The 54,470-nt window shown below is 73.1% G+C and carries 55 protein-coding genes and 3 pseudogenes (1 of these 58 cut by a window edge); 23 read left to right on the top strand and 35 right to left on the bottom strand.

The genetic code is table 11. From position 1 onward, the window contains the following. Positions 1–43: 43 nt before the first annotated feature. From CUT44_RS03995 to CUT44_RS03970, 6 genes are all read right to left on the bottom strand, one after another. Positions 44–2,191 carry a hypothetical protein gene (locus tag CUT44_RS03995; protein ID WP_100200709.1) on the bottom strand — a complete coding sequence of 716 codons (2,148 nt, stop codon included), beginning with the start codon at positions 2,189–2,191 and terminating at the stop codon, positions 44–46. Continuing rightward, complete coding sequence (locus tag CUT44_RS33775; RefSeq protein WP_233221204.1) at positions 2,191–3,837, bottom strand: hypothetical protein; 1,647 nt, start codon at positions 3,835–3,837, stop codon at positions 2,191–2,193. The genes CUT44_RS03995 and CUT44_RS33775 overlap by 1 nt, the downstream gene beginning before the upstream one ends. A 95-nt stretch (positions 3,838–3,932) precedes the next feature. Then, positions 3,933–4,268, bottom strand: a complete 336-nt coding sequence (locus CUT44_RS03985; RefSeq protein WP_100200708.1) for an RRQRL motif-containing zinc-binding protein — start codon at positions 4,266–4,268, stop codon at positions 3,933–3,935. Next, positions 4,265–5,428 carry a hypothetical protein gene (locus CUT44_RS03980; RefSeq protein WP_100200707.1) on the bottom strand — a complete coding sequence of 388 codons (1,164 nt, stop codon included), beginning with the start codon at positions 5,426–5,428 and terminating at the stop codon, positions 4,265–4,267. Before CUT44_RS03980 ends, CUT44_RS03985 begins: the two co-directional genes overlap by 4 nt. Next, positions 5,425–5,742: a hypothetical protein gene (locus CUT44_RS03975; protein WP_100200706.1), complete on the bottom strand. Its 318-nt coding sequence runs from the start codon at positions 5,740–5,742 to the stop codon at positions 5,425–5,427. Before CUT44_RS03975 ends, CUT44_RS03980 begins: the two co-directional genes overlap by 4 nt. Continuing rightward, positions 5,739–6,005 (bottom strand): DUF6284 family protein, encoded by a 267-nt coding sequence (locus tag CUT44_RS03970; RefSeq protein WP_100200705.1) that lies wholly within the window; start codon positions 6,003–6,005, stop codon positions 5,739–5,741. The genes CUT44_RS03975 and CUT44_RS03970 overlap by 4 nt, the downstream gene beginning before the upstream one ends. 502 nt (positions 6,006–6,507) lie before the next feature. On the opposite strand from CUT44_RS03970, the gene CUT44_RS03965 reads away from it, so the two are divergent. The 3 genes from CUT44_RS03965 (at position 6,508) to CUT44_RS03955 (ending at position 9,494) form a co-directional block, all read left to right on the top strand. Then, positions 6,508–7,293 (top strand): GntR family transcriptional regulator, encoded by a 786-nt coding sequence (locus CUT44_RS03965; protein ID WP_158239568.1) that lies wholly within the window; start codon positions 6,508–6,510, stop codon positions 7,291–7,293. After that, complete coding sequence (locus tag CUT44_RS03960) at positions 7,293–7,952, top strand: 2'-5' RNA ligase family protein (RefSeq protein WP_100200703.1); 660 nt, start codon at positions 7,293–7,295, stop codon at positions 7,950–7,952. Before CUT44_RS03965 ends, CUT44_RS03960 begins: the two co-directional genes overlap by 1 nt. Positions 7,953–8,108: 156 nt before the next feature. Further along, positions 8,109–9,494 (top strand): pentapeptide repeat-containing protein, encoded by a 1,386-nt coding sequence (locus tag CUT44_RS03955; RefSeq protein ID WP_233221203.1) that lies wholly within the window; start codon positions 8,109–8,111, stop codon positions 9,492–9,494. Positions 9,495–9,916: 422 nt separating this feature from the next. Here the strand turns inward: CUT44_RS03955 and CUT44_RS03950 are convergent, their stop codons facing one another. Then, positions 9,917–10,333, bottom strand: a complete 417-nt coding sequence (locus CUT44_RS03950; protein WP_408646705.1) for a tyrosine-type recombinase/integrase — start codon at positions 10,331–10,333, stop codon at positions 9,917–9,919. Between the two features lie 494 nt (positions 10,334–10,827). Here CUT44_RS03950 and CUT44_RS03945 point away from each other — a divergent pair. Both CUT44_RS03945 and CUT44_RS03940 read left to right on the top strand, forming a co-directional pair. Continuing rightward, positions 10,828–11,317: pseudogene (locus CUT44_RS03945) on the top strand (hypothetical protein); the annotation flags it as partial. A 168-nt stretch (positions 11,318–11,485) separates the two neighbouring features. After that, positions 11,486–12,109 carry a GyrI-like domain-containing protein gene (locus CUT44_RS03940; RefSeq protein ID WP_100200701.1) on the top strand — a complete coding sequence of 208 codons (624 nt, stop codon included), beginning with the start codon at positions 11,486–11,488 and terminating at the stop codon, positions 12,107–12,109. 190 nt (positions 12,110–12,299) lie between these two features. Here the strand turns inward: CUT44_RS03940 and CUT44_RS03935 are convergent, their stop codons facing one another. The 3 genes from CUT44_RS03935 to CUT44_RS03925 form a co-directional block, all read right to left on the bottom strand. Further along, positions 12,300–13,151, bottom strand: a complete 852-nt coding sequence (locus CUT44_RS03935) for a phosphotransferase enzyme family protein (protein WP_100200700.1) — start codon at positions 13,149–13,151, stop codon at positions 12,300–12,302. A gap of 289 nt (positions 13,152–13,440) precedes the next feature. Further along, positions 13,441–14,454, bottom strand: a complete 1,014-nt coding sequence (locus CUT44_RS03930; RefSeq protein ID WP_100200699.1) for a hemolysin family protein — start codon at positions 14,452–14,454, stop codon at positions 13,441–13,443. Next, positions 14,451–15,812 (bottom strand): hemolysin family protein, encoded by a 1,362-nt coding sequence (locus CUT44_RS03925; protein ID WP_100200698.1) that lies wholly within the window; start codon positions 15,810–15,812, stop codon positions 14,451–14,453. Before CUT44_RS03925 ends, CUT44_RS03930 begins: the two co-directional genes overlap by 4 nt. 436 nt (positions 15,813–16,248) lie before the next feature. Between CUT44_RS03925 and CUT44_RS03920 the strand changes: the two genes are divergently transcribed. The 4 genes from CUT44_RS03920 to CUT44_RS03905 all read left to right on the top strand — a co-directional run bounded on the left by CUT44_RS03920 (position 16,249) and on the right by CUT44_RS03905 (position 18,500). Beyond that, entirely contained in the window at positions 16,249–16,470 is a 222-nt protein-coding gene (locus CUT44_RS03920; protein WP_100200697.1) for a hypothetical protein, read from the top strand. 106 nt (positions 16,471–16,576) lie between these two features. Next, positions 16,577–17,578, top strand: coding sequence for a sporulation protein (locus CUT44_RS03915; protein ID WP_100200696.1), 1,002 nt, complete (start codon positions 16,577–16,579; stop codon positions 17,576–17,578). Positions 17,579–17,678: 100 nt separating this feature from the next. Then, a complete protein-coding gene (locus tag CUT44_RS03910; RefSeq protein WP_100200695.1) occupies positions 17,679–18,134 on the top strand; it encodes a tellurite resistance TerB family protein in 456 nt (151 codons plus the stop codon). Positions 18,135–18,239: 105 nt separating this feature from the next. After that, positions 18,240–18,500: a GlsB/YeaQ/YmgE family stress response membrane protein gene (locus tag CUT44_RS03905; protein WP_100200694.1), complete on the top strand. Its 261-nt coding sequence runs from the start codon at positions 18,240–18,242 to the stop codon at positions 18,498–18,500. 33 nt (positions 18,501–18,533) lie between these two features. Here CUT44_RS03905 and CUT44_RS03900 read toward each other — a convergent pair whose 3' ends face one another. The 10 genes from CUT44_RS03900 to CUT44_RS03850 all read right to left on the bottom strand — a co-directional run bounded on the left by CUT44_RS03900 (position 18,534) and on the right by CUT44_RS03850 (position 26,528). Next, positions 18,534–19,466: a M56 family metallopeptidase gene (locus CUT44_RS03900; RefSeq protein WP_100200693.1), complete on the bottom strand. Its 933-nt coding sequence runs from the start codon at positions 19,464–19,466 to the stop codon at positions 18,534–18,536. Positions 19,467–19,473: 7 nt separating this feature from the next. Then, entirely contained in the window at positions 19,474–19,881 is a 408-nt protein-coding gene (locus CUT44_RS03895) for a BlaI/MecI/CopY family transcriptional regulator (protein WP_100200692.1), read from the bottom strand. A 265-nt stretch (positions 19,882–20,146) separates the two neighbouring features. Continuing rightward, positions 20,147–20,737 (bottom strand): hypothetical protein, encoded by a 591-nt coding sequence (locus tag CUT44_RS03890; protein ID WP_100200691.1) that lies wholly within the window; start codon positions 20,735–20,737, stop codon positions 20,147–20,149. Continuing rightward, complete coding sequence (locus tag CUT44_RS03885) at positions 20,734–22,128, bottom strand: hypothetical protein (protein WP_100200690.1); 1,395 nt, start codon at positions 22,126–22,128, stop codon at positions 20,734–20,736. The genes CUT44_RS03890 and CUT44_RS03885 overlap by 4 nt, the downstream gene beginning before the upstream one ends. Beyond that, positions 22,125–22,934, bottom strand: a complete 810-nt coding sequence (locus CUT44_RS03880) for an ABC transporter ATP-binding protein (RefSeq protein ID WP_100200689.1) — start codon at positions 22,932–22,934, stop codon at positions 22,125–22,127. Before CUT44_RS03880 ends, CUT44_RS03885 begins: the two co-directional genes overlap by 4 nt. Positions 22,935–22,954: 20 nt before the next feature. Then, positions 22,955–23,773 (bottom strand): zf-HC2 domain-containing protein, encoded by an 819-nt coding sequence (locus CUT44_RS03875; protein WP_100200688.1) that lies wholly within the window; start codon positions 23,771–23,773, stop codon positions 22,955–22,957. Beyond that, on the bottom strand, positions 23,770–24,330 hold the full coding sequence (locus CUT44_RS03870) for an RNA polymerase sigma factor (RefSeq protein WP_199185593.1): 561 nt from the start codon (positions 24,328–24,330) through the stop codon (positions 23,770–23,772). Before CUT44_RS03870 ends, CUT44_RS03875 begins: the two co-directional genes overlap by 4 nt. Before the next feature lie 99 nt (positions 24,331–24,429). Further along, on the bottom strand, positions 24,430–25,194 hold the full coding sequence (locus CUT44_RS03865) for an alpha/beta fold hydrolase (RefSeq protein ID WP_100200686.1): 765 nt from the start codon (positions 25,192–25,194) through the stop codon (positions 24,430–24,432). 375 nt (positions 25,195–25,569) lie between these two features. Continuing rightward, positions 25,570–25,989, bottom strand: a complete 420-nt coding sequence (locus CUT44_RS03855) for a CBS domain-containing protein (RefSeq protein WP_100200684.1) — start codon at positions 25,987–25,989, stop codon at positions 25,570–25,572. Between the two features lie 149 nt (positions 25,990–26,138). Beyond that, positions 26,139–26,528 carry an ArsR/SmtB family transcription factor gene (locus CUT44_RS03850; protein ID WP_100200683.1) on the bottom strand — a complete coding sequence of 130 codons (390 nt, stop codon included), beginning with the start codon at positions 26,526–26,528 and terminating at the stop codon, positions 26,139–26,141. 100 nt (positions 26,529–26,628) lie between these two features. Here CUT44_RS03850 and CUT44_RS03845 point away from each other — a divergent pair, with 100 nt between their 5' ends. Next, positions 26,629–28,620, top strand: coding sequence for a heavy metal translocating P-type ATPase (locus CUT44_RS03845; RefSeq protein WP_100200682.1), 1,992 nt, complete (start codon positions 26,629–26,631; stop codon positions 28,618–28,620). Beyond that, complete coding sequence (locus CUT44_RS03840; protein WP_100200681.1) at positions 28,617–29,048, top strand: (2Fe-2S) ferredoxin domain-containing protein; 432 nt, start codon at positions 28,617–28,619, stop codon at positions 29,046–29,048. The genes CUT44_RS03845 and CUT44_RS03840 overlap by 4 nt, the downstream gene beginning before the upstream one ends. A gap of 87 nt (positions 29,049–29,135) precedes the next feature. Here the strand turns inward: CUT44_RS03840 and CUT44_RS03835 are convergent, their stop codons facing one another. After that, positions 29,136–30,170 (bottom strand): PucR family transcriptional regulator, encoded by a 1,035-nt coding sequence (locus CUT44_RS03835; RefSeq protein WP_100200680.1) that lies wholly within the window; start codon positions 30,168–30,170, stop codon positions 29,136–29,138. Positions 30,171–30,276: 106 nt separating this feature from the next. Between CUT44_RS03835 and CUT44_RS03830 the strand changes: the two are divergent. Both CUT44_RS03830 and CUT44_RS34675 read left to right on the top strand, forming a co-directional pair. Further along, a pseudogene (locus tag CUT44_RS03830) lies at positions 30,277–31,178 on the top strand (alpha/beta hydrolase). Between the two features lie 87 nt (positions 31,179–31,265). Beyond that, positions 31,266–31,445 (top strand): hypothetical protein, encoded by a 180-nt coding sequence (locus tag CUT44_RS34675; protein ID WP_332888248.1) that lies wholly within the window; start codon positions 31,266–31,268, stop codon positions 31,443–31,445. Between the two features lie 577 nt (positions 31,446–32,022). On the opposite strand, the gene rpsN is transcribed toward CUT44_RS34675, so the two are convergent. Together rpsN and rpmB are read right to left on the bottom strand one after the other, a co-directional pair. Then, on the bottom strand, positions 32,023–32,328 hold the full coding sequence (gene rpsN, locus CUT44_RS03820; RefSeq protein WP_100200679.1) for a 30S ribosomal protein S14: 306 nt from the start codon (positions 32,326–32,328) through the stop codon (positions 32,023–32,025). Next, positions 32,328–32,564: a 50S ribosomal protein L28 gene (gene rpmB, locus CUT44_RS03815; RefSeq protein WP_100200678.1), complete on the bottom strand. Its 237-nt coding sequence runs from the start codon at positions 32,562–32,564 to the stop codon at positions 32,328–32,330. The genes rpsN and rpmB overlap by 1 nt, the downstream gene beginning before the upstream one ends. A 69-nt stretch (positions 32,565–32,633) precedes the next feature. Here rpmB and rpmG point away from each other — a divergent pair, with 69 nt between their 5' ends. The 3 genes and pseudogenes from rpmG to CUT44_RS33770 all read left to right on the top strand — a co-directional run. Beyond that, positions 32,634–32,798, top strand: a complete 165-nt coding sequence (rpmG, locus tag CUT44_RS03810; protein ID WP_100200677.1) for a 50S ribosomal protein L33 — start codon at positions 32,634–32,636, stop codon at positions 32,796–32,798. 44 nt (positions 32,799–32,842) lie between these two features. Continuing rightward, positions 32,843–33,097, top strand: coding sequence for a type B 50S ribosomal protein L31 (locus tag CUT44_RS03805; RefSeq protein WP_100200676.1), 255 nt, complete (start codon positions 32,843–32,845; stop codon positions 33,095–33,097). Beyond that, positions 33,094–33,594 (top strand): annotated as a pseudogene (locus tag CUT44_RS33770) (cobalamin biosynthesis protein CobW); the annotation flags it as partial. The gene CUT44_RS03805 and the pseudogene CUT44_RS33770, both read left to right, overlap by 4 nt. Positions 33,595–33,675: 81 nt before the next feature. Here the strand turns inward: CUT44_RS33770 and CUT44_RS03795 are convergent. The 5 genes from CUT44_RS03795 to CUT44_RS03775 form a co-directional block, all read right to left on the bottom strand. After that, the gene (locus CUT44_RS03795; RefSeq protein ID WP_100200675.1) at positions 33,676–35,289 is read right to left on the bottom strand and encodes a peptide chain release factor 3; all 1,614 of its coding nucleotides are present in this window, start codon (positions 35,287–35,289) and stop codon (positions 33,676–33,678) included. Positions 35,290–35,906: 617 nt separating this feature from the next. Further along, entirely contained in the window at positions 35,907–36,686 is a 780-nt protein-coding gene (locus CUT44_RS03790; protein ID WP_100200674.1) for a spermidine synthase family protein, read from the bottom strand. 51 nt (positions 36,687–36,737) lie between these two features. Further along, complete coding sequence (locus CUT44_RS03785; protein WP_100200673.1) at positions 36,738–38,423, bottom strand: ribonuclease J; 1,686 nt, start codon at positions 38,421–38,423, stop codon at positions 36,738–36,740. Positions 38,424–38,656: 233 nt separating this feature from the next. Next, positions 38,657–39,745, bottom strand: coding sequence for a Ppx/GppA phosphatase family protein (locus tag CUT44_RS03780; protein ID WP_100200672.1), 1,089 nt, complete (start codon positions 39,743–39,745; stop codon positions 38,657–38,659). 166 nt (positions 39,746–39,911) lie between these two features. Beyond that, on the bottom strand, positions 39,912–41,066 hold the full coding sequence (locus tag CUT44_RS03775; protein ID WP_100200671.1) for a GH12 family glycosyl hydrolase domain-containing protein: 1,155 nt from the start codon (positions 41,064–41,066) through the stop codon (positions 39,912–39,914). A gap of 333 nt (positions 41,067–41,399) precedes the next feature. Between CUT44_RS03775 and CUT44_RS03770 the strand changes: the two genes are divergently transcribed. Both CUT44_RS03770 and CUT44_RS03765 read left to right on the top strand, forming a co-directional pair. Then, positions 41,400–41,795, top strand: coding sequence for an STAS domain-containing protein (locus CUT44_RS03770; RefSeq protein ID WP_100200670.1), 396 nt, complete (start codon positions 41,400–41,402; stop codon positions 41,793–41,795). A gap of 41 nt (positions 41,796–41,836) precedes the next feature. Beyond that, positions 41,837–42,310, top strand: coding sequence for an SLATT domain-containing protein (locus CUT44_RS03765; RefSeq protein ID WP_233221202.1), 474 nt, complete (start codon positions 41,837–41,839; stop codon positions 42,308–42,310). Positions 42,311–42,342: 32 nt separating this feature from the next. Here the strand turns inward: CUT44_RS03765 and CUT44_RS03760 are convergent, their stop codons facing one another. Then, a complete protein-coding gene (locus CUT44_RS03760) occupies positions 42,343–42,876 on the bottom strand; it encodes a sugar O-acetyltransferase (RefSeq protein WP_100200829.1) in 534 nt (177 codons plus the stop codon). Positions 42,877–43,274: 398 nt separating this feature from the next. Between CUT44_RS03760 and CUT44_RS03755 the strand changes: the two genes are divergently transcribed. The 3 genes from CUT44_RS03755 to CUT44_RS03745 all read left to right on the top strand — a co-directional run bounded on the left by CUT44_RS03755 (position 43,275) and on the right by CUT44_RS03745 (position 44,569). Next, positions 43,275–43,586 (top strand): STAS domain-containing protein, encoded by a 312-nt coding sequence (locus CUT44_RS03755; protein WP_100200669.1) that lies wholly within the window; start codon positions 43,275–43,277, stop codon positions 43,584–43,586. Positions 43,587–43,749: 163 nt separating this feature from the next. Then, positions 43,750–44,166 carry an ATP-binding protein gene (locus CUT44_RS03750; protein WP_100200668.1) on the top strand — a complete coding sequence of 139 codons (417 nt, stop codon included), beginning with the start codon at positions 43,750–43,752 and terminating at the stop codon, positions 44,164–44,166. A 109-nt stretch (positions 44,167–44,275) separates the two neighbouring features. Beyond that, positions 44,276–44,569 (top strand): hypothetical protein, encoded by a 294-nt coding sequence (locus CUT44_RS03745; RefSeq protein WP_100200667.1) that lies wholly within the window; start codon positions 44,276–44,278, stop codon positions 44,567–44,569. A 72-nt stretch (positions 44,570–44,641) separates the two neighbouring features. Here CUT44_RS03745 and CUT44_RS03740 read toward each other — a convergent pair whose 3' ends face one another. Beyond that, entirely contained in the window at positions 44,642–45,199 is a 558-nt protein-coding gene (locus CUT44_RS03740) for an NAD(P)H-dependent oxidoreductase (protein ID WP_100200666.1), read from the bottom strand. 113 nt (positions 45,200–45,312) lie between these two features. Here CUT44_RS03740 and CUT44_RS03735 point away from each other — a divergent pair, with 113 nt between their 5' ends. Continuing rightward, positions 45,313–45,960 carry a TetR/AcrR family transcriptional regulator gene (locus tag CUT44_RS03735; protein WP_100200665.1) on the top strand — a complete coding sequence of 216 codons (648 nt, stop codon included), beginning with the start codon at positions 45,313–45,315 and terminating at the stop codon, positions 45,958–45,960. Between the two features lie 198 nt (positions 45,961–46,158). Here CUT44_RS03735 and CUT44_RS03730 read toward each other — a convergent pair whose 3' ends face one another. Together CUT44_RS03730 and CUT44_RS03725 are read right to left on the bottom strand one after the other, a co-directional pair. Then, complete coding sequence (locus tag CUT44_RS03730) at positions 46,159–46,788, bottom strand: MBL fold metallo-hydrolase (RefSeq protein WP_100200664.1); 630 nt, start codon at positions 46,786–46,788, stop codon at positions 46,159–46,161. Further along, the gene (locus CUT44_RS03725) at positions 46,785–47,870 is read right to left on the bottom strand and encodes an S-(hydroxymethyl)mycothiol dehydrogenase (protein ID WP_100200663.1); all 1,086 of its coding nucleotides are present in this window, start codon (positions 47,868–47,870) and stop codon (positions 46,785–46,787) included. The genes CUT44_RS03730 and CUT44_RS03725 overlap by 4 nt, the downstream gene beginning before the upstream one ends. 599 nt (positions 47,871–48,469) lie before the next feature. On the opposite strand from CUT44_RS03725, the gene CUT44_RS03715 reads away from it, so the two are divergent. Further along, positions 48,470–49,315, top strand: coding sequence for a putative protein N(5)-glutamine methyltransferase (locus tag CUT44_RS03715; RefSeq protein WP_233221201.1), 846 nt, complete (start codon positions 48,470–48,472; stop codon positions 49,313–49,315). A 118-nt stretch (positions 49,316–49,433) separates the two neighbouring features. Here the strand turns inward: CUT44_RS03715 and CUT44_RS03710 are convergent, their stop codons facing one another. The 3 genes from CUT44_RS03710 to CUT44_RS03700 form a co-directional block, all read right to left on the bottom strand. Further along, on the bottom strand, positions 49,434–52,043 hold the full coding sequence (locus CUT44_RS03710; protein ID WP_233221219.1) for a glycoside hydrolase family 9 protein: 2,610 nt from the start codon (positions 52,041–52,043) through the stop codon (positions 49,434–49,436). A gap of 329 nt (positions 52,044–52,372) precedes the next feature. Further along, the gene (locus CUT44_RS03705) at positions 52,373–53,641 is read right to left on the bottom strand and encodes an NAD(P)-binding domain-containing protein (RefSeq protein WP_100200659.1); all 1,269 of its coding nucleotides are present in this window, start codon (positions 53,639–53,641) and stop codon (positions 52,373–52,375) included. 73 nt (positions 53,642–53,714) lie between these two features. Continuing rightward, positions 53,715–54,470, bottom strand: the 3' portion of a protein-coding gene (locus CUT44_RS03700) for a carboxylate--amine ligase (protein ID WP_100200828.1). Its footprint extends 573 nt past the window's final position; only the last 756 of its 1,329 coding nucleotides appear in the window; its start codon lies beyond the right edge, outside the window; the stop codon is at positions 53,715–53,717.

Below are 54,470 nucleotides of genomic sequence, written 5' to 3'. Positions count from 1 at the left end.
TGTGCCCCACTACCCACTACGCAGTAGCTGTGTGTAACTGGTGTCAGGCGTGGTCGGGGTGGAGGTAGACCGAGTGCGGCCCGTTGTCCCGGTAGACCAGCTCCCCGCGCTCGGCCGCGGCCCGCAGGGCGGCGCGGACGGTCTTGCGGTCCTTGCCGACCAGTTCCGCGATCGCGGACGGCTTCATCCCTGCGGCGCCGGCGGAGGCGATCGCGTCGATCGCGTCGGCCAGCCATGCCGGACCGGCCTCCGGCGCCTGCTCTCCCTGTCCGCGTAGGGCGGAGAGGTTCAGCCCCGGCCGGGGTGCCGTGGGCGGCTTGTCGTCCCGCTGCTCGGGCCGGTCCGGGGTGCCGGGTTCGGCGGTGGTGCCGAACGTCTTGTCGATCTCGGCCATGAACCGGGCGGCCAGTGCATCGGCGTCCGGCTCCGGGCCCTGCTCCGGCTGCTCGTTGCGTAGGGCGGAGAGGTTCAGTCCGTCCCGCCCGCTGCCGGTGGTCTGCGCCGCGGTGGTGCCGGTGCCGGTGCTCGTGTCCGACCCGCTGGTGGTGTCGCGCATCCATGCGGTGCGGTCGGGGTCCCAGCGGCGGGTGTAGGCGTCTCCGGCCGCCTCCTTGGACGGGGCGTCCAAGACCGGGTGGCGGTCGGTGGTGGCGGTGGTGATGTCGCGGATCTGGTTGGGCAGGATCCGCCACGCCTTGAACAGTCCGGCCGTCTCCTCGGGGGTGCCCAGGAACCCCGAGCCCTTGTACGGGGCCTGGTCGGTGCGCAGGCCGCGGGTGCCGGGGAACATCTTGGACAGGTCCATGCCCTCGGTCTCCCCGCCCGTCAGCGCCACCCGGACTTTGGCTTCCCGGCGGATCATCAGGTTCCCCAGCACTGAGCCGGTGGCCCCCAGCGCGGTCAGGACGGTGCGCACGCCCATGGCGCGGGCGATGCGGATGACCTCCAGGATCTTGGCCGCGAGCTGGCGCATGGCGCGGTCGGTGCTGGTCAGGATCTCCGCACCCTCGTCGACCACCAGCATGATCTGCGGAATCCGCGCGCTGATCGGGAGCAGGTCGGTGTTCGCGCGGGCCATCAGGTCCTGATAGACGGTCTTGCGGTGCCGGGCGATGCGCAGCACCGCATCCAGCATGATGGTGGCCTCTTCGTGGGTGGCGGCCAGCCAGTCGATCCCGGGCCGCACCGGCGCCCCGTCCGGGCCCCGCAGGTCTCCGGACAGGGCGGGGAGCACCCACGGGAGGCCGGCGGATCCGGCGTTGAGGTCGATGACGAAGGTGAGCACGTCGTCTGCGCGGGCGAACCCGGCCAGGATGACGTGCACCATGTTGGTCTTGCCCGACCCGGTCGGGCCCACGACCAGGGCGCACTGTTCGCGCAGGTAGGTGCGGATCTCCTCGGCGTTGGTCCGGTACCCCCACGGAATCCCCGTGAGCACCGACAGCGGGCCGTAGTCGTCGGGGTAGGTGCGCTCCTCGGCCAGCACATTGACGGTGGTCACATCGAGGATGACCCGGCCCTGGTCGATGCCGGGGGAGGCGGTGGCGGTGCAGCCGTGCGGCAGCCTGGCGTCCGCCGACAGCCGCGGCGCCTCCTTGGCGACTTTGTCGTAGGTGGCGCCGCCCGGGGGGAGTTCGGCGTCGAGGGAGAAGCCGGTACCGGTGGGCCACATCTCCACCGCCAGCACCCGCACCGTGATGCCGCACACCCGCTGGATGCGGTCGGCCCACTCGGCGGCGATCGCGCGCCGCTCGGCGGACAGCTCGGCGGCCACCTGCCGCTCGGCCGCTGCGATCGCCTCCTCCTCGCGGGCTTCTTCGTAGAGGTCGGCGGACCGGTTGGCGGTCCCGATGCCCACCCCGAGCGCGGCCAGCGAGCCCAGCGCCGTCCAGGTGAGCGGTCCAGTGGCCATGGCCCAGGTGGTCCACCCGGCCCCGAGCAGCCAGCAGGCGGCCCGGGTGGCGACCGTGCGCCCGGCGTTGCGCACTCGGAGTCCGGCGATGGTGTGGCCCAGGGCCCCGGCGGCGCCGACCGCCAGGGCCCAGCCGGGCGGCATACCGGTGGCGGCGCCGGTGGTGGCGGCGGCGAAGGCGCCGGTGGTGGCGGACAGGGCGCCGGTCACGGGTCCGTGACCGGCCGCCCAATCCAGCACCGGCCCACCACTTGCGGTGTTGGCGGTGTTGGTGGTCATCAGACGTTCCAGCCCTTCTCAGCTTCGGTGCCGTTGCGGGGGTCCTCGTGGCGGGCGATGTCGGCTTCGTGGACCCGGCGGAAGAGCGGGCCCATCTCCTCGGCCTTGTCGATGGCGGCCACCAGCGCGGCGTAGATGTCCTCGAACCCGGCGGCGACCTCCTTCTCCAGCGGGAATTCGTCGTCGGAGCGCTCGGCCAGGATGCGGAAGGTGTTGGCCACCGAGGTCATCGCGGCGGGCAGGTTCTCGATCATGGCCAGGATTTCCATGGCGCCGTCGGGGGTGTAGGTGCGGGCCGCCTCTTCCATCTCGGCGGCGGCCTCTTCGAAGCGGAAACCAGACACGTTCACAACCTCCACAGAGCGGGTGGCATCGGGGTGGGTGGGGAGCAGGTGGGTGGGCCGCCGCACGCGGTCCCCCACCTCGTGCGCGTTCTCCTCGGCCGTGGTGTCGGCGGCGGCTTCCTCGGCGGCGAGCCGGTCACGGATCGCGGTGTCGCGCTGCTCGCGCTCGGTGCGGGCCCGGCCGACCAGGCGCCAGAACAGGCGGCGGCCGGGATACATCAGCCACGCCCACCCGAGCCGGCGGCCCAGGGGCGTGGTGGCCATGCCGAGCAGCCCGAGCGGGGCGGCCAGCAGCCCGGCGAGCAGGCAGCGGCCGTAGGAGCGGGCCGCGGAGCGCCACAGCGCCCGCCGCGCCGCCCGCCGGGCCGGTGCCTTGCGCAGCGCCGAACGGCGAGCTGCCACCGCACCGGCGGTGCGGGCGTCGCGGGCCGCCCGGCCCCGGCGGGCGGCCTGGTCCCGGGCGGTGCGGGCCCGGTTCAGGGCGGCGGCCAGCCCCCGCCCACCGGCCTTCTGCTGCTTCTGCTGCTTGTGGTTCTTGGCGGCGAGCCGGGCGGCGGTACGGGCGGCCGGGCCGTGCGCGCGGCGGGCATCGGCCACCGCCCGCCGCGCCGCAGCCGTCTGCGCCCGCCGCTGTGCCCGCGTGGGCGCGGCGGCCCGCTGCCCAGACCGCGCCGCAGCGGCCCGGTTCAGCAGCCCACCGCCGCGCCCGGCCCCAGAACGGCCGGCCGCACCACCACCCGGCTTGCTGCCGGGCCGGTGGTGCTTGCCGAAGTGCTTCCCGGCCCCAGCCACCGCGGCGGGAGTGCTGCGGTGCCGGGACGCTGCACTGCCAGACGCGCCGTTGCCGCGGCGCGTCCGGCCGCCCGCGCGACCGGGCTTGGCCGCACCACCGGACCGGCCCGCAGCCACAGGGAGGCTCCGGTGGCCGGTGCGCCGGGCCGCCGCAGCAGCCGCGTTCCGTCCGGCCGTCCGGGCGGCTGCCCGCCGGGCTTCCCGCTTCGGAGTGGTGCGGCGGGCGCGGGTGGCGGCGGCCGTGCCCAGCACCACCGCCCCGGTCGCGGCCACCACCGCAGCCAGCGGCCCAGCAGCCAGCGCGGCAGCCGAAACCGCACCGACGGTGGTGTTCGCCCCCGACAGCGCCAGCGGCACCACCGGCCACCCACCCGGGGCGTGCCCCGTGTTGTCGGCGGCGGCGTCGGAGGGCGGTGCCTGCTCGACCACCGGGGCCGGAGCAGGAGCCGCAGGGGCAGGTGTGGGGTCGGTCTCGGGTGGGGGTGTCGGGGGGATCGTGGTTTCCGTCATGCTGGAGTCCTCCATCTAGGTGGGGACCGGCGCGGCCGTGCTGGCAGGCAAGGGGCCGCGCCGGGACAACGCCCGGTCAGGTCGAGCAGGGGTTTTCAGGCGGCCAGTGCCGCAGGGGCGTCGGCGCAGGGCACGCACATCCCGAGCGAGACGGGGATGACGTATCCGGCGTCCCGCCCACACACTGGGCAGGTGCGGCGCGCGGCGTTCGCCTTGGCGAGCGCCGCCCACCTGGCCGCCGTCATGAGACGGACCGGCTTCGCGCGGTCGACGTGGTAGAGGTAGGCGACCAGCGGGCCGCGGCGACGGCGCGGGCGCCGCAGTACCGCGGCCACGTCCTGCCCACCGGGCCGCAGTCCCATGGCGCGCAGTTGGCGGCGGGTGGCCAGCCCGCCCGGGGCCAAGCGCCAGGAGTAGACCGGCAGCGTCATGGGGTGTTCTCCTCCTGGGACATCACCGCGCCCCAGGCGGTGCGCACCCGCTGCTCACCGCCGACGTATCCGGCCTCCCGGAAGGCGGCCACGGCCTGCCGGTAGGACAGCGGCGGGTCCACCGAGTAGCGCAGGTGCCGCAGCACCACGATCAGTTGCTCATCGCTCAGCGGCTCGCCCGGCTGCGGGGTCGGCACGCCGGCGACGGCGGCCACCTCGTCCAGCGTCACGGCCTGCTCCACCGGCCACCACAGCACCTCATCGGAAGATGGCGCACCGGGAGGCGTCACGGGCGTCACGGCCGGTGTGACGGGGAGCGTCACGGGCTCCGGCTCGGGCGGCCCGTCCTGCTCGGGGGTGTCGCTGACCTGCGTGTCTTCGGCGTCACACCCACCCGTGACGCCCGTGTCCCCGGCGGGCTCGCCGTCCCGCTGCGGGAGCGGCGTCACACCCGCCATCACGGCCGGTGTGACGGGAGGCGTCACGGGCTCCACGGCCAGCGCGACGGGGCCCGGGGCGGGGGTGGAGAACATTTCCGCCAGGGCGGCGTCGGCGCCGGTGGTGAGGCGGTCGCGCTGGATGTCCAGCAGCCGCCCGCCCAGTGCGGCGTCTTTGGCGCCGACGGTGCGGGCCAGCTTCCACGCGGTGCGCTCGGCCTTGGCCCGCGCCTTCTCGTCCGGGTGGTTGGCGGCGACCGCGCGGTGATAGGCCAGCTCCCGCACCACAGCGGCGGCCCGCGCCTCGGCCTCGGCGTCGCGGCCGTCGGCGTGGACCACGATACGGCGGGCCAAGAACGCCATGCCTTCGGCGGCCACGCACATGCCCATCGGGGTGATGGCGTAGATGACCGTCAGGGCCGGTCCGTCGGCGGCCATGGCCGCCATCACCGAGGCGGCGGCGGGCAGCGCCCACAGTCCGGCCCGGACCGGCCAGGGGGAGGACTGGCCCAGCATCGTCAACCCGAGCAGGACCAGGGCCAGCACCGCGGTGGCGCCTTCCCCGGCCGCGACCGCTCCGAGGGCGGTGCCGGAGCCGTAGGCGCGGCTGATGTTGCTGTACGTGCCGATCCCCCCGGCCACGCCCGTAGCCAGCATGGGCAGGAACGCGGCGGTCAGTACGACCTTCTGTGCCGTGGTCAGCGTCCTGGGTGCGGGCATCATGCCGCCTCCCCTACGGTGGCCACCGTGCCGTAGCCGACCAGCCGGACGCGGGCGCCGGCGTAGTCGACCGAGGCGGTCAGCACCCGAGTGCGGCCGTCGCGCTGCTCGCCGTAGCCGACGGCGCCGGGGGCGATGCCCAGGACTTCCCGCCACTCCTCGAACGCGGCCAGGTCGTCGTGGAGCGCCAGCTCCAGCCGGTCGGGGTAGACGGTGGAGATGGTCACGCACGGGGCGGGAAGGTGCGGGTACTCCACCGCCAGCAGGCGCAGCGCCCGCAGAGCGGCATCCAGGTCCCCGAAGGTCAAGGGAGTCATGCGCCCACCCCCGACACCCCGGCGCCGCGCCGGTTGGTCAGGGCCCGCCGGGCGGCCAGCACCCGGCGCCGCGCCCGCCGGATCCGGCGCGCGTCCAACTCGGACACCGGCCGGTCCAGCACCGTGATCTGCGCGTCCAGCAACTCGACTTCCGCCACGATGAGCGGGAGCTCCCGCTCGATCGCGTCCAGCTCGGCGGCCGACGGCTCCCCGCCGGCCGGATCGGCGGCACCAACCGCCCGAAGTGGAACACTGTGCTTCATGGGTCGTGGATCCCTTCAACGAGGAACGGCCCAGCAAGGCGGCCCCGGTGTTGCACCACCGGGGCTGCGGCCGTAGAGCAGGAACATCCGGCTCCCCTCGGCGCTGCTCGTACGAGACGAGCAGCGGAGGCAACCGGCCGCAGCACATCCGAGGCGCTGCGGAAGAGGTTGAAGTCGTACAGGTGCGCGATCCTGTGCCGCGCCGACCGCCTTATCGGAGGAGGCGGCGACCTCATCGCTCTATGGAGTTCTCAAAGACCGAGCGCTTCCTTCGAGCCCGTGTCACGGGCCCTCCAGGCGCTTTGGAGCGGTCTTGCGGCGTGTCTGCTGACGTGCTCAAACAGGCCTAAGGGAGACCTGAGCTCAGGTCCTCTTTAGGACTTGAGAAGACCATAGCCCCTTGCTCGCGACTCATCAAGAGGAGTTGAGGACCTGAGTTGTAGTCCTGTGTTGGACCATGACGGCTCCCGGGGGCATGCTGGGAGCGAGAAGGAGGACGAACGTGACTGATGCGGTGGCTGGGGTGGCGAAGTATCACCGGGTGGCGAACGCGTTGCGTGCTGAGATCCGGGAAGGGGCGTTCGATGAGCGGGAGGGCCGCCTACCTGCTGAAACCGAACTGGCGAAGCGGTTCGGCGTGAGCCTGCCTACCTTGCGGCAGGGGCTTGGGGTGCTACGGGCCGAAGGGCTGATCGAGTCGCGGCACGGGCGTGGGACGTTCGTGAAGCGCGACCGCCCCCGTCAGCGGCGGTCGCGCCACCGGTACGGGCGTGCCCGCAAGGACGAGCGGCTTCTGACCAGCGACCTACAGCACGAGATCGGGTTCGCCGGTCGGGCGCCGGTCCCCGCCCACATTGCGGAAGCCATGGGCGTGCCCCCGGGAACGGAAGTCGTGGTCAGGCGACGGCGCCTTCTCGACAAGAAGAGCGGGCGCCCCGAGGAGGTAGGAGCCAGCTACATCCCGGTAGCCATCGCGGGCGGTACCTTCCTAGAAGAGCCGACCGTGGTACCCAAAGCCCTCTTCCTCTGTGTCGAAGACCTATCAGGTCAGCGCTATGCGACGGTGAGAGACCTATGGCGAAGCCGGATGCCGACTCCGGAAGAGGTTGCTCTTCTGGAGCTCCCGCACGGCGCGCCGGTCCTGAACGTGGTGCACACGGCACGTGCGACCGACGGCACGGTGTTGGAGATCTCGGAGTCCACCTGGCCGGCCGATCGCATCGTCGTCGTGGATGAGTACGACGTAGACCAGGAACCGACTGAGACCGACTCCCCTTCGGAGGTCTGATGGGCTTCGCGGACTTGCCGCCGGGCCAGCACGCGAAAGAGATGCGGGACCACTGGTGGTGGCGCCCCGGTTGGCAAGTGGGTCAGCGTGCGCTCACCTGGCACCTGACCTTCGAGGGGCAAACGGCCTTTCATCGGTTGGTCGAGGGGTACCAACGAGTGCTAGCCCGATTCCCCGGGCTGGAGCCCGTTCCCGTCTCGTGGCTGCACCTGACCATGCAGGGAATCGGCTTCACGTCCGGTGTAGCTCCCGCAGATGTTGCACGTATCGAAACAGCGGTGCGTGAGCGGTTGGCCGTTCTCTCTGTTCCAACTCCCACCTTCGGGCAAGTCGTCGTCGCTGATGAGGCCGTTGTCCTTCCGCCGGACGAGGAGGGAGAGAAGGCGATCCGCGCCGTTCGGGCGGCGATCCGTTCGGGGATCGGTTCAGTCTGGGGCGTTGACGGGGTCCCCGAGAACAGCAGCCACTACAGGCCACACGTGAGCATCGCGTACAGCAATCGCACCCAGGATGCGGCTCCCGTCGTGGAAGCGATCACTGTGGCTGGCGAGCAGTCGGTACGGCTAGACGTGCCCACCGCCTCCCTGATCGAGCTTCACCGGGACCGCAGGGTCTACGAGTGGGAAGTCGTGGCCGAAGTGCCGATCGGACACGCTTGATTCTCTGACACCGAGGCTGTCTGCAACCGACCGGGCGTCTACGTGGTCTTGTGATGGGTGAGACCAAACTTGCCCCGACGTCAGGATGAATCACGCGGCTTGCGCCTGTGGCCCGTAGGGACCGCGCTTGCCTTGACCTTTAGTACGGCGATCACCGTGGCCGCTGCGGTGTTCCTCACCGGATGGGGTCTACTGGATGTGCAGAATCTCAAGCCTGAGCGGCAGCTCACCTCCAAAACTCTGTTCGACCTGGTGAAGTTGTCCTTCGGAGTGGTCGCTGGAGCCGGTGCCCTAGTAGCTCTAGTGGTGGCCTACCGGCGCCAACGTATCGACGAGGATGGCGCCCTACGGGACGCCACCCGCCTACACACCGAGCGGTTCACCACCGCCGTCTCCCAACTCGGCGAAGAATCAGCCGCAGTACGCTTGGGCGGCGTTCACGCCCTGGCTGGCCTAGCTGACGATGCCCCCACCCGTGACTTGCGCCAGACCTGCATCGACGTTCTGTGCGCCTACCTCCGCCTCCCCTACACTTCCCAGACTGACTTTCCATCGGAAGACGCAGGCGCCCGACACACCTACTTGGCTCTGCGAGAGGTCCGGCATACTGTGATCCGCCTCATCCGCGACCACCTCAGCCTCCCACCCGAACACCCTCGTTCCTGGGAGGGGCACGACCTGGACTTCACCGGTGTCGTCTTCGACGGCGGGGATTTCTCCGGAGCATCTTTCCGCAGCGGAATGGTCGATTTCAGCAACGCGACATTCTCCGGCAGCATGGTCGATTTCAACAACACCACATTCTCCGGCAGCACAGTCAACTTCAACCATACGAAGTTCCTTGACGGCACAGTCAACTTCAACCACGCAACATTCTCTAACGGCACAGTCAACTTCAATGGAGCAGAATTCAACGGCAGCACCGTTCGATTTGATTACGCAAACTTTAACGGCGGCACAGTTAACTTCGAACATGCAGAAATCAACAATGGCGGAATCGACTTCAATCATGCAACCATTAGCAGAGATTCGATCACCTTTAGTCATGCCGCCATCAACGGCGGCGTACTTAGATTCAACGATGCAGGATTCAACGGCGGCGCCATCCACTTTGAAGGCGCAAGCATCAATGGTGGAAAACTGGCCTTTAGGGATGCTTCTTTTGATGGCAGCATAGTAAATTTTGATCGCGCTAGCTTCAATGGCGGCACGATCGAATTCGATGACACAACAATATCTGGCGGCGTAGTAATTTTCACTTATGCAGCGTTCTCGGGCAGCACAACCAACTTCAATCAAGTGACCTTCTTTGACGGGTTCGTCGACTTTGGTTATGCAGTATTCAGCAGTGGTGAAATTAGCTTCACCGACGCAGGATTCAACGGCGAAACAGTCAGTTTCGATAATGCGGCTTTCAATGGCGGCACCGTCGACTTCAATGGAGCGTTTGGCTCATCCCCATCCGGCATATTTTCTCCCAGTGGCCAACCCTCACCATTCTGTCTAAACTTGCCTCGGTCGTGGCAACCGTCAACGCACTGACCAACACATAGATTTCTTGCTGAGCACACAGTCACCGCGCACCGTACGCGGAAAATCAACGTTGTGACATCAGCAGTTGACATCAACAGGCACGCACGTCGGCAGACGTCCGTGTCACGGAGGACGGGATCTAGGCCGCCCCAGCACAGCACCCGTGCAGCGATCAGTGGTCGGCACGCGCCTGGGGGTCAAGGGGTCGCAGGTTCAAATCCTGTCGTCCCGACAGTTTCGGAAGGCGCTTCAACCGGGGAGAAATCCCAGGTCGGAGCGCCTTCCGTCGCCTGACGGCACACCAGGCCGACCGGGACGCCGCCACCCCTGCGGGGACCACCTGGGGACCAGCAGCGGGAAGAAACCGCAGATCAGAGCACGTTTCCTCGGGGACCAAGATCATCCGGCTTCTCTGTCCGGTTGTGGGATGCCTACAGCACCCGGCGCACCGCCCCCGGCGGCTTAGGCGGGCCGGCCGCCACCGACAGGTGGGCGCTGAGCGAGCGGCCCGCCTCGGTGATCGACCGCAGATCCGGATGCAGATAGCGCTGGGTGGTGGCCAGTGATCCATGCCCGGCGATCTTCCGCAGCACATGCAGCGGGACCCCGGCGTCGGTCATCCACGTCAGCCCGGTGTGCCGCAGGTCGTGGCGGCGCAGGTGCTCGTAGCCGAGCCGGGCGACGACCTCGTCCCAGCGGGTGGCGTCCCGCAACACCGCGGTGGTGATCCGCCCACCGCGCGGCCCGGCGAACAGCCGGGCGGTGCCGGCCGGGCCGATCGCCCCACCCAGGACCGCGAGCAGGCACGGGGAGAGCAGAGAACCCGGTCGGTAACGGCGGCCCCGCACCCACCTCGGACCCGGGGCCGGTCCGGCGTCTCGCGGAGCGAGGCGAGTTCCCCGGGCGGGCGGCATGGGCCGATGGGCCCGCGGTGGCACCGCAGGACACCGATCAGGGGGACGACGCGCGAACGCACTCCCTGTTCGCGATCAAAGACTTCGAGAACCCTGATCACCAGGGGTCGCGTCCACCCTCTCCGACCCGGATGTCCCGTACATCCCGCCGCAGGCAGCCGCAATCAGCACGTCCCGCCGAGCGGGAACGCGTCAGCCCCGGGCACACGCCGGGCTCCGCGTCACAGACGTACACGCCGCGTGGCCGGAGCAGCCGGGTGGCCGGCCCGAGATCATCTCGGCGCGCCCTCGAAACGTGGCCCGGTCGTGCAGGCACCGGGGCCGAATCGCCTGGAACGGCTCGGCTGTCGGCTCACCGTCCATACAGTGTTGGTGCTCCGCGCGAAGAGGCGGAGCCGACCGGAGGGAACGAGGGAGACGGCGTCGGCCGCCGGTGGCGGGGTGACGGCGGGGCTGCTCCAGGCATCCGCGTACGTCGACGGGCGTGAGGCGGTGGCGGAGACCGACCTGTCGGTGCTGACCCATGTGCTGTGGGACTCCCCCGCCCAACGCCCGACCGTCGAGCGGGAGGTCCTGAACCTGGTCGACCCGGACGCGAAGGAGGCGCTCGACCTGGCCGACGCCATCGAGGAACTGGAGACCCAGCTCGACGCCATGGCCGGGCAGTCCCGCGAGTCGCTGAGCGAGTGGGTCATCAAGAACGCCCACCACAATCTCGCCATGACGGGCAAGCGCCTGGAGAGACTGCGCGGGGAGGCGGCGAACGCCGGCCGTTCCACTGCCGCGATCGACCGGATCACCGACCGCCGTCGACGATCTCACGGACGTCCGCGCCACCGCCGATCCGTTCCGTGTGATCTGACCCGGCCCCTCCCGGAGGGCGAGCGCTCCGGCCGGGCGGAACGGGCCGGCGCCTGAAGGGTCCCCCACTGTCTGACGGCCCGGGGCTCGCGGCCGGGACGTTCTCGCGGCGGGCCCGTTTCAGGGCGGTGCCGAGCAGGCCGAGAGGGGAGTCGTGAAACCCTCCCCCGGATGTAGACCTGAGGCGTGGAAAGGCATGCCGAGCACGCCGGAAAGGACGTCCTCATGCGGAACTACGACATCAAGAAGGAACGGCGGGACCTCTACTCGGCCGGACGTGACCGGTTCCAGATCGTCGATGTGCCGCGCATGAGCTTCCTGATGGTGGACGGCCGCGGCGATCCCAACACATCGGCCGACTACCGCGCGGCGGTCCAGGCCCTGTACGCGACCGCCTACGCCGTGCGCGCGGTCGCCGGGAGGGAGCTGGGCCGGACGCACACCGTCGGTCCGCTGGAGGGACTGTGGTCCGCGGAGGACCTCGACGCCTTCAGGACCCGTGACCATGACGAGTGGCTCTGGACGCTCATGATCGTTCAGCCGGGCGGGGTCACCTCCGCCATGGTCGGCGAGGCGATGGAGCACGTCGAGAGGGCGAAGAAGCTCAGCGCCGGCCACCGTGTGAGATTCGACGACTACAGCGAGGGGCGGTGCGTGCAGATCCTCCATGTCGGACCGTACGACGAGGAGGCTCCCACCATCGCGCGGATGCACGAGGAGTTCCTGCCCGCCGAGAAGCTGGTCCCTCGCGGGCACCACCACGAGATCTACCTCTCCGACGCCCGCAGGACGGCACCGGAGCGGCTGCGCACCATTCTCCGCCAGCCGGTCGGCCCGGCCCACACCTGACCTCACGGTGAGGCCCGGGACACGGGGACTTGTGCCCTGGCCGGAGGGCAGCGCTGCGGATGCTCTGCCACGGAAGCCGGGTCCTGGGCGTGGTGATCGGGCGGCGTGGGTGATCGGGCTCTGCGGGCACGGTGGCCCGATGGCACCCGGACATCGGCAGCCGGCCGGCTACGCCCTCGGAGGCCTGCGGTCAGCCACGGGTGTCCAGGCCGTCGCGGTCGAGTGCCGCCCGGAGCCGGCCGAGCCACTGTGTGCCCAGCCGGCGCCCGTCGGGGAGTTGGTCGTCCCGGTCCCAGCGCCAAGCCGTGATCATCGCCAGTACGAGGATCCGGCACTGGCGCAGCATGTCCTGATCAGCCCCCGGACAGTGCTCGCCGACTTCTTCGGGCGCATGGGCGAGATCGAACTCGACGGGCCCGCGGCAGCACGTCTCGAGGTCGATGAACAGCGGCCCGTTCTCCGTGGCGAGCACGTTGCCCGGATGCGGCTCGCCGTGCAGCAACTGCTCGGCGCCGCCGTGCCCGCCGATCGCCCGCCCCAGGCTCCGCAGTGTGTCGCCGAGCAGTTCCCGGTCCGCGTCGGCGAGCGCCGGAGTGCGGTCGCGGTCCGCCACGAGTCGCCGGGCCTGCCCGACCCGGTCCGTGAAGCGCGGCACCGGAACATCGATCTCGCGCATGCCGGCGTGCAGCCGCCCGAGCGCGTCGGCGTAGTCGGCCGGTGAGATCTCCCCGGGTGTCACGGGTGCGTGGTAGGTCCACAGCGTGACCGTGAAGCCGTCCCGCTCATGGACGCGTGGCTCCACGCGCGGCTCGAGAGCGGCCACCGGACACCCGGCCCCGGCGAGCCGACGAGCGAGCTCGACCTCGAACCGGGCGATCTGATCCGCCACAGGCGCCACCCGGGCCACGACATCACCGGGCAGCAGCCGCAAAGTGAGCTTGTTCGAGTTCTGCAGAACGGCCGCGTCCTCGGCTGCCAGACCGAGTGACGAGGCGACCGACAAAGCCGCGGCCACCGCACGCGGCACCTCTGACGCCTGCACCGCTGCCCGGCCCCTCTCCCTGAGCACTGCCGTGGCTCCCCAGCCGGTGAGCCCACGCACCCTACCAAGTCGTCGGCGGAGAGGAGCCGCGGTGGCGCGGCGGACAGGGTTCGGCGGAGTCGGCGTTCCGCCCCTTCGGCTGCTCGGCCGGCCGCCGTCGGGCGGCGCACACGATTCCGCTTGAGGCTCCGGGTGTCGTCCCGGCCCACGTCGCCCCGGCGGCTTACCTGACGTACCGACGCCTGGGCGCCTCGCGGCGGATGTGCCGACCGCGAGGCGCCCGGCCCGGTCACGCCGCGTGGGTCAGGCGGGCGATCAGATCGTCCAGACTCACGATCCCGGCCAGGCCGCCTTGGTCGTCCCGGATGACGGCGAGTGTCGCGCGGCGCTGCCGGAGCAGCTCGATGCCGTCCGCGACGGTGTTGTGCGGTTCCAGTTCCGGTACCGGGCGGGCCAGGGCACGAGCCGTGGTGGCGCGGCCGCGGGCACGGGCCACCAGCGCGTCACGTGCGTGGACCGAGCCGAGAACCCGCGTGCCGTCCAGCACCAGCAGCCGGGTGCGGTCGTGCCGGGAGGTGGTGGCGAGGACGGTGTCCGCGTCCGCGTCGGCGGGAACGGCGACGACACGGTCGGCGGGGACCATCAGTGCGCCGACCTGCTCCTGCGGAGCGGTGAGCGTGCGGGTCAGGAGGCCGGAGTCGCTCTCGGTGATCAGGCCCAGGCGCTGCGACTCGACGATGAGATGGGTGAGCTGCTCCCGGTTGTGCACCGAGGTCAGCTCCTCGCGCGGGGTGACCCGGCACAGCCGCACCAGCCCGTTGCTGATCTTGTTGAGCACCCAGAGCAGCGGCCGCACGAACAGGGTGATGCCGCGGAAGGCCGGTGCCAGCAGCATCGCGGAGCTCTCCGGGTGGGCGATCGCCCAGGACTTGGGCGCCATCTCCCCGACGACCATGTGGAGGAAGACCACGACCGTCATGGCGAAGAGGAACGCGATGCCGTACGACAGCCCGCCCGGCAGCCCCAGGGACTCCAGCAGGGGTTCGACTCGGTAGGAGATCGCCGGTTTGGAGATGCTGCCCAGACCGAGGGTGGCCACGGTGATGCCGAGCTGGGCGCCGGCGAGCATCAGCGACAGCTCCCGCATTCCGGCCAGCGCCGACTTCGCCCCTCTGCGGCCCTGGTCGGCGTAGCGTTCCATGCGGTGGTGCTTGGCCGCGACGAGAGCGAACTCGGCGGCGACGAAGAAGCCGCTGGCGATCAGCAGCAGGACGGTGACCAGCAAGGCGGTCCACGGGCTCATGCGTTCTCTCCCCGGCCGGCCTGCGCGGTGTCGGGGTCGGGATCGGGGTCGGTGGTACGGACCAGCCGTACCCTCTTGGGCACGTGCCGGTCCAGGGACAGCACCTCGACGGCCGCGTGCCCGTTCTGCGTCGGCAGGTCGAGGGTGATGCGGTCACCGACGGTGGGGAAGCGGCCGAGGTGGTCGATGACCAGCCCGGCGACCGTCTCGTAGTCCTCGGCCTCGGGCAGGTGGATGCCGGTGGCCTGGGCGACCTCGTCCAGCCGGCGACCGGCGTCCACCAGCCAGCCGTCGCCGTCGGGCACCGCCGTCTCGGCCAGGCGGTCGGTCTCGTCGGCGATCTCGCCGACCAGTTCCTCGGCGATGTCCTCGAAGGTGATGATCCCGGCGAGACCGCCGTGCTCGTCCAGGACGACGGCGAACTCCTCACCCCGCTCACGCATCTGGTCGACAGCGTCCGGCAGCGGCTGGGTCTCGGGCAGCAGCAGTGCGGGGCGGGCCAGCTCGCCCGCGGTCGCCGCCGCGACGGCGGCCTCCTCCTGGCCCATCAGGTCGCGCACGCCGATGACGCCCACGACGTCGTCGGGGCGGTCGCCGAGCACGGGGTAGGTGGAGTGGCCGTGGGCCGCGATCAGCTCGATCACCTCGGTCGCCGGGGCGGTCGCCGCGACGAAGGCGGTCTCCACCCGGGGCACCATGACCGTGCCGGTGTTGCGGTCGCCGAACTCCAGGGCGTGGTCGACGAGGTCGGCCGTGTGCCGCGGGAGGTGGCCCCGCTCGTGCGCGGCCTCGATGAGGTGTCCGACCTCCTCCAGCGTCGCGCCGTGGTGGAGTTCCTCCACCGGCTCGATGCCGACCCGGCGCAGCAGCCTGTTGGCGGTGCTGTCGAAGACGTGGATCGCCGGGCCGGCCACCTTCAGATAGACCAGGGTGGAGGAGGCAAGGGATTTGGCGAGCCGGTCCGGGACGGCCAGGGCCAGGTTCTTGGGCGCGAGTTCGCCGATGACCATCTGCAGCACGATGGCCAGGACGAACGCGACCGTCAGCGCCACCCCGCCCACGGCGGCCTCCGGGACTCCGGCGCCTGTCAGGACCGGACGCAGCAGCTCGGCGAGCGCCGGTTCCGCGAGGAAGCCGACGACCAGGCCGGTGACGGTGATGCCCAGCTGGGCTCCGGAGAGCATGAACGACAGCCGGCTCAGCACCTTCACCGCCCGGGCGGCGCGTCTGTCGCCCGCGGCGGCCTGCCGCTCCAGCGCGAGCCGGTCGGCGGCGACGTAGGCGAACTCCTGGGCGACGAAGTACCCGGTGCCGAAGGTGAGGACGAGGACGGCGAGCAGACCGAACCAGGCGGTCACCGCTCACCACCTCCCGGACAGGCGACGGGTTGGATACGGCGGATCTCACCCTGTGGAAGGGCTGGCAAGAACGGCTCCTCGGTTTCGGCGGACTGTACGGGAAGCGACACGGCCGTGCTCCGCGGTTGCCGCGCAGGCCGGTGACGGGCACGTTTCCCCGCCCGGCGCTCCGGCGGGACCGGGTGGGTCCGGGCGGTCGGCGTGGGACGGCGTGCCGGTATCGCCGACTGTTTTCGGACTTTCACGTCCGGATCCTTCCGAGGCGTCACGGACGGGTGTTCCCGCCCCTTATGATTCTACAGACGTGTAGAAAGAGCGAGGGGCGACCAGGAAGCTCCCGGTCGTCCGCAGGCGCGCGTCCCACGGTAGCGGGCACGGCGCGACGAGCCGGGCCCCGGCACCCCGCTCGCACACCAATCAGCCTGGGAGGGCATGCGTGGCTTCGATCGATCTGGACAAGGTGCTGGACAAGGCGTGGGCGGACAAGTCCCTGCCGGAGATACTCCAGGCACCCGTCTCCGCCCTGAAGGGCGTCTCGGACCGCGACGGCGAGCTGCTGGACGAGGCGTTCGGCGTGAAGACCGTGGCCGACCTGGCCGAGCTGAAGTACGTCCGCTGGGCCCAGGCCCTGGCCGTGCTGGACACCACGGCCGGGTAACCCGGCGGAGACCGCCGTGGCACCGCACCGGCACCTTCCCTTCCTCCGCCGGTGCGGCGCCACGCTCCCTTCGCACGCACACACGAAAGGTAAGGAGAACGCCATCATGGTGTTCAAACGGCTGCTCGGCTCGCTCGGCGTGGGCGGACCCACCGTGGACACGGTCCTCGACCCCGGTCCCTTCCTGCCCGGCGGTGCCCTCACCGGTCAGGTTCACCTCAAGGGCGGCAGCGCCGACTTCGACATCGACCACATCTCCCTGGAGCTGGTCGCCCGGGTCGAGGTCGAGCACGAGGAAGGCGAGTCCGAGGGCGGGATCGCCTTCGAGCGCTTCACCGTCGGCGGCGGCTTCCGGCTGGCCGAGGGGGAGGAACACAGCGTTCCGTTCACCGTCGCGCTGCCGTGGGAGACCCCCGTCACCGAGCTGCACGGCCAGCCGCTGGGCATCGTCCTGGGGGTGCGCACCGAGCTGGGGGTGGCCGGCGCGAAGGACAAGGGGGACCTCGACCCGCTGAGCGTCGGCCCGCTGCCGGCGCAGGACGCGGTTCTGACGGCCCTGGGGCAGCTCGGTTTCGGCTTCAGGTCGGCCGACCTGGAGTACGGCCACATCGGCGGTACCGGCCAGACCCTCCCCTTCTACCAGGAGATCGAGCTCTCCCCCGCCCCGCAGTACGCGCACGCGTTCAGCGAGATCGAGGTGACCTTCCTGGCCAACCCCGGCGGGACGGAGGTGGTGCTGGAGGCGGACAAGCGCGGCGGCCTCTTCTCCGGCGGCCACGACGCCCTCACCCGTTTCACCGTCGGCCACCAGGACGTCCGCGACTGGAACACCGAGGTCGACGGCTGGATCCGGCAGCTGGTGGACAACCGTGCCGCGTACGGCGCCCCGGCGCCGTACGGCCACCCCGCTCCCCACGACGGGCACCACGGTGACCACCACGACGGTCACCGCTCCGGCCCCGGCATGGGCACCGCCGTCGCGGCGGGCGCCGCCGGGCTCGCCGTCGGTGTCGCGGGCGGACTGGTGGCGGCCGAGGTCGTCGACGAGATCGGCGACGCCTTCGAGGACGAGGGCGGCGAAGGCGGCGAAGGCGGCGAAGAGGGGTAACGGGATCCGCCCGCCCCTCGTCCCCGCACCCTCGTGACAGGAAATCCGGGTCCGGGCCGCGAAGGCGCGGCCCGGACCCCCGACGACAGACGGAGTTGCCATGGCCCTGTGGGACCGCCTCAAGGAATCCGCCCAGACGATGCAGGCCCAACTGGAGGCGAAGAGGAACGACCTCAAGAGCGGCGCGTTCCGCGACGCGTCCATGGCGATGTGCGCCCTCGTCGCGGCGGCGGACGGCACGATCGACCCGGCCGAGCGCCGACGCGTCGCCCATCTGATCACCAACAACGAGGTATTGCGGAACTTCCCGGCCGCCGATCTGCAGCGCCGCTTCGACGCCCATCTGGAAACGCTGACCGCCGATTTCGAACTCGGCAGAGTCAGCGTGATGCAGGAAGTCGCCAAGGCGAGGAAGAAGCCGGCCGAGGCCCGCGCCGTGATCCAGATCGGCATCGTCATCGGCGGTGCCGACGGCGACTTCGACGCCACCGAGCGGACCGTGGTCCGTGACGCCTGCTACGCCCTGGACCTGGCACCCCACGAATTCGACCTGTAAGCGGTCGTTCCCGTCTCCCGGTCCGGGCTCCTCGGCGGACCGGGAGACGGGCACCCACTGCGCCACGGGAACCACGGAACCACGGCACACCGCGGAAGGAACGGCATGGAGATCTCCGGCCTCATCAGCGCGGTTGCGATCGGTATCGTCATCGGCATCCTGGGAAGACCGGCCCTGCCGGGCCGCCAGCGCACCGGCGTACCGCTGACCATCGGCGTCGGCGTCCTCGCCGCCCTGGTCGGCACCGCCGTCGCCACGGGGGTGGGAGTGGCGGACACGGACGGCGTCGACTGGATCGAACTGGCCGTCCAGGTCACCCTGGCCGCCGGTGGCATCGCGCTCGTCGAACGTCTCAAGGGCCGCTGACTCCACTGCGCGCCGTATCCACCACAGCAGCCACTACAGCGGGGTGGCGGCCTTCAGGACGAGGAACAGGGTGACGGCGGAGTTCGCCGAGGACAGGGCCGAGACGGTGGTACCCGCCGCGGCCGTCCAGGCCGCGAGACCGGCCGTGGTGAACACCGGCGGCCAGCTGCGCACCGCCGGAGCCGGACCCAGCAGCGCCGCCACCCGCCGCGGCACCGGCCCGGCCGCGGCGAGATGGGCCAGCGGCGCGGCCGGGCCGGTGCCGCGGGAGACCAGCGCCGCCTTCCCGACCGCCCGGGCCACCGCCCGCCGGCTGCCGACCGCGGCCGCCGCCTCCTCGTCCGCCCACCGTTCCACGGTGTAGACCACCGCGGTCCGCAGCGGCCGCAGGAAGGGGTTCGCCCCCGCCGCCAGCCGCACCAGAAGCAGGAAGCGGTGGTGCCCTCCGCGCAGATGCGCCCGCTCGTGCGCGAACAGTGCCCGCCGCTCCCCGCCCTCCAGACACGCCAGCATTCCCGTGGACACCACGACCCGGCCCGGACCGGCGGGCAGCGCGTACGCGTAGGGCTCCGGATCGGGCAGGACGGCCACCTCCGAGCCGCGCGCACCCGCCAGCGCCCGCAGGGCCCGGCGCCCCACCCGGCGGTGCGTCCACAGCGTCCGCGCGCCGGCCACGAGGACGGCGAGGAGGGCGGGGATGGCCGCCCGGCCCGCCACCTCGTCGTAGGGGACCGCCTCGCGCACCTCCTCGTCCGACCAGCCGTCCGGCAGCGGATTGCCCGGCAGTTGCGCGGTGCCCACCACCATCAGCAGCACCAGGCACACCGTGCTGCACACCGCCAGCGCCCCCGTCGCGGCCGAGAGCAGGACGGTGGCGGTGCGCGGATGCAGATGCTGCTCGGCCAGCCGGGCGATCGGCCAGGCGGTCAGCGGCAGGACCAACGGCAGGAAGACGAAGACTCCCATGACCGTGTCATTCCTCCGGATCTTCGGCACGCTCCAGCAGTTCCCGCAGCAGCCGCTCGTCCCCCGGTGGCAGGGAGGTCACAAAGCTCGCCAGCACCGCCTCACGGTCACTCTCCCCGTCCAGGACCCGCCTCATGCGCAGCGCCGCCAGCCCCGCCTCGTCCGCCGTCGGCGACCACAGAAAGGAGCGCCCCGACTTCTCCCGCACCACGGCGCCCTTGGCCAGCAGCCGGGTCAGAATGGTGATCACCGTGGTGTACGCCAGGTCGCCGCCGAGCCGCTCCCGCACCCAGGCGGTGTCCACCGGCCCCGGCGCCTCGCCCAGCGCCGACAGCACCTGCACCTCCAGCTCGCCCTGACCGCGCCGACGCGCACGGGACCGCCGGGACTGTCCGGTCACGCCCTCGTCCACCATGCCGTCTCCTTCCAGCCACGCCCCCGTCGCCTCGGCCGGGTCGGCCGTACATCGTAGGCGAGTGGCAGCCGGATCGGCACTCGCAAACCTTCTGCACTGCTGTAGACCGATATGGGCGGCCGGCGGAGGAACCGGCGGACCGGCGCGGCGACAGGAGGATCGGGTGAGGGTGCCCGGGACCGTCCGGACGGTCCCGCGCCGCCACCGGTCGCCCACCGGCTCGCCAGTGCCGTGGGCATCGGCTTTCCGCTCGCCGCGGGGACGGTCAGCGACCGGTTCCCGGGCCGTTCGGCCCCGCCGCCGCGTAGAGCAGGGTGCCGGTCACCGTCAGGGCCAGCGCGGTCCAGGTGGCCGCCGCCGTGCCGGGCGGCAGGAGCAGCCAGCCGCTCACCTGCCCCGCAACGCCGGTCGGGGGCGGGGCGAAGAGGGTGAACGCGAGCCAGCCGACCGGCAGGGTCCACGCGTACGCCGCCCCGAAGGCCGCCGCCCCGATCGCGGCCAGACCCGCCAGGCCCGCGCTGTCCCGGACGACGAACGCGGCCGGGGCGAGTTCCGCCCCCAGCGCGTGCACGGCCAGCAGCACCGCGGCGACGGCCCCGCCGATCGCCAGGACGTGTGCCGCCCGGCGGGGCGCCCACCGGATCGCGGCCGTCCGGTCCAGGGCGGTGTCCTGTCCGCCGAGCCCCACGGCGGCGGCCGCCACCCCCGCGGCGAGGATCAGGGCCGGGAGGCGCGGGTCCACCGGTTCCTCTCCCTCGCCCCCGGTGAGGGCCCACGCCGTCGAGGCGGTGAGCACGACGGCGGCGGCCGACGCCGGCACCTGCCGGGAACGCGCGTACAGCATCAGCCATCTCACCGGGACGTCTCTCCCTTCAGGATGTCGAGCTGGTCGTACGAGCAGGACAGGGCGGCGCCGCGCACCCGGGCCATCCGGGCGCGCTGCTCGCCCGGCGGCAGCGCCGTCAGCCGCTGCCAGGCGACTTCGGCCTCCTGCCAGGCCTTGCGCGAGTACTCGTCGGCCGCGGGCTTCTCCAGCGGCTTCATCCCGGACTCGCCGAGGGCCCAGCTCGCGGCGACGCTCTGCACGACCACCTCGTACTGTGTCCCGCTCTCCCGGGCACTGCGCGGGTAGCAGTGGGGTGCCAGGCCCTGGGCGACCAGGACGCGGGTGAGCCGCTCACCGTCCGCGCCGGCGATCAGCGGGTCGTCGAAGCTGACGAGCACCGTGTCGCCGGGGAGTGCGCGTTTCTCGCCGGTCGCGCGCAGCGCGGTCTCCTCCCGCACCGCGTCCGGCGCCCGGTCGCCGAGGGCGTCGCGCAGGACGCGCAGTGCCTCCTTGCCGCGCGGCGCGAGTCCGGGCAAGCGCGACTGGTGGATCCGCGCCACGCACACCGGGCCGTCACAGACCGGGGCGGCGGCGGTCCGGTCGACGACATAGGTCTCGCGCGCGTGTGCCGGGAGGACGAGCAGCGCCAGGGCCGCACCGGCCAGCACGGGAACCGTCGCGAGCAGGCGCGTCCTGGGGGCGGCGGCCACCAGCAGCGCGAAGCCGGTGGCGAGCAGGCCGAGCAGCCAGAGCGTCTGGCCGAGGTGCGCGGTGCCGGAGAGGGTCAGCAGCACCTGCCGGGGCTCCGGGGTCGCCGGTGACAGCAGGGAGAGCCGGTTCGGGGCGAGTCCCGACGGCAACCGGTCGTCCGCGTGCCGCGCCAGCAGGACGGTCGCCGCCAGAGCGGCGATCACCAGGGCCGGCGGGGTGAGGGCCGAGGGCAGCGCCCGCGCGACGCCCATGCCGAACAGGGCGCCCGCGACCAGGGCCAGCGCCCCCACCAGGGAGATCGGCAGCCAGCCGAGGTGCGGGTAGGCGGTGGGGCCCAGGGCCACCTGGACTCCGCCCCACAGGACGAGGAGACCGAAACCCGCCGCCAGCGTGATCGCCGTGGCACCCGCGGGCAGCGCCGCGCGGCTCCAGGCCGGCCGCGGGGTGGTCGTCAGCAGTTCGGTCATCCGCGAGCGGGAGTCGCGCAGCCCCTGCAGCGCCCCGATGCCCACCGCGACCGGCCACAGGTAGAACAGCATGGCGCGGGTCGTCAGCGCCATCGGCGTCCACTGCGCCGTCCACCGGGCGGTGCCGTTCCACCACATCCCGTCGATCAGGTGGAGGAACGCCAGGGCGCCCCCCGCTATGACGGCACCGGCCCACGGGGCGGCGGAACGCCTGAGCTCGATGCCCAGCACACGACCGTTCACCAGGCGCCCCTCTCCTGCCCGGAGCCGCTGAGCAGCGCCGAGTAGCCGCGTTCCAGCGGGCTGTCGCCCGGGTCCTCGGGGCCACCCGCCGCGGCCAGGTCCCGCGGGGTGCCCTGGTAGACGAGCCGGCCGTCGGCGAAGACCACCACGTCGGAGCAGGCGGCCGCGACGTCCTCGACCAGATGGGTGGAGACCACCACGCAGGTGTCGCGGCCCAACTCCTGCAGCAGTTCGCGGAACCGCATCCGCTGGGCCGGGTCCAGGCCGACCGTCGGCTCGTCCAGCAGCAGCACCGCCGGGTCGTTGACGATGGCCTGGGCGATTCCGGCCCGCCGCACCATGCCGCCGGACAGGGCCTTCATCCGCTCGTCGGCGCGGTCCGCCAGGCCCACCCGTTCCACGGCCCGCTGGACGGCCGCGGGGATGTCCGCCTTCGGCACCTCCTTCAGCCAGGCCATGTACTCGACGAACTCGCGCACCGTGAAGCGCTTGTAGTAGCCGAACTCCTGCGGCAGGTAGCCGATCCGGCGTCGCACGGACCGCAGGTCGCCCGCCCCGTCCACGGAGGTGCCGAACAGCTCCAGTTCGCCCGCGGCGGGACGCAGCACGGTGGCCAGTGCCCGGATCAGCGTGGTCTTCCCCGCCCCGTTGGGCCCCAGGAGGCCGTGGGCGCCGGTGCCCAGCGAGAGGCTGAGCCCGTCGACGGCCGTCTTCCTCCGTCCGGCCCGTACCTTCAGGTCGGTGGCCCGGATCTCCCAGGCACAGGTCTTGGGCGCGATGTCGGCCGCGCTCGGCGCAGGCGTCATGCGATGGTCCTTTCCGGTGGTCAACGAGAGCTCCCCAGCTCCGAGTACGCGCTCCTGCGGGCGATCACCACGGCGGCCCCGAGGGCGAGGAGCAGTCCCCAGGCGGGCAGCCGGTCCGGCTGCAGGGCGAACGGAGTGCGGCCGGCGGCCAGGGCCGGCGCCAGGATCACGGCCGCCCACCCGCCTCCCAGCGTGAGGACGGCGCGGTCGACGCCGATGACGCCGCCCAGCGCCAGGGCCGCCGCGGTGAAGGCCAGGGCGGGCAGCAGCCACTGCGCGACCATCACCCCGGTCAGCCAGCCGCTCACCAGCAGCGCGGGAACGAGGACGGCCAGCACGGACGCGGTGCGGCACAGCAGCAGGTGCAGCCCCGCCCGCGGGGCGGAGGCCGTCAGTTCGTGCGCCGGGTCCAGGCCGCGCGACCAGGCCCCGGCGACACCGAGCAGCGGCAGCACGGGAGCCAGCAGCAGCACCGGCGACATCTCGCCGGCGTCAGGGACGGCGAGGTCCAGCAGCAGCGCGATCAGGGTCAGGCCGACGGCCATGGCCAGCCACGGGGCCATCGCCGGTGTCATCCAGAGCGACAGCCGCGTCCGGCGGCGCCGGCGCGACGGCACCGGTGCCACGGCGTCCAGCCGCGCGTCCAGGCCGGACCGCACGGTGTCCAGGAGGGAGGTGACCGCGGGCGCCTCGGCGGCCACCGCCTCGGCCAGTCGGCCGCGGCAGGTCCCGCAGGTCTCCAGGTGGGCCTCCAGGGCCCAGACCTCGTCGGCGGCGATGCCGCTGTCACCGCGTACATAGCCGTGGACGAGTCGCGCCGAGGCGTGCTCCCCGCTCATGTCAGTGCCTTTCGCATCGCGATCCGGGCCCGGCGGGCACGGGTCTTGACCGTGCCCTCGGGCAGCCCGAGCAGGACGGCGGCCTCCCTGACGGAGAGTCCGTCGAGGACCGTGGCCTGCAGCACCTGCCGCAGTTCCGGTGCCAGCCGCCGCAGGGCGTCGCCGACGTCTCCGTCGACCGCCCCGGCCAGCGCCACCTCCTCGGCGGCGGGTACCGGCGTCCGCTCGGCGGCGGCGACCGGCGGCTCGGCGTGGTGGGCGCGGCGCCGGAACGCGTCGACGAGGCGGCGTGCCGCGATCGTCCAGAGCCACCCGACGGCCGTACCGCCGACCGCGCTCCCGGCGAACGCGCCCGCCGCGCGCCACACCGCCAGATACGTCTCCTGCATGACCTCGGCGACGATCTGCTCGTCCGCGCAGCGGCGGCGCAGCCGCACCGCCAGCCACGGCGACGTGCGCCGGTACAGCTCGTCGAACGCACCGCGGTCGCCCCGTGCCACCAGCCGGAGGAGGCGCTCCTCATCCAGCTCGTGCAGTGCTCTCCTGCGTGATCTCACACCTGCCAGACGCCCGGCCCGGCGCACGGGTTCTCACTCCCGAGTGACCCGCGTCACAGTCCCGCGCCCGGGCGTCGGTGGTCCCCGGCCCGCGTGCCCTCAGCCGGTGCGACCGGCCCGGCGGGCCGCCTGTGCGACCAGCGCGGCAGTCGGCCCGCCGCGCCGGAACGGGAAGTTGTGCGCGCCCGGCACGGTGGCGGACCACGCGTGGGGTGCGGCCGCCGCGAGCCGCTGCACCCATTCCCGCGGCGCGAACGCGTCGTGCTCGCCCCGGACCAGCAACGTCGGGCAGCGGACCTCGGTGATGGTCCGTTCGGGCTCGTCGCGCCGGGCGGAGCGGATCAGCCGGGTCAGCTCGCGGCGGCCGCCGCGCAGGTAGTACGGCACGGTCGCCGGGAGCAGTCCGAGCGGTTCGCGCCGGAGGTCGCGGACGGAGCCGCGCAGCAGGCCGGGGAGCCGCCGCTGCTCCGGCGGGAACGTCGGCCCCATCAGCACCAGGGCCCGTACTCGACCGGACTCCCGGGCGGCGACCCGGAGGGCGGCCCGGGCTCCGGTGGAGTGGCCGACGAGAACGACCGGCGCGTCACCGACCACCGCGTCCCGCCACCCCGACACCGTGTCGGCGATCGCGGGTGTCCCGGCAGCACAGGGGCGCGGCGGCCGGTGCCCGAAACCGGGCACGTCGAGCAGGAAGGAGCGTGCCCAGCCGGCGCATCCGGCCAGTGTGTCCAGCAGGCAGCCCAGCGCCCCGAGCCCCGGTACCAGGACCACGGTCAGGCCCCGGGCGTGGTCCTGGCCCGCCTCCAGGCTCCGCACCCCGCCGTCCCATCGCCGGCGGTACGGCTGTCGTCGGCCGTCCGGCACCGATGCGCTCCCTTCCCGTCCCCTCCGGAAGGGCTACCGCCCGCGGCCGGGACCAGACCCGTCGTCCCCGGCTCCCCGGCTCCCCGGCTCCCCGTGCCGGTGGCTCCGCCCGGTGGCGCATCCGTCCCCGTGGCCGTGAACCGCGGCCCGGGGCACACCGGTGCCGACCACCTCCTCCTCGGCCACCCCGGCGAACCGGTGAAGCGCCCGCCGGGGCTCCACCGGCGTCGGCCGGTACCTGCCCGGCCCGTCCCCGGCGCCGCCCCGGCCGAACCCGGGACCGGGCGAGGCGGCCCCGGCAGCGGGCCGGCCGGGACACCGGGTTTCCGCGGCGTGTTCGGCGCACGGCCACCGGCCGGCAACCGGTGGCCGTGGTCAGCGGTTCGGCTCGGCGACGCTGATGTCGCCCAGTGCGGAGCCGCGGTCCCGCTCCACTGCGAGGTCGCCGAGGCTGACCACTCCCACCAGGACGTCGCCGTCCAGCACCGGCAGTCGGCGCAGCGCGTGCTCCCGCATCAGCCGGACCGCCTCGGAGACGTCGTCGTGGGGGGAGCAGGTGACCAGATCGGTGCTGCCCACGTCCTGCGCCGCGGTGGCCTCGACGTCGCGGGCGTCCGCCACGGCCCGCACGACCAGGTCACGGTCGGTGACCAGGCCGCGCAGGTGGTCGTCCTCGGCGATCAGCACCTCGCCGATGTCCTCCTCCCGCATCAGCCGGGCGACCTCCACGATCGGGGTCTGCGGTGTGACGGTGGTGGGGTCGGCCGTCATGATCTCGTTGATCTGCTGGGCCATCGTTTCCTCCGGGCGACTCGCGGAACGGCCCGGCGGCTCGCACCGCCGGCGGGCCAGGGGTACCCGGCGAACGTCCCGGACATGTCCGGGCCACTCCTTTCCCGGTCCGTTCGAGTGGCCGCACCCGGCTCGGACAGCGGCGCGGCCGTTCAGGAGGCGGCGGTCGGCGCGTCCGCCCCGGCGGGAGGATCGGCGAGACCGAGCCGCAGGTGTTCCACGTGGTAGAGGGCCTGGTCGAGGAGTTCGGCGACATGGTCGTCGTGCAGGGCGTAGACGACGGAGCGCCCCTGGCGGGTGCCGGTGACCAGGCCGAGGGTGCGCAGGACGCGCAGCTGGTGGGAGCAGGCGGACTGCTCCATGCCGACGGCGGCGGCCAGCTCGGTGGCGGGGCAGGGTCCCTCGCGCAGCCGGGCCAGGATCAGCAGCCGGGAGGGGGTGGCCAGGGCCTGGAGGGTCTCGGCGACCTTCGGCGCGTTCCGCGCGGTCAGCCGGGCACGCGGAACCGCGCTGTTCTCGGGAGGTCTCGCGCCATGGCCCATGGAGCCATCCTACGGAACCCAATACATGAAAGGCTGTTCAACTGTTCCTGTATGGTGAGGGCCCGGAATCCCGTTCGTTCCACCGGAAGGCCCTCCGCCGATGACCACCGCACCGACCACGCCGACCGCACCGGCCACTTCGGCGCCACCGGGAGAGCGCGCCGCCGGTGCCGCGCCGCACCGGCGTACCCGGATCCTGGCCCTGCCCGAGGCCCGCTGGGCACTCGCGGCCCTGGCACTGTTCCTGGCCGCCCTCCCTCCGTACCTGCTGGGAGCGCCCGCCTGGCTGTGGGGGCCGCTGTTCGCCGCCGTCTACGTCACCGGCGGCTGGGAACCGGGCCGGGAGGGGCTGAGAGCGCTCAGGGACAGGACCCTCGACGTGGACCTGCTCATGGTGGCCGCCGCGCTCGGCGCCGCCGCCCTCGGCCAGGTCCTCGACGGGGCACTGCTGATCGTCATCTTCGCCACCTCCGGCGCCCTGGAGGCGGTGGCGACCGCCCGCACCGCGGACTCCGTACGCGGCCTGCTCGATCTCGCCCCGGCCACCGCCACCCGGCTGCTGCCCGGCGGGGCGGAGGAGGAGGTCCCGGCCGGGGAACTGACGGTCGGGGACACCGTCCTGGTCCGGCCCGGCGAGCGGATCGGGGCGGACGGCCGGGTCGTGGCCGGGGAGAGCGAGGTGGACCAGGCCACCATCACCGGCGAGCCGCTGCCGGTGGGCAGGCGGGCCGGGGACGAGGTGTTCGCCGGCACGATGAACGGCACGGGAGCGCTCACGGTGCGGGTGGAACGGGATCCGTCGCAGACGGTGATCGCCCGGATCGTGCGGATGGTCGAGGCGGCCTCCGAGACCAAGGCCCCCACCCAGCTCTTCATCGAGAAGGTGGAACAGCGGTACTCCATCGGCATGGTGATCGCGACGCTGGCGGTCTTCGGTGTCCCGCTCCTGTTCGGCGACGAACTGCGGTCGGCACTGCTGCGCGCGATGACCTTCATGATCGTGGCCTCCCCGTGCGCGGTGGTGCTGTCCACGATGCCGCCACTGCTGTCGGCCATCGCGAACGCGGGCCGCCACGGCGTGCTGGTCAAGTCCGCGGTCGTCATGGAGCGCCTCGGGCAGATCGACACGGTCGCGTTCGACAAGACCGGCACCCTCACCGAGGGCACCCCGCGTGTCACCGAGCTGCGTCCGCTGCCCGGCAGCGGTCTGACGGAGGACGGGCTGCTGGCCCTGGCGGCCGCGGCCGAGCGCCCCGGCGAGCATCCGCTGGCCCGCGCCGTCACCGGCGCGGCCCGCGAACGCGGTCTCCCCCTCGCCGAGGCGACCGGCTTCACCGCCGCCCCCGGCCGGGGGGTGAGCGCCGTCGTCGGCGGCCGTACCGTCCGGGTCGGCTCCCCCGCCCGGCTCCTGCCGCCCGGCACCGGCCCGGTCCACGCCACCGTGCGGGAGTTGGAGGAGGCCGGGCGGACCGCGATCGTGGTGCTCCGCGACGGGGCCCCGGTCGGTGTGCTGGGGATCGCCGACCGGCCGCGACCGGACGCCGCGGCCGCCGTCGCGGCGCTGGCCGAGTCGACCGGCCGGCCGCCGGCACTGCTGACCGGTGACAACGAGCGCGCCGCGAGGCGGCTGGCCGCGCAGGTCGGCATCACCGACGTCCGCGCCGGGGTCCTCCCGCAGGACAAGGCCTCAGCCGTCCAGGCGTGGGAGCGGCAGGGCAGGAAGGTGCTGCTCGTCGGGGACGGCGTCAACGACGCCCCCGCGCTGGCCGCCGCGCACTGCGGGGTCGCGATGGGCGGGGCCGGTTCCGACCTCGCCCTGGAGACCGCCGACGCCATCGTGGTCCGCGACGAACTCGCCGCCGTGCCCGCCGTGGTGGAGCTGTCCCGGGCCGCCCGCCGGCTGGTGGTCCAGAACCTCGTCATCGCCGGCACGTTCATCGCCGTCCTGGTGGCCTGGGACCTGATCGGTACCCTTCCCCTGCCCCTCGGGGTCGCCGGGCACGAGGGGTCCACCGTCGTGGTCGGCCTCAACGGTCTGCGCCTGTTGCGCGAGGCCGCCTGGAAGAACGCCTCCGCGGAAGGACCTCGATGAGCAGGCGCAACCGCCGTACCGCCACCACTTCGCCCGCGGGATCGGGACCGGGGACGGAACGGTGCACCGTCACCGTCTGCCGCGGTTGCTGCTGCGGCAGCGCCAAGGTCCCCGGACTCGACCACGCCGCCCAGCTACGCGATCTGCGCCGGGCCCTGGAGGGCACCGCGACGGTACGGGTCACCGACTGCCTGGACGCCTGCGAGCAGGCCAACGTCATCGTCGTCCAGCCCTCCCCCGCCGGACGCGCGGCAGGCGGACGACCGGTCTGGCTCGGCCTGGTCAACGACCCCGGCCCCGCCGACGACATCGCCGACATCACGGCCTGGGTCGAGCGGGGCGGCCCCGGCCTCGCCGATCCACCCGGCATCCTCGACCTCCACGCCTTCACACCCTCCCGCCGGATACGGGGACGGCTGACGGACTGAGGCGGCTCGACAGCCGACCCGTGTCACCGCCGCGCCGCCGGGGCGTCCCTTCTTGTCGGGACGCCCCGGCGGCGCGGCGGGACCTCCTCAGCCGTTGAGCAGCCGCCATGTGGTGAGGGCGAGGGCGGCCCGTATCAGGCCGGCGGGTTCGGTGAGTTCGATACCGAGGGTGCTTGCGATCTGTTCGAGTCGGCGGGCGACGCTGCTGTGGTGGAGGTGGAGAAGATCGGCGGCCCGGCGTAGCGAGCCGGTGGCGCAGTAGGCGTCCAGCGTCTCCAGATCGTCCGGATTACCGGCGAGGCGTGCGATCGCGGCCACGTCGCCGTTCTCTCGCGCGATCTCCCGGGGCACCTGTGCGAGGAGCGCCAACGCCCCCAGGTCCTCGTGGTGGACAACCGGTCGGCGTGAGGTGGTGAAGCGGAGGGCGGTGCGGGCCTGCTGCCAGGACCGGTCGGGGCTGCCTGCGGTGCCGATGCCGGCGCGTACGCCTGCCGGGAACCGGGCCCGGCCCACGGTGGTGGCCAGGATGACACCCACGTCGGCGAGCAGTGCCGCCTTGACCGGGCGGGCCGGACAGATCAGGGCGCCGACCTGGTCGAGCGGAAGCCGTGACCGCACGGCGACGGCGTGGACCGGCCGGTCGGCGGCGAAGCCCAGGAGCCGTAGTGCGCGGGCTCTGGCCGCCTCGTCGCCGTTGGGGCTGATCGCCAGTTCGAGGAGGGCGGGGTCGGCCATGGTGGTGCGGGCCGGACCGTACCGCTCGACGGTCGCCGCAGCGGCGAGGGCGAGCCGGTCCAGCAGCACCTCGTCGAGCGGGCCGGGAGTACCGGGGCGTTCCAGCCACACCGTGCCGATCTCCTCCTCGTCGAGGGTGATCGGCGCCGTGGTGGACGCAGGCGACGGCGGGACGGGCGCTTCTCCGCCGTCGGGCGAGACGCGGACCGCCCGCCCCGTGCCGTGGAGCCGGATCCCGGCCACGCACTCGGCCAGGCCCGCCGAGGCCCGGGCGAGGGCTGGGAGATCCACCCGTCGGCGCATCAGCGTGTCGTAGAACGCGACGACGCGGATGGCTCCTTCTGAGTACGGATCCAGTTTCGACAGCCGTACGGCCAGAGCCTCCATGGAGGAAGGACAGGAGGAGAAAGTGCGCCGATCGGTGCGCGGCCGGGGCCGAACGCGCGACGGACGGCGGGCGACCTCGCGGGGGGCGGCCGCGAGGATGGGCGTCATGGATCCCGAACTCGAAGCGTTCGTCCCGTTCTTCCCGAAAGCCGATCTGAACGACCCGGTCACCGCGCGCAGGGACTTCGCCGAGCGCGCGGCAGCCGCGAGGCCGGCACCGGACACCGTGAACTTGGAGATCGAGGACCGTACGGTGCGCGCCGATCCGGACGTGCCGGTACGGGTCTACCGCCCGCACGACGCACAGGGCGCCCTCATCTGGCTGCGCGGCGGCGGATTCGTCTTCGGCGACCTGGACACCGACCACCCCTGGGCCGCCCGGCTCGCCGACGGGGCCGACGCGTTGGTGGTCTCGGTGGACTACCGGCGGTCCCCCGAGAACCGGTTCCCGGCAGCCCTGGACGACGCGTACGCCGCACTGGCCTGGGCGGCCGAGCACGCGGCCGAACTCGGCATCGACCCCGAACGGATCGCTGTCGGGGGGGGCACAGCGCAGGCGCGGGTCTCGCGGCCGCGGTGGCGCTGCGGGCCCGCGACCGGCAGGGGCCCTCGATCCGCTTCCAGCTGCTCAACCAGCCCTTGCTCGACGACCGCCAGGAGACGTGGTCGCAGCGGAACTTCACCGGCACACCCTGGCATGATCGCGACACAATCACCGCCGTGTGGCGGCACTACCTGGGTTCCCGGCCCGCCACACCGTACGCCGCCCCGGCCCGGGCCACCGACCTGTCCGGCCTGCCACCGGCCTACATCGCCACCGCGGAGTTCGACCCGCTGCGTGAGGAGGGCATCGACTACGCCCTGCGCCTGCTGCAGGCCGGCGTGTCGGTCGAGCTGCACCAGTGGCCCGGCACGTTCCACGGGTCACAGGCGGTCCTGTCCGCCGAGGTGTCGCAGCGGCAGATCGCCGAACTCGCCGCAGCCCTGCGCCGTGCCCTGGCCGAGTGACGTCGTCGCGGTCGCCCCGGCAAGCACGGGGCACCCACGCCCACCACCCCACCCGATGAAAGGCCCTTGCAGGAAGGATGTCCTGACATGGCTGCCACCCGGATCGAACTCTTCGGCTCCCTGGTCCACCTTCACCCAGGCGGCCAGGTGCGCACCGAGCGGTCCACAGCGGACACCGAACTCGAGCGGGACGGCCGGCTGCTGATGGTCGCCCGTGCGGAGACCGACGCCGACATCCACGGCGACCGCTGGGAAGTCCACACCTAAGCGGGCGAGTTCGTCTCCTGCCTCACCGGCGGAACACGCCTCACCCTCCGTCCGGAACAGCCGGGAGGCGAGGAGGAGGAGATCAAGTTGGACGCTGGAACCGCAACCGTCGTGCCGCGCGGGCGACGGCACCGCCTCGCACTGGACGCTCCCAGCGACACGATGGCCGCCACCCTTCCGCGCGGCACCCGCGAGGAGAAGCGGACCGGAACCCAGGCGCGGCGGCCCGGGAAGGCTCACCGGCCCGCGATGCCCGGCACGGCACCTCGCCGCGTTCCCGGAGTCGCCCGGGCACGCCCGGTACGGGGGTGGTCCTCCGCCTCGTGCCGCTTCCCCCGACTCCGGCGGGGGAAGCGGCACCGGACGCCGTGAGCCTCCCCGCAGGCCTTCCCGGCCACCGCACCAGGAGCTCACCCCCGGTCCTCACTCACAACGACGCTCAACGCGCCCCGTTCCATCCGCGGGACCGCCCACGACGTCGGCGACCCCCGCGGACACAGCCTTCCGCGGCCGCTGACGGCGGTGCGACGGGCTCCGGACCGGGCGGCGGCGCGACAATCCGCCGCCCGGGGACATGTCACCAGGAGGACTTGGTCACCCCGGGCAGGAAGCCGGCGTGCGCCTGCTCGCGCATCCGCACCCGGGACAGCCCGAACTTGCGCAGATGGCCGCGCGGCCGGCCGTCCACGGCGTCGCGGTTGCGCACCCGGGTCGCGCTCGCGTCGCGCGGCTGGCGCCGCAACTCGGCCAGGGCGGCGGCGCGTTCGTCCTCGGTGGCGGACGGGCGGCGGATGATCTCCTTCAGCTCCGCGCGCCGGACCGCGTACCGCTCGACGGTCGCCCGGCGCCTGTCGTTCTTGACGATCTTGCTCTTCTTCGCCATCAGACCTTCCCTCCCCGCGCCCGGATACGGGCCACGGCGGCCTCGATCCCGATGACGTCGACGGTCTTGATGCCCTTCGTGCTCAGCGTGAGCCGGACATGGCGGCCCTCGCTCGGCAGCCAGTACCGCTTGCGCTGGATGTTGGGGTCGAAGCGGCGGGAGGTGCGCCGGTGGGAATGGGAGATCTTCTTGCCGAAGCCCGGCACGGCGCCGGTCAGCTGGCAGTGGGCGGACAAGGCGGGTCCTCTCTCGCGGGGGACGGCTCCCTTTTCGGTAATGGAAACCATTGTCATATACTAGCGGGCATGGCACGCGACGAACTGCGCCCGGTCATCAAGCTCCGCTCCACCGCGGGGACCGGCTACACCTACGTCACCCGCAAGAACCGACGCAACGACCCCGACCGCATGGCGCTGCGCAAGTACGACCCCGTCGCACGGCGACATGCCGACTTCCGCGAGGAACGCTGACCCCCGGCCCCCACCCCGAACCGCACGACCGGAGGAACACCACCGTGAAACCCGGAATCCACCCCCCGTACCGCCCCGTCGTCTTCCGCGACAAGAGCGCCGGCTTCGCCTTCCTCACCCGCTCCACCATGGGCAGCGACAAGACGATCGAGTGGGAGGACGGCAACACCTACCCCGTGGTCGACGTCGAGGTCTCCTCGGCCAGCCACCCGTTCTACACCGGCACCCAGCGGGTCCTGGACACCGCCGGACGCGTCGAGCGATTCGAACGCCGCTACGGAACACGCGGGGCGCGCTGACGACGGCGGACCGCGCGCTCCCCGTGGTGATCGTCGCCGGGCCGCACGCCGACGCCCGTCGCGAGACCGTGGAGGGGCCGCTGCGCGCCCTGCCGGGCAGTCCCCCGCTCCACCACGAACTGTCCGGCGCCGCCGACGGCACGGTACGGCGCACCGTGCGCGACGCCTCCGGCGAACTGGGCTCCGCCTCGGTGCCGCTGGTCCACGCCTGCGCGTGCTGCGCGCTGCGCGAGGACCTCGTCCCCGAACCGGAGCGGTCGGCCGACGGCGGTACGGCCCGGGTGGCGGTGGTCGAACTGTGGGACTCCGTCGAGCCGAAGGGCACGGCCGAGGTGATCGCCGCACACGGCGGCGACACCCTGGAACTCACCGGTGTCGTCACCGCCGCCGACCCCGCGCTCGTCCTGCCCTGCCCGGCCGACGGGGACGACCTGGCCGACGCCGGCCTCACCGCTGCCGCCACCGACCGGCGTACCGTCGCCGACACCTGGGCACGCCTGAGCCGGACCGGCCTGGCGTCCGGCCCGGCCGTACGGGTGCCGGGCAGCCGGTGCCCGGCCCGCCTCGGGCTCCGCCGGTCATTCGTGGGCGGCGATGAGGGTCTCCAGACGGGTGCCGGGGAACTCCCGGGCGAAGGAGTCGGCCTGCCACCGGCTGGGGAAGAGCGCCAGGTGCGCCCTGTCCCGCAGCCGGGTGAAGGGCTCCCCCTTCACCAGCCGGGTGCGGTCCAGCTTGTCGGCGCCGGACGCGTCGGTGGCCCGGGCCAGGTGGTAGGGCAGCGGCTCCAGCCGCACCGGGGAGGAGAACTCGTGCTCCATCCGGTGGGTGACCACCTCGAACTGCATCGGCCCGACCGCCGCCAGCACCGGCGCCTGCTCCCCGCGCCGGTCGGAGACCAGCACCTGCACCACACCCTCCTCGTCCAGCTGCGCGATCCCGCGCCGGAACTGCTTGGAACGGCCGATGTCGGCCGGCCGGGCCACCGCGAAGTGCTCGGGCGCGAAGGTCGGCATCGGCGGGAAGACGGCCGGCTTTCCGCTGTAGAGGGTGTCGCCCACCCGCAGGGCGGCGGCGTTGACCAGCCCGACCACATCGCCGGGATAGGCCAGGTCCACCGAGGAGCGGTCCTGGCCGAAGACGCTGTGCGCGTACTTGGTGGCGAACGGCCGCCCCGACGCGGCATGGATCACCGTCATGCCGCGCTCGAAGACCCCCGAGCACACCCGCACGAACGCGATCCGGTCCCGGTGGGAGCGGTCCATGTTGGCCTGCACCTTGAACACCAGCCCGGAGAAGGGTGCGCCCACGGGGCGGTGCCCGCCGCCGGCCAGCTCCCGCGCACCGGGCGCCGGGGCCAGGTCCACCAGCGCGTCCAGCAGCAGCCGTACCCCGATGTTGGACACCGCCGCGCCGAAGAACACCGGCGTGGACTTCCCCGCCAGGAACGCGGACCGGTCGTGCTCGGCGCCGTCGGCCCGCAGCAGCTCCAGCTCCTCCACCGCCCGCTCCCAGTCGGCGCTCTCCTCCGCCGCCGCCCGCCCGGCCGCGACCGCCTCCTCGGCCGCCGCCCGCGCCCCGCCCGGGGCGCGGCTGTAACGCAGCATCCGCTCCGGCTCGCGCACATCGACCAGCCCCCGCAGATGACCGGCCTCCCCCACCGGCCACGTCACCGGCGTGGGCTTGAGAGCGAACTCGGACTCGATCTCGTCCAGCAGTTCCAGCGCCTCGCGGCCGGGCCGGTCCCACTTGTTGACGAACGTGATCACCGGGACGCCGCGGTGCCGGCACACGTCGAACAGCTTGCGGGTCTGCTCCTCCAGCCCCTTGGCCGCGTCGATGAGCATCACCGCGCAGTCCACCGCCGCCAGCACCCGGTAGGTGTCCTCGGAGAAGTCCGCGTGCCCCGGCGTGTCCAGCAGGTTCAGCACATGATCGCGGTAGGCGAACTGCAGCACCGCCGAGGTCACCGAGATCCCCCGGGCCTTCTCCATCTCCATCCAGTCCGAGGAGACCCCGCGCCGCCCGGCCTTGCCGTGCACCGCACCCGCCGAAGTGATCGCCCGCGCGTGCAGCGCCAGCGCCTCGGTCAGCGTCGACTTCCCCGCATCCGGATGACTGATCACCGCGAACGTCCGCCGCCGCACCGCCTCACCGGCCGCACCACCGGCCGCCTGCCCGCCGGCCCCGCTCACCGCGGACCCTCGCACCGCGCGTCCGCCTCGACCCAGTACCTGCGCAACCGTCTCACCAGTTCCTCGTGTGCTCGCTCGTCGGCCCCCGGCAGTGGCTCCTCGCCGCCCGGCGACCGCTCCCGACTCTCCCGCTTCCCCGGCAGCGCCCGGACGTCCTCCGGCCGGGAGCCCGGGGGACGTGTCCGGCGTACCGGCACCGGATCTCCCCCCGGGGGCGGATCGCGCGCGGGACCGGCTCCGCGTGTACCCCCGGGAACCCGGCCGATACGCGTCAGCCTCTCATCCGCGGCCCCGCGGCCCGCCTCCTCGCCTCGGCCACCGGGAGGCCGTGCCGTACCGGCGGTACGCGTCCCGGAAGCGCGGGGACTCCGGGGTTCACGGACGGCGAGCCACCGGGCCGCGACCGCCCTCCCCCGGAGACACCCTACCGTTACGTAACGGTCCGCGCCGAAACTCGCCCGGCTCGGCGGGGAAAGCCCCTGGCTGAGTCCGGGGCCTCACTCCCCGACCCGCCGGAGCCACACCACCGGGGACTCCCGTCGCGTCAGGGTGCGGCCGCTCGCCGGTCGGACGGCCCGCCACCGGCGGCGGCCCTCACCGGCCGTACGGCCGCCCCCTCACGTGCCGGGCCCCTTCCTGGCGACATAGACGGTGTTGGCCGCCGTCCCGTCCTGGAGGGGGTTGTCGAAGGCGACGACATGGGCCTCCGCCGCGTCGAAGACCTCCGCCAGGACGGCGGTGAACTCCTCGTCCGGCGGATCGTTGGACCACAGGGCGAAGACACCACCGGGATGGAGTTGCCCGGCCAGGGCCCGCATTCCCCCGCTCCGGTAGAGCGCCGCGTGCCGCGGGTGCAGCACATGGCGCGGCGAGTGGTCGATGTCCAGCAGGATCGCGTGGAAACGGCGGTCCGGCCGGGCGGGGTCCAGCCCGCGGGGATCACCGGCCAGCGCGAAGAAGTCACCCTGGACCAGCCGGCAGCGCCGGTCCGCCGTCAGGCCGGCCCCCAGGGGCACCAGTTTCTCCTGGTGCCACCGGATGACGTCGGGAAGGGCGTCGATGACGATCAGCGAGCGCACCCGCGGATCGTCCAGCGCCGCCCGCGCGGTGTAGCCGAGGCCGAGGCCGCCCACCGCGACGTCCAGTCCGGTGCCGGTGCCGGTGCCGGCACCGGGATCGGTGTCGACTCCGACCCCGGCACCGGAGTCCGGGAGGGCCGCCAGGCCGAGCCGGGCGAGTGCGATCTCACCGGCCGTGAAGAGGCTGGACATGAGGAACTCGTCACCGAGTTTCACCTCGTACACGTCCTCGCCGGTCGCCGGGTCCCGGCGGCGGCGCAGGCTGATGTCGCCCATCGGCGTCGGGCGCCAGTCGATCTCCTCGAAACGCGGGCTCATGCGGTCGCCCTTCCACCGCCGGCGGTACGGCGCTCCACTCGCCGGAACCGGTCAGGCATCGATGATGACGGGAATGATCAGCGGCTTGCGGCGGTAGGTCCGGAAGGCCCAGGAGGCCACGGCACGGGTGATGAGCTGTTCGAGCTGGTGCGCGTCCCCGACACCCTCCTCGGCCGCGGCGGCCAGGGTCTTCTCGATCACCGGGACGACCGGCTCGAAGGTCGCCTCGTCGTGGACGAAACCGCGGGCCAGGAAGTCCGGGGGCTCGGCCAGCGCCCCGGTGTCGGCGTCGACGATGGCCACGACCGTCACCACGCCCTCGGCGGCGAGGGTGCGCCGGTCCTTCAGGGAGGCCTCGGTGGCACCGCCGACCTCCATGCCGTCGACGTAGACGTTGCCCGCGGGCACCTTGCCGGCGATGGCGGCGCGCCCGTCGACGAGGTCGACCACGACGCCGTCCTCGGCGATGACCACCCGGTCGGGGTCGACCCCGGTGCGGACGGCGAGATCGGCGTTGGCCTTGAGGTGCTTCCACTCGCCGTGCACCGGCATGACGTTGCGGGGCCTGACGATGTTGTAGCAGTAGACGAGCTCGCCTGCGCTGGCGTGGCCGGAGACGTGCACCTTGGCGTTGCCCTTGTGGACGACGTTCGCGCCCCACCTGGTCAGCCCGTTGATCACCCGGTAGATGGCGCTCTCGTTGCCGGGGATGAGGGAGCTGGCCATCAGGACCGTGTCGCCCTTGCCGATGCGGATCATGTGGTCTCGGTTGGCCATCCGGGACAGTGCCGCCATCGGCTCGCCCTGCGACCCGGTGCACACCAGTGCGACCTGGTGGTCGGGCAGTTTCTCCATCTCCTTCATGCCGACCACCAGTCCGGACGGCACCTTCAGATAGCCCAGCTCGCGGGCGATGCCCATGTTCCGGACCATCGAGCGGCCCACGAAGGCGACCTTGCGGCCGTGCTGGTGGGCGGCGTCCAGCACCTGCTGGATACGGTGCACGTGGCTGGCGAAGCTGGAGACGATGACCCGCCGGGGCGCGGTGCGCATGACCTGCTCGATCGCCGGGTTCAGGTCCTTCTCGGCGGTGGTGAAGCCGGGCACCTCCGCGTTGGTGGAGTCGGTGAGGAACAGGTCGACGCCCTCCTCACCGAGACGGGCGAAGGCCCGCAGGTCGGTGATGCGGCCGTCCAGCGGGAACTGGTCCATCTTGAAGTCGCCGGTGTGCAGCACGAGCCCGGCGCCGGTGCGGATCGCGACGGCGAGCCCGTCCGGGATGGAGTGGTTGACCGCGACGAACTCGCAGTCGAAGGGGCCCAGCCCGCGCCGGTCGCCCTCGCGCACTCGCACGGTGCGCGGCTTGATGCCGTGTTCCTTGAGCTTGGCCTCCAGGAACGCCAGCGTCAGCCTGGACCCGACGACGGGGATGTCCGCCCGCTCGCGCAGCAGGTACGGCACACCCCCGATGTGGTCCTCGTGGCCGTGGGTCAGCACCACGGCCACCACGTCGTCCAGACGGTCCCGGATGGAGGTGAAGTCCGGCAGGATCACGTCCACGCCGGGCTGGGTCTCCTCGGGGAACAGCACGCCGCAGTCGACGATCAGAAGCTTGCCGCCGTACTCGAAGACGGTCATGTTGCGGCCGATCTCCCCCAGGCCGCCCAGCGGGGTGACGCGCAGGCCCCCCTTGGGCAGGGTGGGTGGAGACTTCAGCTCAGGGTGCGGATGGCTCATACCCCGACGCTATCGGAGGGCAGCGGGATCGATCCATCGAGCCCTGCCCCGGCCGTTCCGTGCCGTACCGCGGAAAGGCCCGGAGCGGGACCGGGGGCCGTACCAGGGGCGGACGGTGGTCCGCCCGGTCCGCACCCGTGCCGCGCCGCGCCGCGCACGGCCGGCACCGCGGAGCCGTGTGCACGGTCGTGGACGGAGCCGTCGGCGCCGGTGACCGCGGGGTCCGGCGGGGCTCAGGGGGTGCGGCGGACTTCCGGCACCGCGGCGGAGGGCCGGCCGGTGCCGTCCGCCTCCGCCCCGCGGACCTCCTCCCGGACGCGGGACGGGGGGCACGGCCCGGCACCGGCGGCCGCCGCCCGGTACGGTCCGGTCACCGCGCCCGCCGTACCGCGCCACAGCGGCACCTGTTCGCGCAGCTGCCTGAGCATCACGCCCTCGCGCAGCGCCCAGGGGGAGAGGGTGACGGACTCGATCTCCAGACAGCGCATGGCGGTGTGCGCGATCACGGCCCCGGCCAGGGACTGCCGGGCGCGGGCCGGGGAGATGCCGGGCAGGTCGGCGCGGGCCGCCGCGGGGAGGGACGCGAGCCGCTCCACGGCCGCCCCGAGGTCCGCGCGGGTGAGACGGCGAGTGACGAAGGGGCCCTCCTTCCCCGGGGCGGCCCCGCACAGCCGGGCCAGCTGCTGGAACGTGCGGGAGGTCGCGACGGCCGTACGGGGGCTCTCCCAGCGCATCCGGACCGCCACGTCCCGCAGCTCGTGGCGCACCCGGCGGCGCAGCTCCCGGACCGCCCGGGCCGGCGGGGGGTCGGACTCGGTGAGGTACTCCCGTGTCATACGGCCCGCGCCCAGCGGCAGCGAGGCCACGTAGTCCGGGGTCCGGCTGCGGCCGAAGGCCACCTCCAGCGATCCCCCGCCGATGTCCAGCAGCACCATCGGGCCGGCCCGCCAGCCCATCCACTGCCGGGCCGCCAGGAAGGTCAGCTCCCCCTCCGTCACCCCCGACATGACGTACAGGGGCAGCCCCGTCTCGCGGTGGACGGTCTCCAGGACCTGGTGGCGGTTGGGCGCGTCGCGGATGACCGCGGTGCCGAAGGCGAAGGGGTCGCGCACCCCCCAGCGGCCGGCCTCCTCCTTCACCGACGCGACCGCCGTCACCAGCTCCTTCACCGCCCGCTCGCCGAGCCGCCGGTCGGGCCCGACGTGCTCGGCGAGCCGCAGCCGGTGCTTGGCGGTGTGCACCGGCAGCGGCACGTCGCCGTCGCCGTCGGCCACCGCGAGCCGCACCGTGTTGGACCCCACATCCACTACCGCCAGACGCATAGAGCCCTGATGCCCGCACCGCCGCCCGGCATGCCGACGCGTTCTCCGCCGCGTCCGTGTCCCGTACGCGTCCGTCCCGGACCGGCGGCGGGCGGCCCCGCACGGCGGGGCCGCCCGGTGATGTCCCGGCCCGGAGTCGCTCCGGGCCGCGCTCCGGGCCGGGTGGTCACTTCAGGGTGCAGACCGTTTCGTTCAGGGTGAACCGGGCGGGTTCGCCGAACGTGCCGCCCGAGTAGGTGCCCTGGAAGCCGAACGACCGCGTGGCACCCGGCGCGATGGCCGCGTCGGGGCCGGTGCCCCGGGCCGTCACCGTGCTTCCGCTGGTGGTGACCGAGGCGTTCCAGGAGTTGGTGACGGACTGGCCGTCGGGCAGGGCGAAGCTCAGTTCCCAGCCCTCGACCGGGGCGGAGCCGGTGTTCCGCACGGTGGCCTCGGCGGTGAAGCCGCCCGGCCAGGAGTTGGTGCCGTAGGTCACCTCGCAGTCCCCGGGCTGCCCGCCCGGCTGCGGGTTGCCGCCGCCGCTCCCGCCGCCGGTGTTGACGGCGGCGGAGAAGGAGTTCACGCCCAGCCCGGCGCCGCCCTCCCAGGGCTCGAAGCCGGCCTGGATGCTGGTCAGGTACCAGGAGCGCTGGGCCATGCCGCGGTTGACCGTCTCGTCGACGAAGTCCATCACGTCGAAGTTCAGGCTCGCGATCGCCGAGGGGGCGACGAAGGAGATGACGTTGTTGGCCCCGTTGCTGCCGGTCCACACCTCCCAGGTGCGGCCGCCGACGTTCGCGGTGCCGCTCTGCGAGCCGATGGGCTGGATCGGGCCCACCCGGTTCAGCCAGATCATGATCTCGGTCCGGTTGACCCCGTTCGTCCTCGGCTCCGGGTCCAGCCAGATGTCGTACGAGGCGTTGTAGACCGCGTTGCTGACGTAGTTGTAGGAGATGCCGGTGGGCGCGCTGCCGATCGAGTCGACCCGCGCCGGCAGGTTGGTGCCCGGGGAGCAGTTGGTGTAGTGACAGCCGACGTAGATCGACGGGTACGACTTCGGGGCCCCGTTGGTCGGGACGGAGCCGTCGGCCTGGGTGATCCGGAATCCGCTGTCGGTCACGTTGATGCACTGGGTGGCGGAGGTGCCCCAGCGGTTGTTCTGCACCACGTACCGGCCCTGGACGGTGGTGGTCCCGTACCTGTCGCAGATCTGCTCGTCGGCCCGGGCGGACGAGGCGGTGCCCGCGAGTGCCGATAAGACCCCGGCGACCAGCAGCAGGGCCAGGAGTGCGGCGTGTGTCCGGGAGGGAGGACGGGAGGGGGAGGATGCGGAGAGCTTCATGGCTTCCTTTCGGAGGAGCGGGGCAGAGGCTTCTGGGAGCGCTCCCATGGACTGCGCGGCGGACTCTATGAGCATCACGCGTCCATGACAAGACAGGCCGCAGGCGCGAACCGTCCCGTCACTCCCCGCCCGGGGGCGCCCCGGCGCCGACCGCCCGGACAGCGTTTCCGCCCGGATTGTCCGGGCAGCCGTCTACGCTGCGGGGTGTCGGCACTCATCCGGGCGCCGGCGCGCGCGAGGCGGCGGAGACCCGCCGGCCGCGGCAGGCCGCGTCCTCCGGCGGATCCGGGGACGGGCGCCGGCCCGGATCCGTCCACCCCAGGAGCACCACCAGTGAGCGACGAACCGCAGTTGGCCGTTGAGCACGTCGGCGACACCGGCACCGTGGTGGCCGTCACCGGTGAGATCGACTACCACTCCTCCCCCGTCCTGCGGACCGGTGTCGGCGAACTGATCGCGGAGGGGCATCACCATCTGGTCCTGGACATGTCGGGGGTCTCCTTCTGCGACTCCTCCGGACTGAGCACCCTGGTCGGCCTCTGGCACCGGGCACGGGCGGCCGGCGGGTCCCTGACCCTGGCCGCCGTGTCCGACCGGCTGGCCCGGCTGCTGCGCATGACCGGGCTCGACCAGATCCTGGTCGTCGACGCCGGCACCGAGGAGGCACTCGCCCGCCTCCGCGGTGGCGGTGGCGGTGGCGGTGGGAGCGGCGGTGGGAGCGACATCTGACCGGTCGCCCGGCGCCGTCCGGCATCGGGCAGCATGGCCCCGTGCTGACACATGGAGCGACACCGCCGGAGCCCGGAGCGGACAACGACCCGCTGCTGGAACACGCCCTGGCGGAACTGGCCTGGTACGCGCGCATACGCGACCGCTCCCGCCGCTGGCACTGGGCCGTCGAGCTGACGGCCCTGCTCGCCGGGGCCGCCACCGTGGTGGCCGCGGGTCTGCGCGCCCCCGCCGCCGTCACCGCCTGTCTGGCCGGGGCGGCGGTCTTCATCGGCGGCTTCCGACAGGTCTTCAACCACGCGGAGCGCTATGTGCTGGCCGCGGAGGCCTGGTCGAGACTGCGGGCGGCGATCCGGCGCTACCGGCTCGTCCCCGGGGCCGGCCGGGACGAGGAGGCCCGCCGCCGGCTGCTGGAGGAGGTGGAGGCGGTGGCCGCGAGCGAGCTGCGGAGCTGGGCCGCGAGCCGTCGCGGCGGGCAGCCCGGCCCGCCGGCCGGCGGGCCGCCACTGCCGTAGGACCGGGTGGGCCGGGCGGCCGCGGCCGGAGGTCAGATCTCGCGGACGACCCGGGCCGGGTTGCCGACCGCGACGACGTTCGCGGGCAGGTCCCCGGTGACGACGGCGCCCGCGCCGACGACGGTGTTCTCCCCGATCGTCACGCCGGGGCAGACGACGACACCGCCCCCGAGCCACACGTTGTCCCCGATGGTGATGGGCCTGGCCGCCTCCCACTTGGCGCGGCGCGGCTCGGGATCGACCGGGTGGGTCGGGGTCAGGAGCTGGACGTTCGGGCCGATCTGGACGTCGGCGCCGACGGTGATGGCGGCGACGTCGAGCATGACCGCGCCGAAGTTGACGAACGTGCCGGGTCCCAGAGTGATCTGGTAGCCGTAGTCGACGTGCAGCGGCGGCCGCACCTCGGCGCCCTCCCCCAGCCCGCCCAGCAGCTCGGCGAGCGCAGCCCGGCGCCCGGCGGGGTCGGCGGCCGGCCAGGTGTTGAACCGCTCGCTCAGTTCGGCCGCGCGCTGCAGGTCGGCGGCCAGCTCGGGGTCGTCGGCGAGATAGAGCTCTCCGGCGAGCATGCGTTCCTTCTGACCTGCCTGCCGGCCGGCCTGCTCACTGGTCACTGGCGGCTTCCTCCGTTCGGTGCGGCGCCCCGGTGCGGCGGACCGCCGTGCCGGGCGGTGCCGCACCGCCCAGTGTGCCCGCCCGGCCGGCGGGTACCGGGTACCGGGCACCGGGTCGGTGCCGCGTCCGGCGGGCGGGCCGGGACGGCCGTACCTCCCCCACCGGGCGTACACGCCGTCCGTAATTTGGGGCAGGGATGGTGGCGCGACGCAGCGGGGTGTGTGACGGTGGGAGGAAGCCGTCCCGCCATCTGGCCGGGGCTGCTCGCTCGCCCACCACGACCGGAGCCCGGCGGCACACGGACGCACCGGTCGACACGGGCTGATCAACCCCGGAAGGGGGTCGAACGGCCATGCGCACCCTGTCTGTCGCCGTCAGCCACAACCAAGGAACCGTCGTCCTGCGCCCGCACGGCGATGTCGACCAGGACAACGCTCCCACCCTGACGGGAGCCCTGGAGAAGCTGGAGCAGCCGTGCCGGAGTCTGGCCGTGGACCTGTCCCAGGTCCCCTTCATGGACTCCGCCGGACTGCACGCACTGCTCTTCCTGGAGCGCCGCTGCCGGGCCCGTGGCGCCCGGCTGATCCTGACCGGGGTACGCGACCAGCCCGCCCGGCTGCTGGACCTGGTGGGGCTGACCGGGCACTTCAGCATCATCCGCTGACCGGACCACCCGCGCGCCCGCGCACCCCGCCCGGTTACTGTGCCTGCTGCGGCCGGTCGCCACAGCGGGGCGGACACCGGCGCGCGGTGCTGGAAAGCGGCGTATGTTGTGCGCGCCAGCGGGCAGACGAGACACATATACCGCTGTGTTTGGGGGACCGGCGATGGAAGTGCTGACGGAAGGCCTGGGCGCGCCCCATCTGCGCGCCGACTTCGACGGCCACAGCGGCACCATCGCCCAGGCCCGGGACGCCGCCGACGCGTTCCTCACCACTCTCTCGGAGGACACACCCCCCGGCCGGGAGCGCTCCCGCGACGATGTGCTGCTGGTGGTCTCCGAACTGGTCACCAATGCGGTACGGCACGCCCCCGGTCCGCTCACCCTGTGCCTGGCGCCCGCCCCCGACGGCGTCCAGATCACCGTCCGCGACGGCAGTCCCGACCCGCCCCGGCCCCGCCCCTCCGACCTGAACGGCGGCACGGGCGGTTTCGGCTGGTCCATCGTCCGGCGCCTCGCCCACCGGGTCGAGGTACTCCCCCGGCCGGACGGCAAGGAGATCCACGTCTTCCTGCCGTGGTAGGCGTTCCATCTGCTTTCCGCCTCCCTTTCACATATTTCCCATTTGGGACCATCCTGGACATCAGGCATGAAACACCCGGCGGAAGCAGACCGACAGGAGGGCCGTTCCCATGACGTTCGTGCAGCTGATCGAGTACGAGACCACCCGGGACGAAGAGATGACAGGCCTGTGGGACGAATGGCTGCGGGCCACCGAGGGCAAGCGGACCCTCTCCCGCGAGATGCACGGGAAGGACCGCGACCGCCCCACGCACTACGTGGACATCGTCGAGTTCCCCTCCTACGAGGAGGCCATGAGGAACAGCGAACTGCCCGAGACCCGCAGCATCTCCGAGCGGATCCGCGGCCTGTGCGAGGAAGACCCCCGCTTCGTCAACCTCGAGGTCGTGGCGGAACGGCCGTAGCGCTCTCCGGCGCCGTGCGAGGAGACCCCCCGGGCCGGTCCGGGGGGTCTCCTCGCACGGCGCCGTACCGGTTCAGACCCTGGCGGGCACCGCGGCCGAGAGGCCGGTGAGGACTCCGGCAAGCTGCCCGGCGACCTCGGCGTCGTCGGCCGGGTGGAGTTCGGCGAAGCGGTTGACCGAGTCGGGAACGGACAGCCTGACGTCCTCCAGGACGGTGCCGCCCGCGATCCCCACGGCCTTGCGGGCCTCGTTCTGCGCCCACTCGCCGCCGTACCGGCCGAAGGCGGTGCCGATGACGGCCACCGGCCTGCCGGAGAGCGCGCCGGCGCCGAAGGGGCGGGAGAGCCAGTCGATCGCGTTCTTCAGTACGGCCGGAATGGTGCCGTTGTACTCGGGCGAGAACAGCAGGAACGCGTCGGCCTCCCCGGCCGCCTCGCGCAGCCGGGCGGCAGCCGCGGGCACCGAGCCCTCGGCGTCGATGTCCTCGTTGTAGAAGGGGACGTCCGCCAGGCCCTCGTAGAGGACGAGGTCGACGCCCTCGGGGGCGAGCTTCACCGCCGCCTCGGCGAGCTGGCGGTTGTGCGAACCGGCGCGAAGGCTGCCGACGAGGCCGAGGATGCGAACGGTCATGGTCTCTCCACAGGTCGGGTCAACTCGGATCGGGACAGTAAGCGGACCGCGGTCCGCTTACTGTCCCACGATAACCGGACCGTGGTCCGCTTTCTTCCCGTCCCGGTAGGCTGATGTCCGTGACCCCAGCCACACCCACCGACGACACGGACGGCGTCCGTCCGGAACGACCGCTGCTGCCGCTGGTCGGCCCGCGGCCGCCCGAGCGGGCGGACGCGGCCCGCAACCGGACGCGCCTGCTGGAGGCCGCCGCCCGGCTGGTGGCCGAGTGCGGTCCCGAGCATCTGACGATGGAGGCCGTCGCCGCCGCCGCGTCGGTCGGCAAGGGCACCGTCTTCCGGCGCTTCGGCGACCGCGCCGGCCTGCTCATGGCCCTCATCGACCACTCCGAGCGCCGCTACCAGGAGGCATTCCTCTTCGGCCCCCCGCCGCTGGGGCCCGGTGCGCCCCCCGTACGGCGCCTGGAGGCGTTCGGGATCACCACGCTCCGCCACCTGGCGACCCATCGGGATCTACTGCTGGCCGTCGAGCAGGAGGCGTCCAGACGCCACGACCTCCCGCCCCGCCACGTACGCCACACCCACCTCGCCATGCTGCTGCGGGAGGCCGGGGCGGGCGGCGACACCGAACTGCTCGCCCATACCCTCGCGGCCTATCTGGACGTGACGCTCATCAGTCACCTCACCCGGCAGCGCGGCATGGCGCTGGGGCGCCTGGAGGACGGCTGGCTGGACCTGGTGGCCCGTATCGTCCGCCGCTGACCGCTGCCACCGGCCGCTGCCCGCCGGCCACGGGGGTTCACGGGGGTTCACGGGGGTTCACGGAAATGAGGAACGGCCCGGACCGCAGGTCGTGTCCGCGGCCGGGTACGGGCTCCTCCCGCCGGTGCCGCCCGGGCGCGTACCCGCTCCGGAGCCCCTGCCCAAGGGTCCGCCGGACGGTCCGTCCGGCGGACCGGCTCAGTGGCCTCGGTCGATCCACTCCTGAAGGTGGGGGGCCTCCTCGCCGACGGTGGTGGAGTCGCCGTGGCCGGTGCGCACCACCGTCTCCGGCGGGAGGGTCAGCAGCCGGGTGCGGATGGACTCGACGATCGTCGGGAAGTGGGAGAAGGACCGCCCGGTGGCGCCCGGGCCGCCGGAGAAGAGGGTGTCGCCGGTGAAGACCGTGCCCAGGGCGGGGGCGTGGAGGCAGACGGCGCCGGGGGCGTGTCCGGGGGTGTGCAGCACGGTCAGTTCGACCCCGGCCACGGTGATCGTCTGCCCGTCGGACAGTTCCCCGTCGGGGGCGCGGTCCGGGTGGGTCAGCCGCCACAGCGGCAGATCGTCCGGGTGGAGCAGGACGGGTGCGCCGGTGGCCTCGGCCAGGGCGGGGGCGGCGTCGATGTGGTCGTCGTGGGCGTGAGTGCACACGATCGCGCGCAGGGCGCGGCCGGCGAGCGCCGCGGCGATGGCGTCGGCGTCGTGGGCGGCGTCGATGACGACCGCCTCGCTCTCGTCGCCGACGATCCAGACGTTGTTGTCCACCTCCCAGGTGCCGCCGTCCAGCGAGAAGGTGCCGGAGGTGACCAGGTGGTCCACGCGGGCGGTCACAGGACCACCACCGAGCGCAGGACGTCGCCGTGGTGCATCTTGCCGAAGGCCTCCTCCACCTGGTCGAGCCCGATGGTCTCGGTGACGAACGCGTCCAGGTCCAGACGGCCCTGGAGATGGAGGTCGACCAGCATGGGGAAGTCCCGGGAGGGCAGGCAGTCGCCGTACCAGGAGGACTTCAGCGCGCCGCCCCGGCCGAAGACGTCCAGCAGCGGCAGCTCCAGCTTCATCTCGGGGGTGGGCACCCCCACCAGGACCACGGTCCCGGCCAGGTCGCGGGCGTAGAAGGCCTGCCGGTAGGTCTCCGGGCGGCCCACCGCGTCGATGACGACGTCGGCGCCGAAGCCGCCGGTCAGCTCGCGGATCGCCTCGACCGGGTCGGTGGCGCGGGAGTCGACGGTGTGGGTGGCGCCCAGCTTCCGCGCCGTCTCCAGTTTGCGCTCGTCGATGTCGACCGCGACGATCCGTGCCGCACCGGCCAGGTCGGCGCCCATCACCGCGGCTCCGCCGACCCCGCCGCAGCCGATCACGGCCACCGAGTCGCCCCGGGCCACACCTCCGGTGTTGAGGGCGGCGCCCAGTCCGGCCATCACCCCGCAGCCCAGCAGCCCGGCCACCGCCGGGGAGACGGACGGGTCGACCTTGGTGCACTGCCCGGCGTGGACCAGGGTCTTCTCCGCGAACGCCCCGATGCCCAGCGCGGCGGTCAGTTCCGTGCCGTCCTCAAGGGTCATCTTCCGCGCGGCGTTGTGGGTGTCGAAGCAGTACCACGGCCTCCCCCGGCGGCAGGCGCGGCACTGCCCGCACACCGCGCGCCAGTTGAGGATCACGAAGTCGCCGGGCGCCACCTCGTCCACGCCCTCGCCGACCGCCTCCACCACTCCCGCCGCCTCGTGCCCCAGCAGGAACGGGAAGTCGTCCGAGATCCCGCCCTCGCGGTAGTGCAGGTCGGTGTGGCACACCCCGCACGCCTGCACCTTCACCACCGCCTCCCCCGGGCCGGGGTCCGGCACGGAGATCGTCTCGACGGTGACCGGCTGGTTCTTGCCCCGGGCGATGACCGCCCGCACCTTCTGTGACACGTCTGTGCTGCCTCTCCTGTGGTCTTCGGCCCGCCGCCCGGACGGCTCCCCGGGTGGCCGGGTGCCCTGCATCGTTACCCCGGACCGCTTCCGCCGACCCGCCGCGCGGCGGGTCCGGTCCCCGGGCGGGGGAACCGGCCGGACCGGACAGGTTCGGCCGTCTGGCCGCCTGGGAGGTACCGCCCGAGGACATCGGCGAGTCCGCCGTGCGGCGCGCCCTGCGGGCCCGGGGGTACCGGCGCCGTGTCGGCAGCGTACGCGCCGGCCGGCTTCGGCGGCCACCACCGGACAGCGGCCGGGACGGTCCCGCCGCCCGCGCGGGTACGGCCGTACGAGAAGGCCGGGGAGGTACCGGAGGGGGACGTCCGCGGCCCGGTGTTCCGCACGGTGACGTCCCCGTCTCCCGTCGGTTAGGGTGATCGGGTCAACCGCAGTGGACGCACAGCACCGGGAGGTGAGACCCATCAACGCCAGGTCCAACCGGGCGCTCCCGTCTCCCTCCCCCGCGGCCCCCTCGGCGTAGGCGGCCCGGAGAGCGCCCTTCGGCATCCCGAAAGGCCACCGTGTCGTCTTCCTCTTCCTCCTCCCCCGCTTCCCCGTTGTCCCCACCATCCCCACCTTCCCCGCTGTCCCCGTCCGCCGTCGTCGGCCGGCTCCGGGCCGGGGGCTGTGTCTTCGCCGAGGAGGAGGCGCGGCTGCTGATCGCCGCGGCCCGCACCCCGGACGAACTGGCAGCCATGGTGGAGCGGCGGGTCGCCGGCCTGCCGCTGGAGCACGTGCTGGGGTGGGCGGAGTTCTGCGGGCTGCGGATCGCCGTGGATCCGGGGGTGTTCGTGCCCCGGCGCCGCACCGAGTTCCTCGTCCGTACCGCCGCCGCCCTGACCCGCCGGGACTCCGGCGGGTCCTCCGGTCCGGCCCGCGCCGTCGTGGTCGACCTGTGTTGCGGCTCCGGCGCGCTGGGCGCCGCACTGGCCGCCGTGCTGAAGCGGGACGGGGTGCCCGTCGGACTGCACGCCGCCGACATCGATCCGGCCGCGGTGCGGTGCGCCCGCCGCAACGTCGCCCCCTTCGGCGGCCGGGTGTACGAGGGGGACCTGTACGCCCCGCTGCCGGCCACGCTGCGCGGCCGGGTCGGGGTGCTGATCGCCAACGCCCCCTACGTGCCCACCGGGGAGCTCGGGCTGCTGCCCCCGGAGGCCCGGGTGCACGAGCCCCGTACGGCGCTCGACGGCGGTACGGACGGGCTGGCCGTGCAGCGGCGGGTGATCGCCGCCGCCCGGCGGTGGCTGGCACCGGGCGGACGGCTGCTGGTCGAGACGGGCGGGCACCAGGCGGCCCGGACGGCGGCGGCCGTCGCCCGCGGCGGACTGGTCCCCGAGGTGGCCGGCTGCGAGGAACTGGAGGCCACCGTCGTCGTCGGCACCCGGCCGGCCGGCGCGGGATGACCGGGCACGGCCGACCGGGCACGGCGGAGGGCCGGGACACCCCTCGCAGGGTGTCCCGGCCCTCCTGTCAGGCGGTCCGGAGCGGTTCCGGCGGTGCGGTGCGGTGTGTCAGGTCACCTCACTTCACCGTGCACTTCTGCCCGTTCAGGGAGAAGGACGCCGGGTCGGCCGCCTGGCCGCCGGCCGTGCCGTTGAAGCCGAAGCTCACGGTCGTGCCCATCGGGATGCTGGTGTTCCACTGCGCGGGCTTGGCCACGACGTCACGGCCCGTCTGGGTCACCTCGGCGCTCCAGGCCTGGGTGATCTTCTGGTCGTCGGGGAAGGCCCAGGCCAGCTCCCAGCCGCTGAGCGTGGCGACACCGGTGTTCCGCACGGTCACCGTGCTGCTGAAGCCGCCGCCCCAGCGGTTCGAGGCGTACTCGACCTCGCAGGAGGCCGTCTCGTCCGGGTCCTCGCCCGGCTCCTCACCGGGGTTCCCGCCCTGGTCGCCGCCCTGGCCGAGGTCGTCCACGTAGGAGGCGATCCAGGCCAGCGGGGCGTTCCAGTTGATGGTGATCTCGTTGGTGGCCCAGGACTCGATGTGGTCGATGTAGCACATCGCCGGGGCGCAGCCCTGGAGCTTGTCCTGGGCGACCGGGTCCTGGATCTCGACGTTCGGGCCGCCCGCGACCGAGCCGGGTGCCGGGTTGGGCAGGTCGGCGTCGAGCTGGTTGGCCCAGAACCGGTGGTGCTGGTTGCGGGAGTCGCGCTCGCCGTAGCCGGTGACGTAGGACTGGTTGAGCGGGTTGCGGCCCAGCAGGTAGTCCAGGCCGCGCAGCACCGCGTCGCGGTAGGCGGTCTCGCCGGTCAGGTCGTGCGCGGTGGCCAGGACGATCATGTTGTTGAGCACCTGGCTGTTGGAGCCCCACACGTAGTGGTTGCCCTCCGGGGCGTAGGGCACGCCGTAGGCGGCACCGCGGGAGTCGGCGGCGTAACCGTCGGCGGCCTCGGTGACCATCCCGCGCACCTGCCGCAGCTGGGCGTCGGTGAGGTCGTTGGGCACGGTGGCCAGGCTCAGGGCGCCCAGACCGGCGGTCGCGCCCCAGGACATGCCGCCGCGCGGGAAGACGGCCTCGGCGTCGCCGTGCAGCTCGGAGTTCAGGACCTCCTGGCGGTAGGTGTCCTTGCCGGTGGTGACGAACAGCTCGGCCGCGGCCCAGTAGAACTCGTCGCTGACCTCGTTGTCGCTGTAGGCGCCGCCGCCGGTGCCGTCGTTGGGGTCGGCGAGCATGTCCGGGTTCGCCTTGGCGGCGGCCCAGGCGGTCTCGGCCGCCTCCAGGCAGCGGGCGGCGAAGTCCGCGTCGTACTCCTCGAACAGGCGGGCGCACTGCGCGGCGGAGGCGGCCACGTTCAAGGTGGCGGCGGTGGACGGCGGGTGCAGTTCGCGGGGCTGCGGGTCCTCGTGCGGCAGCAGCGGCAGACCCGTCCACTCCCGGTCGTGGATCTTGTGGTGCGCCATGCCGGCGAGCTCCTCGCCCTCGGGCACCATCATCTTCATCAGGAAGTCCATCTGCCAGCGGGCCTCGTCCAGGACGTCCGGGACGCCGTTGCCGCGCTCGGGCACCCGCAGCTCACCGTCGCCGAGGGCGCTGCCGTCGGCGTTCTCGGCGGTGAGGGTGCGCTCGAAGTTGGACATCACCTGCGCCACGGAGATGCCGCCGTTGACGACGTACTTGCCGTGGTCACCGGCGTCGTACCAGCCGCCGGAGACATCGAGGGTGTAGTCACACACGCCCTCCTGGCAGGGCACCTCGAGGTCGCCCTGGTTGGGCTCCACGCCCACGTGGCCGGCCGGGCGGGCGTACTCCTCGCCGACGAGATCGGCCTCGATCTCGATGCCGCTGCGGTTGTGGTAGAAGTACGCGAGCGCGTCCGAGCGCAGCGACGAGTACAGGTCGTTCCCGATGTCGAACGGCTCGCTGGTCTCGCCGTCGACGCTGACCGTGTAGCCCTCGCCGGCCTCGGTGAAGTCATCGAAGTCGAAGGTGTGGACGTTCTGGAACGAGGTCGGGTCGGTGCCCTGGGGCTCGGTGGTCCCGGACGCCTGCTCCTCGCCGTCGGCGTCCTTCAGGGTCCAGGTCAGCGGCTCGGTCTTCTCCGTCACGAAGGTGCCGCTCTTGGGGCCCTCGGTGAGGTAGCCGACCTGGTTGACCCGCACCGGTGAGCCGGTGTCGGGCTCGTACCTGGGCGGCTCGGCGCCGCCGCGCAGCGAGACGTCGTCCACGCAGAAGGTGTACGCCTCGTCGCTGCCGCCGATCTGGAAGGCCAGCTGGGCGGCCTCGTGGTCGGCCTTGGCGGTGAAGACGTGGGTGAAGGTCTGGGCCTCCGCGGTGATCTGGTCCGGCGCGGCGAGCTCCGTGGACCACGGTTCGACGGCCATCTGCACGTTGGTGCGGATGGTGACCGGCGAGGTGGCGCTCGCGGTGTAGGACAGCTCGTAGCCCTCACCGAGGGTGAGGGGGAGGTCGTTCTGTCCGACGATGGCGTCCCACGGGTTCTGGGTGCCGGCGGGGACCTCGGCGCACAGCCGCCCGTCGACGACGTCCGCGGGGCTGTTCTCCGTGGACCACCATCCGGTGGTGCCGGCGGCGAAGTCGCCGTTGGTGATCAGCTCGGGGCCGGGCGCCGACTCGGCCGCGAGGACGGGCACGGACAAGGCGCCGGCCAGCAGTCCGGCGACGGCCAGCACGACCGGCGCGCGGCGCCTGCCGCGGCGTGGCGGGCCCGACGCATGGGGCTGACGGGACGGATGGGATGTCACAGTTCGGTCCTTCCGGCGTGGGGGAACGGGCAGGGAACGGTGCGACAACATGCCGGGACAGCGCTCCGACGTGGGGGGTGGGAGCGCTCCCATGCATCGTGGGGTGCGCGGCACGGGGCGTCAAGATGCGCGACGGCACGAACAGATCCGCGCGCCGGTCGGTCCACCGTCCCACCGCTCCGGCTGTGACCGGCCGCGGGCCCGGCCGCCGTACGGCGCCGTACGGCGGCCGGGCCCGCGGCCTCCCGCGGAGGACCTCAGCCCAGCGGGGCGGCGGCGCGGGAGTGGCGGGTGCGGGTGCCGGGCACGGGAAGCCGGGTGGCGGGCGGCCGCGCGGCCAGCCGCCGCCGCACTCCGCGCACCAGCCGCTCCGCCGTGAAACCGGCCCCGTGGACGAACCGCATGGCGGGGCCGAAGGACGGCGCCGTGAGCAGCCCGGCGAAGAACAGCCCCGGCAGGGAGGACTCGAAGCAGCCGCCCACCTCCGGCGCCCGGCTCGTGCCCGCCGTCCGCAGTACATCGCGGACGGCCGGGTCCAGCAGCTCCAGCCGTCCGACGTCCGGCCGGAAGCCGGTGGCGGCCACCACATGGTCGGTCTCCAGCTCGGTGACCGTCCCCCGGCTGCTCTCCAGGGTCAGCCGCACCGTCCCGCCGGTCTCCGCCGCCGCCCGCAGCCGGTGCCCGAGCAGTACCGGGATCCTGCTCTCGACGCGGTCGCGCAGCCACCAGGCCCCGGCCGGGCCCAGGGCCGTGCCGGCGATCCGCGCCCGCAGCCCGCCGGGCAGCCGGCGCACCGCCCAGGGCAGCTCGGCCCACACCCAGCTGGACCAGCCGGTACCCAGCCCGCTGTGCGGATCGCGCAGCGAGCGCAGCGGGCCCCGCCGCAGGGGCTGCGGCGGGGTGTTCCAGTCGACGTGGTCCGCGCGGGCCACCACCCGGGGGTGGGCACCGCACTCGGCCAGCAGCGCGGCGGTCTCCAGGGCCGCCTGCCCGGCACCGAGCACCGTGACGTCCCGGCCCCGGAAGACGGACAGGTCGCGGTGGTGGCTGCTGTGCGTGGCCAGCTCGCGGGGCAGCGCGCCCAGCGTCCCGGGGACGTGGACGAACGGCATCACCCCGACCGCCAGGGCGACGGTCCGCGCCCCGTGCGCGACGCCCTCCGCCGTCTCCACCAGGAAGCCGTCCGGTCCGCGCCGCACGCAGACGACCCGCTCCTCGTCGACCCGTGGTACGGCCCGCTCGCCGAACCACAGTCCGTAGTCGGTGAAGACGTCGAGCGGCAGCGGCCTGCCGTGCTCGGCGCGCAGCCCCCGCCCGGCGCAGTAGGCGGCCAGGGTGTGCTTCCCGGCCGGGTCGGACAGGTTGGAGGACCAGGGCTCGGACTTCAGGAACATCCCCTCGGGCATGTGGTCCCGCCAGGAGGCCATCGGCCTGCCGAACGTGCGCACGGTGAGTCCGGCCGCCGCCGCGTGGGCCGCGATCGACAGTCCGTAGGGGCCCGCGCCCACCACTACCAGGTCGTACATGGTCGTTCCTGCTCTCTTGTCGTGCGGGAGGGTGTCGTTGGGGGCACCGGGGCCGCCGGCTCCGGCGGCGGCGTCAGGACGGCTCCGGCACGGCCGGGCGCTGCCGGGGCGGGCGCAGTACGCGCTGCCGGGTGCGCCGCAACGCCTTCCAGCCGCCCTGTCCGAGCCAGGCGGCGGTCATGGCCAGGAAGGGAGCCGGGTCGTCGGGGGCGAACCAGGCGGTCTCCGTGTCCCGGCGGGCGTTCCCGTCCGGGTGCGTACGGGCGCGCCGGGCGGCGGGCGGCCCCGGCTGTGAGGACAGCGAGGACAGCAGGGCGTAGTTCTCCACCACGAACGTCCGGCCCGGCACGGGGTCGATCGGGGGAACGGGCCGCCCGGTGAGATCCAGGTGCAGGGCCCGTACGACGTCCAGCCCGGACCGGTCGGCGAACAGCCGGAACTGGGCGCCGGGGCGCGGATTGAAGTCGAGCAGCTGGTAGGTGCCGGTGGCGGCGTCGAACCGGAAGTCCAGATCGAGGATGCCCCGGTAGCCCAGGTGCCGGGCCAGCCGGTGGGCGGCCCGTTCCACCTCGGGGTTCGGCAGCCACCGTCCGACGGCCGTCAGCCCCGCGTCCACCGGCCAGGCCCGTTCCTTGCGACCGGCGCCACCGACCGGGCAGTTCCCGTCACCGGTGAAGCAGCCGTGGAAGAACCAGTCGGTGCCCCGGCCGCCGGGCACCCGCCGCTGGAGCAGCAGCGGACAGCCCGCCTGCGCGGTACGCGTGTACAGGTCACGGGCCTGGCCGGCCGTGGTGACCACGGTGGTGCTGCGCAGTCCGCTGCCGCCGGG

This window comes from Streptomyces carminius, assembly GCF_002794255.1.
Classification (GTDB): domain Bacteria; phylum Actinomycetota; class Actinomycetes; order Streptomycetales; family Streptomycetaceae; genus Streptomyces; species Streptomyces carminius.
The sequence above is the reverse complement of the archived record's forward strand: the minus strand, read 5'-3'. Positions and strand labels throughout refer to the sequence as shown.

Bases quoted from the DNA above. Each gene is read 5' to 3' on its own strand.
- CUT44_RS03995 (WP_100200709.1), bottom strand. From the start codon at position 2,191: ATGACCACCAACACCGCCAACACCGCAAGTGGTGGGCCGGTGCTGGAT.
- CUT44_RS33775 (WP_233221204.1), bottom strand. From the start codon at position 3,837: ATGACGGAAACCACGATCCCCCCGACACCCCCACCCGAGACCGACCCC.
- CUT44_RS03985 (WP_100200708.1), bottom strand. From the start codon at position 4,268: ATGACGCTGCCGGTCTACTCCTGGCGCTTGGCCCCGGGCGGGCTGGCC.
- CUT44_RS03980 (WP_100200707.1), bottom strand. From the start codon at position 5,428: ATGATGCCCGCACCCAGGACGCTGACCACGGCACAGAAGGTCGTACTG.
- CUT44_RS03975 (WP_100200706.1), bottom strand. From the start codon at position 5,742: ATGACTCCCTTGACCTTCGGGGACCTGGATGCCGCTCTGCGGGCGCTG.
- CUT44_RS03970 (WP_100200705.1), bottom strand. From the start codon at position 6,005: ATGAAGCACAGTGTTCCACTTCGGGCGGTTGGTGCCGCCGATCCGGCC.
- CUT44_RS03960 (WP_100200703.1), top strand. From the start codon at position 7,293: ATGGGCTTCGCGGACTTGCCGCCGGGCCAGCACGCGAAAGAGATGCGG.
- CUT44_RS03940 (WP_100200701.1), top strand. From the start codon at position 11,486: ATGCGGAACTACGACATCAAGAAGGAACGGCGGGACCTCTACTCGGCC.
- CUT44_RS03930 (WP_100200699.1), bottom strand. From the start codon at position 14,454: ATGAGCCCGTGGACCGCCTTGCTGGTCACCGTCCTGCTGCTGATCGCC.
- CUT44_RS03915 (WP_100200696.1), top strand. From the start codon at position 16,577: ATGGTGTTCAAACGGCTGCTCGGCTCGCTCGGCGTGGGCGGACCCACC.
- CUT44_RS03910 (WP_100200695.1), top strand. From the start codon at position 17,679: ATGGCCCTGTGGGACCGCCTCAAGGAATCCGCCCAGACGATGCAGGCC.
- CUT44_RS03905 (WP_100200694.1), top strand. From the start codon at position 18,240: ATGGAGATCTCCGGCCTCATCAGCGCGGTTGCGATCGGTATCGTCATC.
- CUT44_RS03900 (WP_100200693.1), bottom strand. From the start codon at position 19,466: ATGGGAGTCTTCGTCTTCCTGCCGTTGGTCCTGCCGCTGACCGCCTGG.
- CUT44_RS03895 (WP_100200692.1), bottom strand. From the start codon at position 19,881: ATGGTGGACGAGGGCGTGACCGGACAGTCCCGGCGGTCCCGTGCGCGT.
- CUT44_RS03880 (WP_100200689.1), bottom strand. From the start codon at position 22,934: ATGACGCCTGCGCCGAGCGCGGCCGACATCGCGCCCAAGACCTGTGCC.
- CUT44_RS03875 (WP_100200688.1), bottom strand. From the start codon at position 23,773: ATGAGCGGGGAGCACGCCTCGGCGCGACTCGTCCACGGCTATGTACGC.
- CUT44_RS03855 (WP_100200684.1), bottom strand. From the start codon at position 25,989: ATGGCCCAGCAGATCAACGAGATCATGACGGCCGACCCCACCACCGTC.
- CUT44_RS03850 (WP_100200683.1), bottom strand. From the start codon at position 26,528: ATGGGCCATGGCGCGAGACCTCCCGAGAACAGCGCGGTTCCGCGTGCC.
- CUT44_RS03845 (WP_100200682.1), top strand. From the start codon at position 26,629: ATGACCACCGCACCGACCACGCCGACCGCACCGGCCACTTCGGCGCCA.
- CUT44_RS03840 (WP_100200681.1), top strand. From the start codon at position 28,617: ATGAGCAGGCGCAACCGCCGTACCGCCACCACTTCGCCCGCGGGATCG.
- CUT44_RS03835 (WP_100200680.1), bottom strand. From the start codon at position 30,170: ATGGAGGCTCTGGCCGTACGGCTGTCGAAACTGGATCCGTACTCAGAA.
- CUT44_RS34675 (WP_332888248.1), top strand. From the start codon at position 31,266: ATGGCTGCCACCCGGATCGAACTCTTCGGCTCCCTGGTCCACCTTCAC.
- rpsN (WP_100200679.1), bottom strand. From the start codon at position 32,328: ATGGCGAAGAAGAGCAAGATCGTCAAGAACGACAGGCGCCGGGCGACC.
- rpmG (WP_100200677.1), top strand. From the start codon at position 32,634: ATGGCACGCGACGAACTGCGCCCGGTCATCAAGCTCCGCTCCACCGCG.
- CUT44_RS03790 (WP_100200674.1), bottom strand. From the start codon at position 36,686: ATGAGCCCGCGTTTCGAGGAGATCGACTGGCGCCCGACGCCGATGGGC.
- CUT44_RS03785 (WP_100200673.1), bottom strand. From the start codon at position 38,423: ATGAGCCATCCGCACCCTGAGCTGAAGTCTCCACCCACCCTGCCCAAG.
- CUT44_RS03780 (WP_100200672.1), bottom strand. From the start codon at position 39,745: ATGCGTCTGGCGGTAGTGGATGTGGGGTCCAACACGGTGCGGCTCGCG.
- CUT44_RS03775 (WP_100200671.1), bottom strand. From the start codon at position 41,066: ATGAAGCTCTCCGCATCCTCCCCCTCCCGTCCTCCCTCCCGGACACAC.
- CUT44_RS03760 (WP_100200829.1), bottom strand. From the start codon at position 42,876: ATGCTCGCCGGAGAGCTCTATCTCGCCGACGACCCCGAGCTGGCCGCC.
- CUT44_RS03755 (WP_100200669.1), top strand. From the start codon at position 43,275: ATGCGCACCCTGTCTGTCGCCGTCAGCCACAACCAAGGAACCGTCGTC.
- CUT44_RS03750 (WP_100200668.1), top strand. From the start codon at position 43,750: ATGGAAGTGCTGACGGAAGGCCTGGGCGCGCCCCATCTGCGCGCCGAC.
- CUT44_RS03745 (WP_100200667.1), top strand. From the start codon at position 44,276: ATGACGTTCGTGCAGCTGATCGAGTACGAGACCACCCGGGACGAAGAG.
- CUT44_RS03740 (WP_100200666.1), bottom strand. From the start codon at position 45,199: ATGACCGTTCGCATCCTCGGCCTCGTCGGCAGCCTTCGCGCCGGTTCG.
- CUT44_RS03735 (WP_100200665.1), top strand. From the start codon at position 45,313: ATGTCCGTGACCCCAGCCACACCCACCGACGACACGGACGGCGTCCGT.
- CUT44_RS03705 (WP_100200659.1), bottom strand. From the start codon at position 53,641: ATGTACGACCTGGTAGTGGTGGGCGCGGGCCCCTACGGACTGTCGATC.